Source organism: Mesorhizobium cantuariense (genome assembly GCF_042647205.1).
GTDB classification, from domain to species: Bacteria; Pseudomonadota; Alphaproteobacteria; order Rhizobiales; family Rhizobiaceae; genus Mesorhizobium; species Mesorhizobium cantuariense.
Genome location: NZ_JBHRVD010000001.1, coordinates 7,814,091 through 7,870,097, shown reverse-complemented (window position 1 = coordinate 7,870,097; position 56,007 = coordinate 7,814,091). Strand labels below are relative to the sequence as shown.

Genomic DNA, 56,007 nt, shown 5'->3' with positions numbered 1-56,007 from the left:
GGCGGCCTGTCAGGCTATCTCTGGATCTCCCGCTATGTGATTGCCTCGGTCGAGGTCGCCAATGGCTATGAACTCAACATCATCGCTGCCTGCGTTATCGGCGGCATCTCGATTGCCGGCGGCATCGGCTCGGTCGGCGGCGCGGTGCTCGGCGCACTGTTCCTCGGCATCATCTCCAACGCGCTGCCGGTCATCAACATCTCGCCCTTCTGGCAGATGGCGATTTCGGGCAGCGCCATCATTCTGGCCGTCGTGCTCAATGCGCGCGGCGAACGCCAGCAAGGCCGCATCATCCTGAGAAAGGTGGAGGCGGGGACATGACCGACATCCCTGCCCCGCGCCACATTCCCGACCGGCTCGACAAGCCGTTCCGTTCGGCGATCTTTTCCTGGGAAGCGCTGCTGATCGTGGTGGCCGTCGCCATCTTCGCCATCAACAGCTTCGCCTCGCCCTATTTCCTCGACCCGTACTCGCTGTCCGATCTCACCTTCAATTTCACCGAGAAGGGCTTGATCGCCTTCGCCATGGCGCTGCTGATCATTTCGGGCGAGATCGACCTGTCGGTGGCCGCCATCATCGCGCTCGCTTCGACCATGATGGGCATGGCGGTGCAGGCCGGCGCCGGCACACCGGTGCTGGTGCTGATCGGCATCGTCGTCGGGCTCGGCTGCGGCGCCTTCAACGGTCTACTGGTGACAAGGCTTAGCTTGCCCTCGATCGTCGTCACCATCGGCACGATGAGCCTGTTTCGCGGCATCGCCTTCATCATTCTCGGCGACCAGGCCTACAAGGGCTATCCCGCAAGCTTCGCGTTTTTCGGCCAGGGCTATGTCTGGTGGGTGGTGTCGTTCGAACTGGTGCTCTTCCTGATCGCGGCCGTCGTCTACTGGTTCCTTCTGCACCGCACGAGTTTCGGCCGTCGTGTCTTTGCCATCGGCAACAATCCGATAGCTGCGCAGTTTTCCGGCGTGCGCGTCGGCCGCACCAAGTTCATCCTGTTCTGCCTGACCGGCCTGATGTCGGGCATCGCCTCGGTGCTGATCACCTCGCGCCTCGGTTCGACGCGACCCTCGATCGCGCAGGGCTATGAGCTGGAAGTCATCACCATGGTGGTGCTCGGCGGCGTCAGCATCCTGGGTGGCGCCGGCAGCATTGTTGGCGTCGTGCTGGCCGCCTTCATCATGGGGCTGGTGACCTTCGGCCTTGGCCTGCTCAACGTGCCGGGCATCGTCATGTCGATCTTCATCGGCCTGCTGCTGATCATCGTCATCGCGCTGCCGATCGTCTGGCGGCGGCTGCGTGGTAACAGCTGATGCCTGAGAAATATGCGTTCAAGATGAAGCTGAAGCCCGGCATGAAGGCCGAATACAAGCAGCGTCACGATGAGATCTGGCCGTCGCTGGTATCACTGCTGAAGCAGGCCGGCGTCTCCGATTATTCCATCCATCTCGACGACGAGACCAACATCCTGTTCGGCGTGCTGTGGCGGCGGGACGACCATAGCATGGACGAATTGCCCGGGCATTCGGTGATGCAGCGCTGGTGGGCACACATGGCCGACATCATGGAGACCAAGCCGGACAACGAGCCGGTGGCCGTGCCGCTGGAAACCGTGTTCCACATGGAATGAGCGCCGTACGCCACATCGCCGTCATCGACATCGGCAAGACCAACGCCAAGGTGGCGTTGGTCGACCTCGCGACGTTGAGCGAGGTGGCGCTGCGCCGGATGGCGAATGCGCCGGTGCGGCAAGCGCCCTACCCGCATCACGATGTCGAGGCGTTGTGGACCTTCATCCTCGACAGCCTTGCCAGCCTCAACCGCGAACAGCGCATCGACGCCACATCGATCACCACCCATGGCGCGACGGGCGCACTAGTCGACGCTGCGGGCGAACTGGCGCTGCCGGTGCTCGACTATGAGTTCGACGGCCCCGACAGGCTGGCCGTGGATTATGATGCGATCCGGCCGCCTTTCGCCGAGACCGGCACGCCGCGGCTGCCGCTCGGCCTCAATCTCGGCGCGCAATTCTTCTGGCAGCAGAAAAGCTTCGCGGCGGAGTTCGCCAAGGCTGCCGCGATGCTGATGTACCCGCAATACTGGGCCTTGCGCCTGACAGGCATCGCCGCCAACGAGGTGACTTCGCTCGGCTGCCACACCGATCTGTGGAACCCGTGGACGGCGGATTTTTCATCATTGGTAGACAGCCTGGAATGGCGCGGCCTGATGGCGCCGATGCGGCTGGCCAGGGATCGCCTCGGCCCGATCCTGCCCATCGTTGCGGTGCGAACCGGACTCGATCCGCAAACGCCGGTGTTCTGCGGCCTGCATGATTCCAACGCGTCGCTGCTGCCGCATCTTCTCTCCGACAAACCGCCTTTCTCCGTGGTCTCGACCGGCACCTGGGTGGTGTCGATGGCGGTCGGCGGCAAACAGATTGCGCTGGATGCCGCGCGCGACACGCTGGTCAATGTCAACGCACTCGGCAATCCCGTTCCCTCGGCGCGCTTCATGGGTGGCCGCGAGTTTTCCGTGCTGACGAAAGACCAGTCTGAGCAGTGGACCGAAGACGATGTCGGCGCCGTGCTGGCGCGAAAGATGCTGCTGCTGCCATCGACCCAGCAAGGGTCGGGGCCGTTCCCGCATCATGCCGCGGCATGGCTCAACGCCGACGGCATGAACAATGGCCAGCGCTTTGCCGCCATCTCGTTCTATCTGGCGTTGATGACAGCGACCTGCCTCGATCTGATCGGTGCCGACGGCCCGACCACTGTCGAAGGCCCCTTTGCCCGCAATCAGCTCTTTGTCGGCATGCTGGCAGCGAGCACGGCACGCACCGTCATCGTATCCAAAGCCGCCACCGGCACCAGCATCGGCGCCGCGCTGCTGGCAACGGACCGCAGAACAGCCCACGGCAAAGGCGAAAGAATAGAGCCGCCGACCGACCCGGCCTGGGCCGGCTACGTCAGTGCATGGCGCGCGGCGGTCGAAGCTCGGGGATAGGGTCCGTTCGTTTGAGCATGATCTTTTCCGAAAACCGGAACCCACTTTTCGGGATCATGCTCAGCTACAAAATCCGCTTGCCGAAAACCGACATGACGAAGTTGATCACGTCGGTGCCGATCCGCGGCTCCAGATCCGCGGTCAGGCCCGAAACATCCATCGACAGCAGCCCGCCGGAGAGCGCGATCGCTTCCATAGCCTGATGCGTTTCACGCACGGTCAGCCCGCCGGAGCCTGCCGTCCAGCCGGCGAATTCGGTCACTGTGGGCGAGTAGCTGACATGAAAACCTTGCGTGCCGGAGGTGGCGATGCGGATCGCTTCATGCATCAGGTCGCGCATGCCCATCGCGTCGATATCGGTCATAGTGAAGGCCGACACGCGCGAATCCTTCAATACCCGCGCCTCGGCGGGATCGGCATGGCGCAGGCCGACGATGACGACATTCTCCGGCGACAGCTGCGGCTGCAGCGCACCCGCCTTGTGGTCGAGGCCGAGGGTACGTGCCAGGACCGAGCCTTCCGGCAGGTCGATGCCGTCCTCGTCCTCGGGCATCAGGGCGGCGATGGAATCGATCCAGATCAAACCGAAGGAATGCGTCGCGCGCGCCGTTGCGGTCAGTGCCTTGTGGGCGATGCGACGGTCGGCGCCGGCAGTCAGCCGGATCAGCCCCGATGGCGGCCGCTCGACATCGGCGAGTTCGACGACGTCGAAATCCATCGCTTCCAGTCGCGCACCGGTGCCTTCCCGAGCCAGAATGCCGGCAGCCCCCTGCTCGGCCGTGATCTGCACCATCTTGCGGCCGGAAAAGTCCTCGACGTCATGCATCGGGGCCTTCTCGACATATTCCGAGGTCATCGCCAGCAGCATGGCGCCATAGCTCATGCGAAAGGCGACGCGGTCTCCGACGGCCGGCGGCGGATCGGCATCGGCGACATCGAGCAGCAGATGGTCGCTGGAGGCGCCTAGTACCCGTATCCCCTTGGCGATCGGCGTCAGCCCCTCGACTAGCACGTCCTCACGGCCGATATTGGCGATGGCGCGCAGCCTGTCGCCCTCGTCGGGGAAGACCGGCTGGTTGCCGAAGGCGTCGTAGCCCGATTGGCCGATCGGCCGTGACGGCTTGAGCTTGACCTCGATAATGTCGCTGGTCAGCCTGCAGGCATCGGGTTCGAGCTCCGCCCACGGCGTGTCGCGGAAGGTCTCGACGCCGCCTTGCAGGATCGCCTCGCCAACCCGCAGATTGTTGATGCCGGCCGGCAGTCTGCCTTCGAGCAGCAACGGCAGCGACGACGAGGCGCCGCCGGAAATCCAGTCGAGGCTTTTGCCGGACAGGCGCTCGGTCTTGTAGGCATGGGCGACGAGTTGCCCGAGGTTTTCCGGCGTCGGCATGATGGCGCCGAAGCAGCCGAGATTGGTGCCGATGCCGGCAATGCGCACGCCCTTGAAGTCCTGGATCTGTTCGACCGTCGGAATGAGGTCGTTCGGCCAGATACCTTCGCGGAGATCGCCGAGATCGATCATCAGCATGATGTCGTGGACGCGGCCCATGCGCTCGGCGATGCGCGAAATCTCACGGATGGTGGCGAGTTCCGACTGCAGGCTGATGTCGACGGTGCGCACCACCTCCTCGACACGCGCCATCGGCGGGCTGCGCAACAGCATGATCGGCGCGTTGATGCCGCTGTCGCGCAGCCGGCGAATGTTCTCGAAGCGCGATTCGGCGATACCGGCGACGCCGCCGCGCAGCATGGCGCGTGCCACTTGCGGCATACCGCAGGTACCCTTGGTGACACCGAACACTTTTATGCCCGACAGCGCGCAGCGCTCGACGATCGTGCGCGCATTGCGCTCGATGCGGCCAAGGTCGATGGCGACTTGCGGTCCCGACATCTCTAGCCCCCGTAAACCAGCCCCTGCGGATCGATCTCCGGCTTGCGGCCGGCAACGAGGTCGGCGAGGAATTTGCCGGAGCCGCAGGCCATGGTCCAGCCGACATGGCCGTGCCCGGTGTCGAGATAGAGATTCTCATAGCGCGCCTGGCCGATGACCGGCACCGAGTTCGGCATCATCGGCCGCAGGCCTGCCCACAGCTCCGCCTTGTTCTCGTCGAAAGCACCGGGGAAGAGATCCTTGCCGGTCCTGAACATGGCGGCGAAGTCGCTGGGCTTATGGCTGCGGTCGAAGCCGGTGAATTCGGCGGTCGAGGCGAGCCGCAGCCGGTTGCCAAGCCTGGAATAGGCGATCAACTGGTCCTCGTCGGCACCACCCATGGTCGGGCCTTTGCTCTCGTCCTCCAGCGGAATGGTCGCGGTATAGCCCTTCACCGGATAGACAGGCAGGTCGATGCCGTAGCGGCGGCCGAGCAGGCCGCTTTCCGGCCCCATCGAGATGACAACGACATCGCCGGCGACCGGTCCTGCCGAAGTCATCACCGCGCGCACCCGGTCGCCCTCGATGTCGAGGCCCTCGACCGTGGTGCCGTAGAGAAATTTCACGCCGAGCTTTTCGGCTGAATAGGCCGCGAGCTTTTCCACGAACTGCCGGGAATCGCCGGTCTGGTCGATCGGCGAATAGACGCCGCCGGCGATCTTTTCCTTCACCCCGGCAAGACCAGGTTCAAGCTCGATCAGCCGCTCGCGGCCGACGATCTCGATCGGCAGGCCGTGCTCGGCCAGATAGCGATAATTGTCGGTGCCGGTGTCGAGACTGTGCTGCGAGCGGAAGAAATAGAGGATGCCCTTCTTGCGCTCGTCATAGCCGATGCCAGTCTCGGCCGAGATGGCGTTGATGCAGTCGCGCGAATAGAGCGCTAGGCGCAGCTTGACCCGGCTGTTGGCGCGCAGGCGCTCTTTCGTGCATTGGCGCAGGAAGCGCAGGCTCCAGGCGAGGAAGTAGGGATCAAAGCGCAGCCGCACCTTGATGCCGAGATCATGGTTGTAGAGGGCGCGCAGGAAGGTCTTCAGCGCCGCCGGCGAGGCCCAGGCGGTGGCGTCCCCAGGAGACACCAGACCGGCGTTCGACTGGCTGGTACCGCGCGCCGGCGCAGCATGGCGCTCGATCACGGTGACCTCGTGGCCGTCGCTCGCCAGATAATAGGCGGCCGCCGTACCGACGACACCGGCCCCGAGCACCGCTATCTTCATGCCATCCCCCAAAAGCTCCTCGCGGCGCAGCGCCTCCACGCCGTGTCGCGAATGCCTTCAATAGCGCTTCGCCGCGTGCCTTGCGAGCCCTTGGGAGAACCCGGCTCAGCCCCGCGCGGAGTTCTTGCCGGTCAGGATGCGCTCCCAGGCGAGCGCGTCGGCAACGATCTGGTCGAGATCGTCGCGTTGCGGGGTCCAGCCGAGCTCGGCGCGGGCGAGATCCGAATTGGCAACCACGGCTGCGGCGTCGCCGGGACGGCGATCGCCCATCTTCACCTCGAAATCATGGCCGAAGGCGCGCCGCACGCTGTCGATGACCTCGAGCACCGAATAGCCATGGCTGTAGCCGCAATTGGCGACGAGGCTTTGTCCCCCGGCGCGCAGCCGCTGCAGGGCCAGGCGATGCGCCGCCGCCAGATCGCTGACATGGATGTAGTCGCGCATGCAAGTGCCGTCCGGCGTCGGATAGTCGGTGCCGAACACCTGCATGAACGGCCGCTTGCCGAGTGCGGTCTCGCAGGCGACCTTGATCAGATGGGTGGCGCCCGGCGTCGACTGGCCGGTGCGGCCCTTCGGGTCGGCGCCGGCCACGTTGAAGTAGCGTAGCGCCGTATAGCGCAACCCATGCGCGACCGCCGCATCGCGCAGCATCCATTCGCTCATCAGCTTGGACAGGCCGTAGGGCGATTCCGGCGCCAGGCGGGCATCCTCACGCACCGGCTCCAGTCCGGCGCCGCCATAGACGGCGGCGGTCGAGGAAAAGATGAAATTGGGCACGCCCTCGCGCACCGCGGTTTCGATCAGCGTGCGCGTCTTGCTGGTGTTGTTCTCATAATAACTGAGCGGGTCGGCGACCGATTCCGGGACCACGATCGAACCGGCGAAGTGGATGATCGCGTCGACATGATTGTCCCGGATGATCGAGCCGACCAATTCCCTGTCGGCGACGTCGCCGACAACCAGCTTCGCCTCCGGCGCCACCGCCCATTCGAAACCGGTGGAGAGACGGTCGAGAACGACCACGCTCTCGCCGGCATCCAGCAGCTCCCAGACCATGTGGCTGCCGATGTAACCGGCGCCGCCTGTTACCAAAACTGTCATCCGTGACCTCGCATCTCAAGATTTATCGGAAACTGTCTCAACCCCCGCCTTACTGGAAAGCCTGCCGCCTGGCTATTAGAACTCGTGGTAACCGGCATCGTCGGCATGTGGCATCGTCCTGAAACAAAATTGATCCACATCAAGGGAATAGGCCACGATCCGTGGTCGTTAGGAACAGGTCCGGGGCGTGGCATTTTGACCAAAAAGGCCAGGTGGACGACCAATAGGGCAATGATTATGATCCCGCGCAAAATTGGGAAGTCGACATGAACTATCAGCGGTTCTTCGAGGAAGCGATCGACCAGCTCCATGCCGAGCGTCGCTACCGCGTTTTCGCCGACCTCGAGCGCATCGCGGGCAAGTTTCCGCGCGCCATATGGCGTTCCAATGGCCGTGCCGAGGAAATCACCGTCTGGTGTTCCAACGACTATCTCGGCATGGGCCAGCATCCCGACGTCATCGCCGCTTTCCAGAAAGCGGCCGGCAAGATGGGTTCGGGCGCCGGCGGCACCCGCAACATTTCCGGCACCAGCAACCCGCTGGTCGAGCTCGAACTGGAGCTTGCCGATCTGCACGACAAGGAAGCGGCACTCGTCTTCACCTCCGGTTTTGTCTCCAATGAAGCCTCGATCTCGACCATCGCGCGGCTTTTGCCCAACTGCCTGATCATCTCGGATGAGCTGAACCACGCCTCGATGATCGAAGGCGTGCGGCGCTCGGGCGCCGAGAAGAAGATCTTCCGCCACAATGATGTCGCGCATCTGGAAAGTCTGCTGCAGGCGGCTGGCCGTGAACGCGCCAAGCTGATCGTCTTCGAAAGCGTCTATTCGATGGATGGCGACATCGCGCCGATCAAGCAGATCGTCGAGCTCGCCGAGCGCTACAACGCCATGACCTATATCGACGAGGTCCATGCCGTCGGCATGTACGGACCGCGCGGTGGCGGCATCACCGAGCGCGAAGGCCTGGCCGACCGTATCGACATCATCGAGGGCACGCTGGCCAAGGCATTCGGCACGCTGGGCGGCTACATTACCGGCACCAGTGCCGTGATCGACGCCGTGCGCTCCTACGCCCCGGGCTTCATCTTCACCACGGCGCTGCCGCCGGCGATCGCGGCTGCCGCGACCACGTCGATCCGCCATCTCAAGCGCTCGCAGGCCGAGCGCGACGCCCAGCAGCAACAGGCGACGCGAACCAAGCTGATCCTTTCCGCCGCCGGCCTGCCCGTGATGGACTCGCCGACCCACATCGTGCCGCTCCTGGTCGGCGATCCGGAGGCCTGCAAGATGGCCAGCGACCGCCTGCTCGGCGTGCACGGCATCTACATCCAGCCGATCAACTACCCGACCGTGCCGCGCGGCACCGAGCGGCTGCGCATCACGCCGACGCCGTTCCATTCCGATGCGCTGATCGCCGAGTTGCAGGACGCACTGGTCGAGACCTGGGATGCACTCGGCATTCCCTACGGCTCCGCCGGCCGGCCTTCGGTGGCCAAGAGCGACCGCATCATTCCCTTGCTGGTGCCCAAGTCAGGCGGCTGAAGCCCGTTTGAAACTCTACTCCGACGGCCATCTGACGCAGGTTTCTGCGCTTCCGGTGCTCACGGACCTGAATGTCCGCTGCGCTCCGGTTCTCGAAACCCACGCCAGCTGACTCGCCGGAGCGATTTTCAATTCGGGCTTCGTCAGCGGCTCAGGCGTTCTTCATCCACTTTGCCAGCCGGTGCGCTGCTTCCTCGATCTGGTCGAGGCGGCGGTGGAAGCACAGCCTGAGGAAGGCTTCGCCGCCGGGACCGAAGGCCGTGCCGGGCGCCAGGCCGACATTGGCCTTGTCGACGATGTCGAAGGCAGCAGTGCGTGAATCGGTGATGCCGTCGACCGTGAAGAACAGATAGAACGCACCTTGCGGCACGGTGAACCGGGCGCGGCCTGTGGCGCCGAGAATGCCGCAGACCAGATCGCGCGCCTTGCGCGCCCGCTCCACCTGTTCGGCAATGAAGGCATCCCCTTCGTCAAGCGCCGCGACCGCACCGCGCTGCATGAACTGGGCAACGCCCGAGTTCGAATACTGGATCAGGTTCTCGAACACCTGCTGCAAGGCGGGATGTGTCTTGATCCAGCCGACACGCCAGCCGGTCATCGCCCAGTTCTTGGAAAAACTGTTGACGAACAGGATGCGGTCTTCCGCCGTGGCGATGTCGAGGAAGGACGGCGCACGGCCATGGCCGTAGTGGAACAGCGAATAGATCTCGTCGGCGATGATCCAGAGGTTTTTCGCACGCGCGAGGTCGAGGATCGCCTGCAAAGTCTCGTGATCAGCGGTCCAGCCAGTCGGGTTCGACGGCGTGTTGATGAACAGTGCCTTTGTGCGCGGCGTGATCGCCGCCGCAATCTTTTCGACGTCGCAGGACCAGCCATTGCCGGAATGATCGAGCGTGACCGCCACCGGAACGGCTCCCGATATCGCCGCGGCGGCATCGAAATTCGGCCAGGCCGGCGACAGATAGACCACCTCGTCGCCGGCGCCCGCGAGCGCGTCGAGTGCCAGCTGGATGGCGTGCATGCCTGACCCGGTGACGATGAATTGCTCCTCGGGGAAACTCTTGCCGAAATGCCTGGCATAGTAACGGGCAAGCGCCTGCCTGAGATCGGGTATGCCCCTCTGCCAGGTGTAGAATGTCTCGCCGCCGGCCAGCGCCTTCGACGCGGCATCGGTGATGAAGGCAGGCGTCGGCAGGTCGCCCTCGCCGGCCCAGAGCGGGATCATGCCCTCGCGCAGCCGGCCGTAATTGACGACGGCGACAATGCCGCTTTCGGGCGCGGCGCGGGCCTCCGTGCGCAAGCTGTCGATCAGGTTCATGGGCGGTCCGTTCCGGTTTCGGGCGTCAATCAGCGCTCCTTACCAGATGCAAAAGCAGAAAACCCCGGCCGTGAACGACCGGGGTTTTGGTCCAGCAATGCTTTGCTGAGTTATCTTTTGGCGAGCAAGTCGCGAATTTCGGTGAGCAGCGCAACGTCGGCGGGTGGCGGAGCGGCCGGTGCAGCGGGCTTCTCGCGTTCAAGCCGCCTGCGCATATTGTTCACCGCCTTGACCATCAGGAAGATGATGAAAGCGAGGATGATGAAGTTCAGCGCCACGGTGATGAAGCTGCCATAGGCAAAGACAGCGCCTTGCTTTTTGGCGTCCGCCAGCGAGGTGGCGTTGACGGCCGAGGAGAGCCCCAGGAAATAGTTGTTGAAGTCCAAGCCGCCGAAAATCGCACCGACGATCGGCATGATGATGTCGTTGACAAGGGAATCGACGATCTTGCCGAAGGCCGCGCCGATGATGACGCCGACCGCAAGGTCCATCACATTGCCCTTGGAAATAAATTCCTGGAATTCTTTCAGCATTCGACCTCCTTGTCATGACCGGCCGAGCTGCCGTTTCCGTCCTTGCGGGCATCGACCTAAGGACAACATAACAAAAACCTACGGTTGCAACATCGGCAAAAAGAGAAAGCAACCGCTTTCTCCTTATCCAGCGGCAGTCCCGGAAATCGTGGCCTTCATGCGCCCAAAGCCGTGATGGACTCGGAAGCCAAGCTGTGATTGCGTCTGGGCAAGCCGGGTTGAAATTCGGCACAGGGAGGATCTTGCCGGCGTGCAGGGCTTATTCATCGTCATCATCGCGATCGCCTATGTGACGCTGCTGTTCGCCATCGCCAGCCTGGGCGACCGCCGCTCGGCCATATCCGAGCCGAGCCGGGGTCGGCCCTTCATCTACGCACTCAGCCTCGCGATCTATTGTACGTCCTGGACCTTCTTCGGCTCGGTCGGCCTCTCTTCCGAGCGCGGCCTCGAATTCCTCGGCATCTATACCGGCCCGGTGCTGGTCTTCGTGTTCGGCTTCCCGCTGCTCAACCGCATCGTGCGGCTGGCCAAGACCGAGAAGATCACCTCGATCGCCGACTTCCTTGGCGCGCGCTACGGCAAGAGCTTCACTGTCGCCGCGATCGCCACGCTGATCGCGACCATCGGCGCGGTGCCCTATATCGCGCTGCAGTTGAAGGCGATTTCCGGTTCGGTCAGCCTGATGGTCGAGCACTACACCGGATCGCCGCCCTCCTTCGATCCCTTCGTCAGCGACATCTCGCTGGTCGTCGCCATGCTGCTGGCGCTGTTTGCCGTGCTGTTCGGCACACGCCACGCCGACGCCACCGAACACCAGGACGGGCTGGTGCTGGCGGTGGCCGTCGAAACCGTGGTCAAGCTTGCCGCCTTCCTGGCCATCGGCCTGATGGTCACCTTCCTGATCTTCGGCGGCCCGGGCGACATGTTCGACAAGCTCGCCCAGAATGCACAGGTTCGGCAGGCGATGAGCTACAACACCTCGCTCGCCACCTGGCTGGTGCTGACTTGCCTGAGTGGCTTTGCCATCATCATGCTGCCGCGGCAGTTCTACGTCACCATCGTCGAGAATCGTGGCGAGGCCGAACTGCGCACCGCGACATGGGTATTTCCGCTCTACCTCGTGGCGATCAATCTGTTCGTGCTGCCGATCGCCTTTGCCGGCCTGTCGCTGGTCGGCACCGGGACCAGCAGCGATCTCTACGTGCTGTCGCTGCCCTTGTTCACTGGCCATGACGTGCTGGCGATGGCGGCTTTCATCGGCGGGCTGTCGGCGGCAACGGCGATGGTGATCGTCGAAAGCGTGGCGCTGTCGATCATGATCTCCAACGACCTCGTTATTCCGCTATTCGTGCGCCGCCTGCTCAAGACCTCGACCTCCGAGACCGAAGACTGGTCGACGCTGATCCTCAATGTGCGGCGCGGGGCGATCTTCATCCTACTGTTCATCGCCTTCCTCTATTACCGCGAGAGCACCAATAGCGCGCGCCTGTCGTCGATCGGCCTGATGTCGTTCGCCGCCATCGCGCAGTTCGCGCCGGCGCTGATCGGCGGGCTGATCTGGCGCGGCGCCAATGGCCGGGGTGCAGCACTTGGCATGGTCGCCGGCATCCTTGTCTGGGGCTACACGCTGCTGTTCCCATCGCTTGCCGCACCCAATACCGAAATCATCGTGCACGGGCTGTTCGGCTTCGAGGCGTTGCGGCCGCAGGCTCTGTTCGGCACCGTCGCCGAACCGCTGAACCACGGCGTGTTGTGGAGCCTGTCGATCAACGCGGTGTTCTTTGTGCTGGGTTCCCTCTCGCGCGCATCGGTGCCGCTGGAACGCATCCAGGCGTCGATCTTCGTGCCGCGCGATGCCGGCCCGATGCCAAGCCTGCGACGCTTCCGCACCGCCATTACCGTCAACGACCTCAAGGACACGATCGGGCGCTATCTCGGCGTCGAGCGCACCGAGCGCTCCTTCCAGTCCTTCGAAAAGACCAACAGAACCTCGCTGCACGGCAACGAGCAGGCGAGCATGGACGTCATCCGCTTTTCCGAGCAATTGCTGGCCAGCGCCGTCGGTTCGTCTTCGGCGCGGCTGATCCTGTCGCTGCTGTTTCGGCGCAACGACCGCGAATCCAGGGATGCTTTCCGCTTGCTCGACGACGCCACCGAGGCGCTGCAGCACAACCGCGACTTGCTGCAGATCGCGCTCGACCAGATGGAGCAAGGCATCACCGTCTTCGACCGCGATTTCCGCCTGATCTGCTGGAACCGCCAGTATCGGGCGCTGTTCGACCTGCCCGACGAGATGGGCCAGGTCGGCGTCTCGCTCGACAGCATCCTGCGCCATCTCTCGGAGCGCGGCGACATTCCGGCGGAGCAGCGCGTGGCCATGCTCAACCGGCTGACCAGTTTCGTCAGCCCGTGGCAGATGGAGCTGAAGACCAGCGGCCGCATCCTGGAACTGCGCTCCAACCCGATGCCGGACGGCGGCATCGTCGCCACCTATGCCGACATTTCCGGACGCGTCGAGCAGGATCTGGCGCTGAAGCGGGCCAATGAATCGCTGGAGCAGCGCGTCAAGACCCGCACCATCGAGCTGACTAGGGTCAACGAGGAGTTGACCCGGGTCAATGAGGAGCTGGCGCAGGCGCAGATGCTGGCCGAGGAGGCCAATCTCGGTAAGACGCGCTTCCTCGCTGCTGCCGGCCACGACATCCTGCAGCCGCTGAACGCCGCCCGGCTCTATTGCTCGTCACTGATCGAGAAGGCCGGCAAGGGGCCTGCCGGCAAGGCAGCGGTCAACATCGAATCCTCGCTGGAATCGGTCGAGACCATCCTCGGCGCCGTGCTCGACATCTCCCGCCTCGACGCCGGCGCGATGAAGCCGGACGATACCGCCTTCAATCTCGACGGACTGCTGCGCCAGATCGGCAACGACTTCCGGCCGCTGGCCGCCGAAAAGAAGCTCGAGCTGACGATCATGCCGTCATCGCTGACCGTAACGACGGATCGCAACCTGTTGCGCCGCCTGATCCAGAACCTCGTCTCCAACGCCATCAAATACACGCGCCACGGCCGCGTGCTGGTTGGCGTCAGGCGGCGCGGCGAACTGGCCGAGATTCAGGTCATCGACACCGGCATCGGCATCGCCGGCGACAAGCTGAACACGGTCTTTCACGAATTCACCCGGCTGGACGAAGGCGCGCGCGAGGCCGAGGGCCTCGGTCTCGGCCTCTCCATCGTCGACCGCATCGCCCGGGTGTTGCGCCTGGAAATCCGGATCTTTTCCAATCCGGGCATGGGCACGCGCTTCTCCGTCATCCTGCCAGTGGCGACCGTGCAGGAGCCGCGGCGCGAGATCGAAACCAAAAGCCCGGCCCGGGCGACAGCATCGCTGGCGGGACTGCACGTGCTCTGCATCGACAACGACGCCCGCATCCTCGAAGGCATGCGGCTTCTGCTCGAAGGCTGGGGCTGCAATGTCGACACCGTGTCCGGCTCAAAGGATCTGGACAGCGCCGCGATGCACCGCCCGGATATCGTCCTTGCCGACTACCATCTCGACGGTGAAGCCGGTCTCGAACTCATCGTCAGGCTGCGTGCGATCCATGGCGACAACCTGCCGGCCGTGCTGGTCACCGCCGACCGCTCCAACGAGGTGCGCACGGCCGCGGGCGGGCTCGAGATTGCCGTGATCAACAAGCCGCTCAAACCGGCGGTGCTGCGCTCGATGATGGCCAGGGTCAGGCCGCTGGCATCGGCGGCGGAATAAAGGTCAGTTCGCCGGCTGCAGCGGGTCGCTGCCGATCTTGGACAGGAGGATCACCGCCTGGGTGCGGCTGTCGACGCCGAGCTTCTGCAGGATGGCGGAGACATGTGCCTTGATGGTGGCCTCGGAGACGCCGAGTTCATAGGCGATCTGCTTGTTGAGCAGGCCCTCGGCCAGCATGCCGAGCACGCGGGTCTGTTGCGGTGTCAGCGCCTGCAGGCGCTTGATCAGGTCTGATATTTCGGGATCGCGCTCGACGCCGAGATCGACGCCGACAGGCGCGGCGATGTCGCCGGCAAGCACCGACTGCACGGCGCTGCGGATTTCTTCCATGCTGGCCGATTTGGAGATGAAGCCGGAAGCGCCGAGATCGAGCGCACGCCTGATGGTCGCCGGATCGTCATGCGCCGACACTACGACCAGCGGCACCGCCGGATGGATGCCGCGCAGCGAGATCAGGCCGGAGAGGCCGCTGGCGCCGGGCATCGACAGGTCGAGCAGCACCAGATCGACATCCTCGTTGGCCACAAGCAGCGCCTTTGCGCTCTCGAAATCGCCGGCCTCGTGGATCGCAGCGACATTGCCTATGCCGGCGAGCGCTTCGCGCAGCGCGCCTCGAAACAGCGGGTGATCGTCGGCGATGACGAAAGAATAGCCGGCCGGCAAATGTCCCTCCCCGAATCCCCCGATGATTTTTAGCTTTTTCCGGGATCAGTTGGACGATTATGAGAGGCTGCGCGCTGTTTTCAAGCGGCAAAGCCAGCGCGCCGCATTTTCCCTTGTCGCATGACCCCGAAAATTGGTTTCGATTTTCGGAAAGGATCATGCGCAAAATCAAAGTGCTACAGCGTCCTTTGCTCGTCCAAAGGACGAGCGGCGCTGTAGGCGGCGCTCAGGTCTTCTGCGAATTGAGCTGGGCGCCGTTGTCCTTGTCCATATCCTTGACGATGCCCATGAAGCCGCGCAGGAAGCGTTCCATGTAGCTCATCGTCTTGTTGAAATCCTCCTCGCTCGGCAATTTCGATTCGAGGCGGGCGGAGAGCGAATTCTCGAGCTTGGTGACGCGCTCATCCATTGCCTTCATCGAGGTCTGCAAGCGGTCGACCTCGTCCTGAAAGGCAGCGCGCTCGTCGGCCGCCATTTTGCAGACAAGCTGGCCGGAGCGCTCCTCGCAGATCGACATGGCGCCGGTCTGCGTATCCATGCGGACATAGCCGCTATCAGACTTTTCCAGCCGGTAGCGATCGGTTTCTTCCGAATAAGCTGACGCCGCGACCAACGAAACGAGCGCGGCGGGGATCAAGATGTGCTGCAGACGCATGTTGTCCTCCATGGCCAAGGCCTGAAATATCACATGTTTGCGCCGGAAATGGGGAAGACCCTTGGCGTGGCCTTTCCCGCGTGGCTGGTTCGGACTATAGCGCAACCATGTCTCAGATTATCTACAAGATAACCCCGCAAGCGCTTTGGCGCGAGGCCGAAACACATGGCCGCTTCGCCGGCGCGCCGATCGATGTCGCCGACGGCTTCATCCATTTCTCCACGGCGGCGCAGATCAAGGAAACGGCGACAAAGCACTTTGCCGGCCAGACCGACCTTCTGCTGGTCGCCATCGACGGGACCAGCCTGGGCGCGGCGCTGAAATACGAGGTCTCGCGCGGCGGCGCGCTGTTTCCGCACCTCTATGGCGTGCTCGACCTGAAAGCCGTGTTGTGGGTCCGACCGCTGCCGCTTGGCGACGATGGCGTGCACCAGTTCCCGGCACTGGAGGCGCAATGAGTCTGTTCGACCGGCTTGGCCAGAAGCTGCTGTTCACATTCGATCCGGAAACCGCGCATGGCATGTCGATCGCGGCGCTGCGATGCGGCCTCCCGGTCGGCGCGCGGACGACGCGCGATGCACGGCTGAAGGTAACGGTCTGCGGCCTCGAGTTTCCGAATCCGCTCGGCATGGCGGCCGGCTACGACAAGAATGCCGAAGTGCCTGACGCTTTGCTTGGGCTCGGCTTCGGCTTTGCCGAGGTCGGCACGATCACGCCGCTGCCACAGGCCGGCAATCCGAAGCCGCGTATCTTCCGGCTGACGGCGGATGAAGCGGTGATCAACCGGCTGGGCTTCAACAATGAAGGCCACGCGGCCGCCGAAAAACGCCTTGCCACACGCAAGGGGCGTGGCGGCATCGTCGGCATCAACATCGGTGCCAACAAGGACAGCAGCGACCGCATCGGCGACTATGAGCGCGGTGTTGCCCGGTTTGCGCAATACGCCAGCTATCTCACTGTCAACATCTCCTCGCCCAACACGCCGGGCCTGCGCAACATGCAGGCACGCGAACAACTCGGCAAACTTTTGTCGCGGGTCATGGCCGCGCGCGCCGCGGCAACGGCGCAGCCGCCGATCTTCCTCAAGATCGCGCCGGATCTGGTCGAGGCCGAGCTGGAGGACATCGCCGCCGAGGTCACCGAGAAGCGGATCGACGGCGTCATCGTCTCCAACACCACCATCTCCCGACCGCCGCTGCGCAGCGGCAACACCGCACGCGAGACCGGCGGGCTCTCGGGCAAACCCTTGTTCGAGCGTTCGACCATCGTGCTGGCGAAGATGCGCAAGCTGCTTGGCCCGAACCGCGCCATCATCGGCGTCGGTGGCGTCGATTCTGCCGATACGGCGCTGGAAAAGATCCGCGCGGGCGCTGATCTCGTCCAGCTCTACACCAGCATGATCTATGCCGGGCCTGCGCTGCCGGGCCGGATCGTCGCCGAGATGGCACGCTTTGCCGGCACGGAACGGCTCAGATCCATTCGCGAGCTGCGCGACAGCCATCTCGATCGATGGGCAATGAGGCCGCTCAGCTGAACGCCGTCCGCATCCGCAGCCGCAGGATCGTCAGCAGGCTGAAGCCTCGCACCAGCAGGAAGACGTGCAGCGCCGCCCACAGACCATTGTTGCCGAAAGCGGGCGCCAAAGTGAGCAGCGCGGCGCTGAAGGCGAGGAATGACAAAAGCATCATGTTGCGCATGTCGCGCGACCAGGTCGCGCCGATGAAGACGCCATCCATCTGGAACGCCAGCACACCGCTCAGCGCGGTGAATGCCGCCCACGGCAGGTAGATGTCGGCCACCGAGCGGACCTCCTGCGACGTCGTCACGAGGGCGACCAGACCGGCGCCGGCCAGGAGCAGCACGAGGGTGGCGGCCCCCGCCAGCCCGAAGCCCCAGAACAGCGTCAGCCGCACGGCCTGACTGAATGGCGCGGCGGCACGCGCGCCGACGGCGCGACCCGCCAGCTGTTCGGCGGCGGTAGCGAAGCCGTCGAGGAAATAGCCGGCGACGAGAAAGAAGTTCATCAGCACGGCATTGGCGGCCAGCGTCACCGTGCCGAACTGCGCGCCCTGGCGGGTGAACAGGGCGAAGGCGGCGAGCAGCGAGAACGAGCGGATCATGATGTCTCGGTTGAGCGACATCATGCGCAGGAAGGCGGCCATGTCGAGCAGGCGATGGCGCGGCAAAGGCGGGGTAGCGCGGAACCGGCGGATCACGATCGCGAGACCGAGCAGCATGGCAAGGAACTCACCGGTGACGGTCGCCCAGGCGACGCCGGCGACGCCCCAGCCAAGCTCCAACCCAAGCAGAAAGCAGAGCGCGATGTTGATGCCGTTGAGCACCAGCTGCAGCATCAGCCCGAGCCCGCCCTCGCCGCGCCCCAGCACATAGCCGAGGATGGCATAGTTGATCAGCGAGAAGGGTGCTGCGAGCAGCCTGATCCTGATGTAGACGCCCATCGCCTCGCTGACGCGCGGTTCGGCGCCCATGAATTTTTGCCCGACGATGGCGACCAGGGGCGCAAGTGCCGCAAGCACGATGCCGGCGACAACAGCGATCAGCACGGCGCGCCAGAACACCGCCTGCTCCTCCAGGGCATCGCCGCGTCCGAAAGCCTGGGCGACGAGGCCGGTGGTGCCCGAGCGCAGGAAATTGAAGGTGGTGAAGACGACGTCGAAGATCAGCGCGCCGGCCGCCAGGCCGCCGAGCAAGGCGGCGTCGCCGAACTGACCCACGACAGCCGTGTCGACCAGGCCGAGCATCGGCGTCGTCAGATAGGCAAGCGTCATCGGCACCGCTATGGCGAGCACGGAACGGTTGGTGACGACAAAAGATCTGGCGTCGGCTGGGGTTGCACCCTGGTCCAAGAATTGCTGCCTTGCTGATTGCGGCTTGATCGAACCGCTGATGTGGCCCATTTTCCAGCCACTGTGCAATCACTCATCCCGTGACGGCCAACCGAAATCCCGCTCTGGCGCGAGCCCGCCGGATCCAGTTCATGCCCCTGCAGATCGTCCATCACCCCGATTACGACGCCGGCTTCGCCACCAACCATCGCTTCCCGATGAGCAAGTATCCGCTGCTGATGGAGGCCCTGCGCGCACGCGGCCTCGCCGGACCCGGCGCCCTCAACGCCGCCGAACCGGCGCCGGCATCATGGCTGGAGCTTGCCCATTCGGCGGACTATGTCGTTCAGGTCATCAGCAGCTGCGTGCCTGAAAAAATCGAGCGCGAGATCGGCTTTCCGGTGACCCCGCGCGTCTCGCTGCGCGCGCAGCTTGCCACCGGCGGCACGGTGCTGGCGGCGCGGCTCGCCTTGCGCCACGGCATCGCCTGCAACACCGCCGGCGGCAGCCATCATGCGCGGCGCGCGCAAGGCGCGGGCTTCTGCACCTTCAACGATGTCGCCGTCGCCGCGCTGGTGCTGCTCGCCGAAGGCTTGGCACGCAACATCCTGGTCGTCGATCTCGACGTGCATCAGGGCGACGGCACGGCGGATATTCTGGCGGGCAATCCACGCGTGTTCGCCTTTTCCATGCATGGCGACCGCAATTATCCCGTGCGCAAGATCGCCTCCGACCTGGATGTCGCGCTGCCCGATGGCACGGGGGATGCGCCGTATCTCGAAAGGCTTGGTGGTATCTTGCCGGCACTGGCTGCCAAAGCGCGTTGGGACGTCGTCTTCTACAATGCCGGCGTCGACGTCCATGCCGAGGACCGGCTTGGCAGGCTGTCGCTATCGGATGATGGCCTCAGCGCCCGCGACGACATGGTCATCCGTCACTTTCGCGCGCAGGGCATTCCCGTCTGCGGCGTTATCGGCGGCGGCTATTCAACCGATGTGCCCGCACTCGCGGCGCGGCACGCCATCCTGTTCGAGGTCGCCTCGGGTTACGCCTGAAAATCTTTTTTGAGCATGATCTTGCCCGAAAACCGTTTCCAGGTTCCGCTGACGCGGACCCGCGGTCCGGGAACTCTACTTCCGGTAGTTGGCAAGCCTCAGCAGGATGAAGGCCGGCACGACGATCGCGGCGCCCAGCAGGATGTAGCCGAGGAAGCGATCGATGGCGTGGAAGCCCAGATTCCACAGGTCGATGAAGAACTTCCGGATGCCGTAGAGCACATCCATCGGCGACCAGCCGAAGGCGTTCATGACCAGGCCGACGAGAAACGACACCACCAGCAATTTCAGGATCACCTTGACCGGCGAGTCGCCGAGAAAGCGCGTCAGTGCGGACAAGGGCCCGTCTCCAGATTGAGGTACCCAGACTCGAGGGTGTCGGCCCAGACATACGCACTTGGCCTGCCGGCTTCAAGCCGACAGTTTTGCGGGATGCCGAGACCTGGAACGGGAATGGCGTGGCCGCAAGTAGCGCCAGGCCGCATGGCAGACGGCGGCCACCGCCTATCCCGCTGGCTTATCTGTTTTCTAACCAATTGCCGCTATTCCCGATCGAATAGCGGGAGCAAGGCTTTTGGTGGAGACGGAGAAAAACACCGCACGACGCGCCGTCATGCTGTCGGTGGTCGTCCCATGCTACAATGAGCTGGCCGGGGTGGCCGAACTGCATCGGCGGGTGACGGCCGCATGTCTGGAACATGGCCCCTCCTACGAGATCGTCCTTGTCATCGACGGCGCGACCGACGGTACGCGCGAGGCCATTTTCGAGTTGGCCGAAAAGGACGACCATATCGTCGCCATCGACCTTGCCCGCAACTACGGTCACCAGATCGCGCTGAGCGCGGGGCTCGAATTCTGTCGCGGCCAGCGCATTCTCATTCTCGATGCCGACCTGCAGGATCCGCCTGAGCTGCTCGGCGCGATGATGACGAAGATGAATGAAGGCTTCGATGTCGTTTACGGCCAGAGGCTGACGCGCGACGGCGAAAGCTGGTTCAAGCTCGCTTCCGCCTCGATGTTCTATCGCTTGCTGCGCCGCATGGTCGACGTCGATATCGCCCCGAATACCGGTGATTTCCGGCTGATGAACCGCCGCGCGCTCGACCATCTGAACGCGATGCCCGAACGCTACAGGTTCATTCGCGGCATGGTGAGCTGGATCGGGCTGAAACAGGTGGCTTTCCCTTATGAAAGACGCCGGCGCTTTGCCGGCACCACCCACTATCCGCTGAAGAAGATGGTTCTTCTGGCGGTCGATGCGATGACCAGCTTTTCCATCGTCCCCTTGCGGTTCGCCTCGCTGCTGGGAATGCTGTTCGGACTTCTGGGGCTGGTCGTGCTCGGCTACACGCTGTTCGAATGGTCGGTCGGAAATGTGTTGCCCGGCTGGACCAGCCTCGCCGCGATCGTGCTGATCCTTGGCAGCGTTCAGCTTATGGTACTAGGCATCTTCGGCGAGTATCTCGGGCGTATGTACATGGAGACCAAGCGGCGGCCGCTTTACTTCGTCAACGAGATCGTTTCATGCAACCATGCAGCCGAGGACAAGGAATTGCCCGTCCATCGCCTGCAGGAGATGGCAAAGAGGGCCGCACGTGCTTGAGGCGGAGTTCGACCAGTTTGCGCGGGAATATCAGGAGCAGCATGCCGCGAGCATAAGGCTGAGCGGCGAAAACCCGGATTTCTTCGCCAAGTACAAGATCGACGATGTCGCCGCGACGCTGCGGCGGGCTGGAGTGAAACCGCGCCGGATACTCGACTTCGGCGCTGGTGTCGGCAATTCACTCGGCCACATGCGCAACGCGTTTCCCGACGCGGAGATAACCTTGCTCGATCCTTCGCGGGAATCGCTCGACATAGCCAGCAAGCGCTTTCCCGGCCAAGCCGCGTTCACGCATTTCGATGGCGAGACGATTCCCTTTGCCGACGGCTGCTTCGACCTGGCCTTCGCCGCTTGCGTCTTCCACCACATCCCCGAAGACCTTCAGATCGGATTGCTGGCGGAGATCGGCAGGGTGCTGGCGAACCGCGGCAGTTTCTTTCTTTTCGAACACAATCCGTGGAATCCGCTGACCACGCACGCGGTGAGAAATTGCGCCTTCGACGAGAACGCGGTTTTGATAAGCTCACGCGAGATGCGTGGACGCATGGCCGAGGCGGGTCTTGCCAACACCCGGATCGTCTACCGGATTTTCTTTCCTCGGCTGCTGGCGAGGCTGAGGCCGTTGGAGCGTTTCCTCGCCAAAATTCCTGTCGGAGCCCAGTATTTTGCGCATGTGGTCAAGCCTGCCGTTTGACTTCCCCAGGATGCTGCGATTTGGCGCCGTCGGTTTACTGAACACGGCGGTAGGATACGCGGTCATCCTGGCCAGCCTTGCACTGGGTCTTGGCGACATCCCTGCCAACGCCACGGGCTATGCCGCAGGCCTTGTCGTCGGCTTCTTCCTCAACCGCCAGTGGACCTTCACAAGAGCCGATGGCTTCCGGCCCGGAACCGCGCTGCGCTATGGGGGCGTCTTTCTGGTCGCCTACAGCATCAATCTGGCCGTCGTGATCGCCGCTCGTTCTGCAGGCATCGTCGAAAACCCTTTGGTTCACCTCGCGGGCATCTGTGTCTATTCGATTGTCTTCTACCTCGGTTCGGCTCGCTTCGTGTTTGTGGGACGCGGAGGTCGCGGAGACGAAAGCGCCGACCCGACAATTCGAGTGGCCGAGGGGTCTCGGCGGCAGCCGGCCAGTCGAACATCTTGAACCAGACTGTCATCGGAAACGATTAGAGGCGGCGCACCATGAACAACGCTCAGGCCAGCGTGGATGCCGCGACATACACCGAGCGGAACAGGCTGATCTTCTGCCTGCTTGCGGCCTTGGCGATGGCGGGGGCACTGGCTGCTCAGGCGGGTTCCACTCTGCAGGATCCCGACAGCTGGTGGCAAGTCAAGGTCGGGCTGGATTTCCTGGCAAACCGGACATTTCCGACGGTCGACCCTTATTCCCACACTTTTGCCGGCCAGCCTTGGATTGCCAAGGAATGGCTGGGGCAGGTCCTGCTGGCTCTTGCCTACCGGGCAGGAAGCTGGAACGGGGTGGTCACTGTGATCATCGCCTCGATTTCCCTGACGGTTTTCCTGATAGGGTGGTTTCTCAGCACATGGCTGAAGCCGATATTAGCGATCACGCTGGCCTTCGCCGCAGTGTTCCTGGTCAATCCGATTTTTACAGCGCGCCCGCATGTCTTCACCTTCCCCATCATCGTCATCTGGACGGAGATGCTCTTTCGTGCGGCAAGGGAAGAACGCGCGCCGCCCTGGTGGCTGCTTGTGCTGGTCGTTTTGTGGGCGAACCTGCACGCCACCTTCACCTTGAGCTTCGTCATTGCCGCTTTCGCTGGCCTCGATCTGCTGGCGCGTACGGGCCTGTCGAAACCAGGCCTCCTGGCGAAATGGATCGCATTCGGGCTGCTTTGTCCACTGGTCAGCCTGATCCACCCCTATGGCGTTCAGGCCATCCTGGCGACGCTGGCCGTGGCCTATGGCAATGAGGCGGTGTCGCTGATCATGGAATGGAAAGCGTTCAGTCAGCAGGATTACCCCGTCCAGGAAGTTGCGATGCTGCTGGCGCTTTTCGGGCTTCTGGTGTCACGGTTGCGAATTGGCTGGGCCAAGGCGTTGTTCGTCGTCTTCACCTTGCATGTCTATCTCGCCCATGTGCGTTTCATGTATCTGTTCTTCCTGTTGATCCCCTTGGTGATCGCGGTCGAGGTCGCGCAGCAGTACCCCTCGCTTTCAGCCACCGCATGGCTGGCGGCAAAGCGCGACGGACTGGAAAAATTCTTCGCCAGGCGGTTCTACGCGATCTGCGGCGCGGCGGTGGTTTTGGTGATCGGCGGGGGCGCCGTTCTCGGCAGTGCCTATCGGGTCGCGCCGAGCCCGAAGACGTCGGCCAGCGGGGCGCTGGCATTCGCCGAAAGCCATCATCTGTCCGGCAATGTGCTGAATTCCTACAATTTCGGCGGCACGCTGATCTTCCACGGGGTCAAGACCTATATCGACGGACGGACGGACCAACTGTTCCTGGGCGGTTTCACAAAAGCCGATGACGAGACGGGCCACAGCGACGGCAAGCCGCTCCTCGAAGCCCGGTTGAAGAAATACGCAATAGGCTGGGCGCTGCTGTCGGCTGACGACAGCCGCATCCCCTTCTTCGACCAGCTGGGCTGGAAGCGGGCCTATGCGGACGACTACGCTGTGATCTATCTGCCCGGCGCCTGATCCTGTTTGGCGTCGGCGCGAGCGCCGCTTTGGCGATTGCCCGAAGCCGGGCCGTCATGGTAACGAGGGCACACGCGGGTATGATGTAATGGTAGCTTGTCAGCTTCCCAAGCTGAACGCGAGGGTTCGATTCCCTCTACCCGCTCCAGCTTAAGGCGCCAGAAACAATTTCAGCGCCTGCCTGTTCGTCGAACAAAACCGAGCAGCCTCGCGCAAGCGCCACCGTTGCGAGGGCGTTTGCTACTACGTCATCCGATGAAACGAAATCGCCGGTCAGCACCCGCAATTCTTCCACGCTTTCAGCCATGGACACGAAATTCCCGACCGATCGGTCGTGCTTGCAGGCCTCGACCACGTAAAGCAGATCGATGATTTCGAAGCTGCGCATACTCAGCCTCCAGAAGAAATCGTCCCTTGCAAGATCATGAACGCGTCCGCAGGAAATAATGTTCCCGGCTCGCTTTCGCTAGCCTCGGCCTGGCGGCTCTTCATGTGCGTTGCGCGCGCCGATCGAACTCGACGCCAGACAGCCCTACCCAAGCCAGCCATCATCCCACTTCCCTCAGAATGAAGTCGTGCAGCATCTTGGCGGCCGGCGACAGCACGCGGTTCTTCACCGTGATCAGGCTGTAGGGCCTGACCTCGATGTCGAATTCGGTCTGAACGACGTCGATGGCGCCGGCCAGCCCGTCGGGATTCTGGATGAATTTCGCCACCTGGACCGAGACCGGCGCAATGGCATCGGACTGCGCGACCATGACCAGGGTCAGGAGCAGTGAGCTGGTGTTGAGGATGCGGTCCGGCAAAGCGATGTTGCGGTTGAGGAAGTTGCTCTCCATCGCCTGGCGCAAGGGCGAGCCGCCCGACTGGAAGACCCAGTCATAGGCAGCGGTCTCTTCCAGCCGCACCGCCTTGCCCTTGGTGAGCGGATGGCCCCGGCGCACGATCAGGCAGGCCTTCTCGACGCCGATGACGCGCGACTCGAACAGCCGCGGATTAAGATCGTCGGGGATGCGCGCGATGATGAAATCATGGCGCGTGGCGATCAGCTCGCGCGCCAGCACATTGGAGGTCTCGACCTGCATGGTGATCTCGATGCGCGGATAGATGCGGCGGATTTCGCGAATTGCCGGCACCGCCAGCTCGATTGCAGGCGCGGTCACCGCACCCAGGAACACCGAACCGCCCTTGCCCGCCTTGAGCTCGGAAATCTCGCGGTCGACCTCCCGCATCTCCAGCAGGATCGAGCGCGCACGCCTGGCCAAAGCCTTGCCGTATGGCGTCAAGGTGATGCCGCGCGGCAGCCTCTCGCACAGCTTGACCTCCAGCACCGCCTCCATCTCTGCGATCATGCGCGAGGCCGCCGGCTGCGAAATGTTCATCACCTGGGCCGCCGCGCTGACCCGGCCATGGTCGTCGAGCGCGACGATCATGCGCATGTGACGCAGGCTGAGACCGCTGCGCAGCAGGGTTTCGCCATCGCCCGGCATCTCTCTGTAGCCGTTTGAAATCGCAGTCGGATTCCTGATCGCCGCCATCGCTTTCCTTCGCCTCCGCTCGCCGCCGGTCGACCTTCGCGGCAACCTCTCTCGCCTCAATAACATATACCGATCATGATATAGCAACCATCAAAGATCGCATTTGACAGTTATGGCAAAGAGCCACACCCTTTGCGCGTTCCGAGACGCGACGGTCGCTGGCGAGAAAAATCGTATCGATTGAAATCAGCGCCTCGGGGCCATGGGAGGATACCGGAGATCGATATGACGGCAGCAGTGCCTTGGCGCTTCTGCACGATTGCGCGGCCCGCGACCCCCGGGGTGCCGCGTCCATCAACCAGGGAGAGTTAAAGTGAAGATCATCAAGACACTGGCCGCCGTCGCGGCCCTTGGCATCGCTGCCATGACCTACTCGGCGCACGCAGCCGACAAGGGTCTTGTCGGCGTGCTGATGCCGACCAAGACCTCGCAGCGCTGGATCAATGACGGCGACGCCGTCAAGTCCCAGCTCGAGGCTCTCGGCTACACTGTCGACCTGCAATATGCGCAGGACGACATCCCCAACCAGCTCAGCCAGCTGGAAAACGAAATCACCAAAGGCCCGAAGGCGCTGATCATCGCCTCGATCGACGGCACCACCCTGTCGGATGCGCTGCAGAAGGCCGCTGACGCAGGCGTCGTCGTCGTCGCTTATGACCGCCTGATCAAGAAGACCGCCAATGTCGACTACTACACCACCTTCGACAATTTCGGCGTCGGCGTGATCCAGGCGAATTCGCTGGTCAAGGGCCTCAAGGAGCGTTTCCCGAACACCAAGCCGTGGAACGTCGAACTGTTCGGCGGCTCGCCCGACGACAACAACGCCTTTTTCTTCTACAATGGTGCGATCTCCGTCCTGCAGCCACTGATCGACGACGGCTCGATCAAGATCAAGTCCGGCCAGACCGGCATGGACAAGGTCGGCACGCTGCGTTGGCTCGCCGCCACTGCCCAGGCGCGCATGGACAATCTGCTGTCGGCCAACTATTCGGACGGCAGCCGCGTCGATGGCGTTCTGTCGCCCTATGATGGCCTGTCGCGCGGCATCACCGCCTCGCTGCGCGCCGTCGGTTACGGCACGGACGCACAGCCCTGGCCGATCGTGACCGGCCAGGATGCCGAGACCGCCTCGGTCAAGCTGATCATCACGGGCGAGCAGTATTCGACCGTATTCAAGGACACCCGCGAACTGGCCAAGGCCACCGTCGAGCTCGTCGACAAGGTGCTCTCGGGCGGCAAGCCGGACGGCCTCGATGAAAAGACCTACAACAACGACGTCAAGGTCGTCCCCTCGATCCTCTTGACGCCGCATGAGGTCGACAAGTCGAACTACCAGGCACTGGTCGTCGACTCCGGCTACATCAAGGCCGACGAACTGAAGTAACCCCGGTTACAAAGTCAGGGGTCCTGCGCAACGCAGGGCCCCTTTTCGTTCACCAGCGAGCCCGGTATTGTTTGCCGACCTCGCCGGCAGTGTTTGCCGACCTCGCAAGGAGCGGTAGTCCCCATGGCCACGACGATTTTGGAGATGCGCGACATCACCAAGACGTTCCCCGGCGTGAAGGCGCTGTCGAACGTCAACCTCAGCGTCGAGGAAGGCGAAATCCATGCCGTGGTCGGCGAGAACGGCGCCGGCAAGTCGACGCTGATGAAGGTGCTGTCGGGCGTCTATCCCTCCGGCACCTATGACGGCCAGATCATCTTTCAAGGCCAGGAATGCCAGTTCAAAGGCATCCACGACAGCGAACACAAGGGCATCGTCATCATCCACCAGGAGCTTGCGCTGGTGCCGATGCTGTCGATCGCCGAAAACATCTTCCTCGGCAATGAGCACGCCAGATACGGCGTCATCGACTGGAATGCCAACGAGGCGCGCACCAGCGCCCTGTTGAAGAAGGTGGGTCTCAAGGAGGACCCCAAGACGCTGATCACCAATATCGGCGTCGGCAAGCAGCAGCTGGTCGAGATCGCCAAGGCGTTGAGCAAGGAAGTCAAGCTCCTGATCCTCGACGAGCCGACGGCGTCGCTCAGCGAAAAGGATAGTCAGGCGCTGCTCGACCTTCTGCTCGAATTCAAGCGGCAAGGCATGACCTCGATCCTGATCTCGCACAAGCTCAACGAGGTGAACCGGGTCGCCGACAAGGTCACGGTGATCCGCGACGGGCGCACCATCGAGACGCTGGCCAAGAAGGACATTTCGGAAGACCGCATCATCACCTCGATGGTCGGCCGTTCGCTCGACGACCGCTATCCGCCGCGCGAGCCTGACATCGGCGAGGTCGTGTTCGAAGTGAAGAACTGGTCGGTCTATCACCCGCTCCATGCCGACCGGCAAGTGATCAAGGGCATCGACATCAACGTGCGCAAGGGCGAGGTTGTGGGTATCGCCGGGCTGATGGGCGCCGGCCGCACCGAATTCGCCATGAGCATCTTCGGCCGTTCCTATGGCCGCCGCATCAGTGGCGAGGTGCTGCTCAAGGGCAAGCCGATCGATGTTTCCTCGGTGAGCAGGGCGGTCGAACACGGAATCGCCTACGTGACCGAGGACCGCAAGACCTACGGTCTCAACCTCATCGACCATATCAAGCACAACATCACGCTGGCCAATCTCGGCGGCGTGTCGCGCCACAGCGTGATCGACGACATGCGCGAGCTCGCCGTTGCCAACGACTATCGCAAAAAGACCAATATCCGCGCTTCGAGCGTCTATCAGATGACCGGCAATCTTTCCGGCGGCAACCAGCAGAAGGTGGTGCTGTCGAAATGGCTGTTCGCCGACCCGGAAGTGCTGATCCTCGACGAGCCGACACGCGGCATCGATGTCGGCGCCAAATACGAAATCTACACGATCATCGCCCGCCTCGCCGCCGAAGGTAAGGCGATCGTGGTCATCTCGTCGGAAATGCCAGAACTGCTCGGCATCACCGACCGCATCTACGTCATGAACGAAGGACGCATTGTCGGCGAAATGCCCGCGGCGGACGCAAGCCAGGAAAAAATAATGCGCGCCATCGTTCGGGGAGAAGGAAAAGCAGCATGAGTACCGAAAGCGCCCCCGCCCCGCAGAGCAAAGTCGCCGAAGACGTGCCGCAGGGTCCACGCATCGCCGTCTCGGCGCTGACGACGAACCTGCGCGAATACGGCCTGATACTGGCGCTGATCGCTATCATGGTGTTCTTCCAGTTCACCACCTCCGGAACGCTGTTCAAGCCGGTGAACCTGAGCAACCTGGTGCAGCAGAACTCGTTCATCATCGTGATGGCGCTGGGCATGCTGCTGGTCATCGTCTCCGGCCATATCGATCTCAGCGTCGGCTCCGTCGCCGGCTTCATCGGCGCATTGGCGGCGATGATGATGGTCATCTGGCCGCTCGGCCCCTTCAGCAATCCGCTGGTGGTGTCGATCATCTGCCTCATCGTGGGCGGCGCGATCGGCGCGGCGCAAGGCTACTGGATCGCCTATCACCGAATACCGAGCTTCATCGTCACGCTGGCCGGCATGCTGATCTTCCGCGGCATCTGCCAGGCGCTGCTGGGCGGCGGATCCTCGGTGGGACCGCTTCCCGACGGCTTCAAGGCGCTCAGCTCCGGCTTCATCCCGGATGTCATCGGGCCACTGACACTCATCCCGCCGACGGTGAACGCGGCCGGCAAGACCATCATGGGCAGCGGCCTGACGCTGCACATGACGACGATCGTGCTGGGCCTGATCGCTGTGCTGGCCTATGCTTATTTCGGGCTGAGGACGCGACGCAAGCGCGAACGCCATGGCTATGAGGCCGAGCCCTTTCCCCTGTTCGTCATCAAGACGCTTGTCGGCAGCGCGCTGGCGCTGTTCCTGGTATACCAGTTCGCCAGCTACAGGGGCCTGCCGGTGGTGCTGCTCGTCATGGGCGTGCTGATCTCGCTGTTCGTCTTCGTCACCAAGCGCATGACCATCGGCCGCCGCATCTATGCAATGGGCGGCAACGCCAAGGCCGCGCAGCTGTCGGGTATCAAGACCGAACGGCTGACGCTGATGGTGTTCGTCAATATGGGCGTACTGTCGGCGCTTGGTGGCCTGATCATCGCGGCCCGTCTCGGACAGGCGGTGCCGGCCGCGGGCCTCGGCAGCGAGCTCGACGTCATCGCCGCTGTCTTCATCGGCGGTGCCTCGGCGATGGGCGGTGTCGGCCAGGTCATCGGCGCGGTGGTCGGCGGCTTCATCATGGGCGTCATGAATAACGGCATGTCGATCATGGGCGTCAATGTCGATTGGCAGCAGGTGGTCAAAGGCCTGGTGCTGCTCGGTGCCGTGATCTTCGACGTCTACAACAAGAACAAGGCTTGAACAGGCTTCAGGCGAGGCAGCAGGAGGCATACGATCGCGGCGCTGCCGGCAACCGCCGGCGTCAAGAAGTCCCTCAGGGACCAAGCCCGCGAGCGCAATCCGGACGAGGAATTTCACCCGTGGCGCGGCGAGGGCCGAGTCGCGCAGGTTAAGGTTTGCCAAATGGCAACCGGGCCAAGACAAATGAGAGAGGATTCATCATGCTGATCTCCCAGATTCTCGATGACGCCGAGACCATCCGTGTCGTTGCCCGCAACGGCGGCAAGACCCGGATCATCAACGGCGCGCGCAGCGTATATTCGCTGGCGATGGAAGCCGCCCGCACCGGCGTCGGCCTCGTCGCGCTGATCGAACGCAAGGGGCTCGGCGAGACGGTCGATATCGAGGCCGCCTACAAGAAGGGGCGGCTGCTGTCGCCGATCAACCACCCCGACCCGGCGCATCTGCATCTCACCGGCACCGGACTGACACATCTCGGCTCGGCCGCGACACGCGATTCCATGCACAAGAAGCTCAGCGCCGATGGCGAGGAGCAGCTGACCGATTCCATGAAGATGTTCCGCATGGGGCTGGAGGGCGGCAAGCCCGCGAAAGGCCAGATCGGCGTGCAGCCGGAATGGTTCTACAAGGGCAACGGCACGATGGCGGTGGCGCCAGGTGCCGCACTCCTGTCGCCGGCTTTCGCCAAGGACGCCGGCGAAGAGCCCGAGGTGGCCGGCATCTATGTCATCGGCGATGACGGCGCGCCATTCCGTGTCGGCTTCACGCTGTCGAACGAGTTCTCCGACCACGTCACCGAGCGCGTGAACTATCTCTTTCTCGCCCATTCCAAACTGCGCAACGCCTCGTTCGGCCCGGAGATCCTGATCGGCGACCTGCCTTCCGACATCCGCGGCACCTCGCGCATCGTGCGCGACAGCGAGGTGCTGTGGGAAAAGCCGTTCCTGTCCGGTGAAGCGAACATGTCGCACACCATCGCCAATCTCGAGCATCACCACTTCAAATATGCGGCCTTCCGCCAGCCAGGCGACGTGCATGTGCATATGTTCGGTACGGCGACGCTGTCCTTCGCCGACGGCATCAAGACCGAGGCCGGCGACGTGTTCGAGATCGAAGCCAAGGATTTCGGCCTGCCGCTGCGCAATCCGCTCGAGATCGAGCAGCCGGTGCAGGTGGCGGTGAAGGCGCTTTGAGGTCGTGATCTCCCCCCCTTGAGGGCATATGCGCTAAGATAGGTGTTGCAGTGGGGAATCGGTTGTGATTCTACGCTGCGATGACTCACGAATCGCTTGTAGATGACGGCTGGGCCGAGACGATTGAGCTCCTCGGCGGTGAAGAGTTGATTGCAGGGAGTGCCCGCGAGACGAAGGCGTTTCTGCGGCCGCGGGGCGTCAGGTCGGCTACTGATCTGTTGCGCCTGACACTGGCTTACTGCCTTGGCAAGGTGGGCATGCGGGGCGTCGTGGCCTGGGCGGCGGCAAGCGGGATCGCCGACATCTCGGACGTGGCGTTGCTCGGCCGGCTGCGCAATGCAGGGCCGTGGCTGCAGCAGTTGATCGGGCACCTTTTGAAGCGCGAGGAGGAAGGCTTGCCTAAGGGCCGGCTGATCCGCATCCTCGATGCGACATCGGTTGCCAAGGCGGGTGTGCATGAGAAGAAGAACAATGGCCTTTGGCGTATGCACTGCGCCTTCGATCTTGAGCGCGAGCAGTTCGATTTCCTCGAGATCACCGACCAGAGCGAGGCCGAGCTGATCGACCGCGTGCCGGTGGTGCCGGGCGAGATCCGCATCGGCGACCGCGCCTATCTGCAGGCCGAGCGGATCGCAAAGGTCATGGCGCAAGACGGCGACGTTGTCGTGCGCGCGCCGTGGAAGAATGTGCGATGGCTCGACGCCAACGGCAAGGCGTTCGATCTCATCGGCCACCTGAAGAGCTGCCGGGAGGAGGTCATCGAAACGCCTGTCTGGCTGGGCCTCAAGAAGGGCGAGCCCCTGAAGATGCGCCTGATCGCCTTGCGCAAATCCGAGGCTGCGACACAAGAAGCGCGGCGCAAAATCAACAAGGAAGCCAAGGCCAAGGGCAAGCAGGTTCAACCGGAGACGCTGATTGCCGCCGGCTTTGTCATCCTTGTGACCTCGCTTGACCAGGAGGAGTTTCCCTCCGGCACAGTTCTCAAGCTCTATCGCATGCGCTGGCGCATCGAGCTCGCCTTCAAGCGTCTGAAGAGCCTGATCGGACTGCGCGCGCCTCCAGCCAAAGACCCAAGGATCGCAAAGCCTTGGATTCTTGCCCACTTCCTCATCGCGCTTGTGACCGAACCCCTTTCGCAGGAGTTGGGTGTCTCTCCCCCTTGAGCGACGGGCGCCCGCTGCTGTGGCGCGCCACCCGCCAGATCGTCGCCTCTCTGATCGCAGCGATCTTTGCTCAACCTCCCTTGGCAGCCCTGCGCCAAAATCTCCATGCCTTGCGACATCGATGGCGTGAGCCACCACGAAAGCGCAAATTTCAGTCCATGCCGAAGCTATCTTAGCGCATATGCCCTTGTGGGGGAGATGTCGCCGAAGGCGACAGAGGGGGTCGTCTCACATGGATCGCCAACCCCTTCTACGGTGGCGGAATGGGCGTTGGCGATCTACGCGCAGCGACCCCCTCTGGCCTGCCGGCCATCTCCCCCTCAAGGAGGGAGATTGGCAGCTTCAACCTCAATAGATATCGAAGTCGAAATACTTGGCCTGGATCTTCTTGTAGGTGCCGTCGGCGACAATGGCGTCGATGGCCGCGTTGAGCTTGTCGCGCAGTGCGGTGTCTTCCAGGCGGACGGCAATGCCGGCTTGCGTTTCCGTACCCTTGACGTCGCCAACCAGCTTGCAGCAGCCGTCGCTTGCCTTCTTCAACCAGTCCATCAGCACGAACTTATCGGAAAGTACGGCGTCGAGACGGCCGTTCGTCAGGTCGGTGATCGCCTCTTCCTGGGTCGGATAGAGTTTTGCCTCCGCGCCCGCCTTGCCATATTCATTCTGGGCATAGTCGGCCTGCGTGGTCGAGGCCTGGGCGCCGACCGTCTTGCCCGCAAGTGCTGCCGGTTCGGTCGAGGTGAGATCGCTGTCCTTCGGCGCCACCAAAGCGAGCGGTGTCGTATAATATTTGTTGGTGAAGGCGACCTGCTTCTTGCGCTCCTCGGTGATGCTCATCGAGGCGATGATGGCGTCGAATTTCTTGGCCTGCAAAGCGGGGATGATGCCGTCCCAGTCCTGGGTGACGATCTCGCACTCGACCTTCATCTGCGCGCATAGTGCGTTGGCGATGTCGATGTCGAAGCCTTCGACCTTGCCGTCAGCCGTAATGGTGTTGAACGGCGGATAGGCGCCCTCGGTGCCGATCTTGATCTTCTCCTGCGCCTGCGACAGCGAGCCGGCCGCCATCACCAGCATGGCAGCTCCCGCTGCCGACATGATCCATTTCGAAATCTGCATTTTCTTGGTTCCCCTTGAACGCCGGCATCTTGACGACCAGCAAGGCAGCCAAGCATAGCGAGCCAGCGCAGGCAAGTATTTTGCCTGACGGTGATAGGCGCTTAGCGCGCCGGGCGGAAATGCTTGGACAGCTTCAGGCCCTGCGCCTGGTAGTTGGAGCCGAGATCGGTGCCGTAGAGCGCCTGCGGCCGCTTCAGCATGTGCTCATAGACCAGCCGGCCGACAATCTGGCCATGGTCGAGGATGAACGGCACTTCGTGGCTGCGCACTTCGAGCACAGCCCGGCTGCCGGTACCACCGGACGCGGAATGGCCGAAGCCCGGATCGAAAAAACCGGCATAGTGGACGCGGAACTCACCGACCAGCGGATCGAAGGGCGTCATCTCGGCGGCGTAGAGCGGCGGCACATGCACCGCCTCCTGGCTGACGAGGATGTAGAATTCATCGGGATCGAGCACCAGTTCGCCGGCACCGCTCTTGTGGATCGGCTCCCAGAAGTCGACGACCTCCTGTGCCGCGCGCTTGTCGACATCGACGAGACCGGTGTGATGCTTGCCGCGATAGCCGACCAGGCCGTTCTGATCGCCGTTGAGGTCGATCGACAGCGCTATGCCGCCGCCGGAAATGTTCGGCGGCTCGGTGGCGACCAGCATCTGCGCGCGATGCAGGTCGTGCAGCTCGGCTTCCGAGAGCAGCGCATTGCCGGTGCGGAAACGTATCTGCGACAGACGCGAACCGGTGCGCGCGACGATCGGGAACGTGCGCGGGCTGACCTCCAGATAGAGCGGGCCATGATAGCCGGCGGCGATCTTGTCGAACTCGTGGCCGCGATCGGTCATGACACGGGTGAAGATATCGAGCCGCCCGGTCGAGCTCTTCGGATTGGCCGAGGCCGAAATGTCAGCCGGCAATGCCAGGCTTTCAAGCAAGGGCACGATATAGACGCAGCCGGTCTCCAGCACCGCGCCCTCGGCAAGATTGATCTCGTGCAACTGCAGCCGATCGAGCTTTTCCGAAACCTTGTGGTTGGGACCTGGCAGGAAGGAGGCACGCACCCGCCAAGCCTTATCGCCGAGCCTGAGATCAAGACTGGCCGGCTGGATCTGGTCGGCGTCAAGCGCGCGCGTCGACTTCAGCGCGCCGGACTGGAACAGCGCCGATATGTCCTGATCGGGAAGAATGCCTGTCTGCCGCAAAGCTGGGTCGCTCCAAGACCGTTGGTACAAACCTCTTAATGAAGCCGGCAATTGACGCAAGCGTGGCGCGGGTCTAAAGGGTCGTTATCCCGTGGTGATTTGGCCGGTCGGCTTGCAGCCACGTTAAACAAGTCGCTAAAGGACCGTCGGGCCGCAAGGCCGTATGGACCGGTTGCGACTTTCGCGGCCGGTTTTTTTGTGTCTGGAAGAAGAGCGATGAGCACCAAGAAGCGCAACTGGAAGCCTCAGACGGCACTCGTGCACAGCGGAACGCTGCGTTCCGGCTTCGGCGAAACGTCGGAAGCGATTTACCTGACCCAGGGCTATGTCTACGAAACGGCGCAGGCCGCCGAAGCCCGTTTCAAGGGCGAGGAGCCGGGTTTCATCTATTCGCGCTACGCCAATCCGACCGTCGACATGTTCGAGAAGCGCATGTGCGCGCTCGAAGGTGCGGAAGACGCTCGCGCCACCGCCTCCGGCATGGCCGCGGTGACGGCTGCCCTTCTGTGCAGCGCCAAGGCCGGCGACCATATCGTGGCGGCGCGCGCGCTGTTCGGTTCGTGCCGCTGGGTGGTCGAGACGCTGGCGCCGAAATACGGCATCGAGGCAACGCTGGTCGACGGCACCGACATCGCCAACTGGGAAAAGGCGGTCAAGCCGAACACCAAGCTGTTCTTCCTGGAAAGCCCGACCAATCCGACGCTGGAAGTGGTCGACATCGCTGCGGTTGCCTCACTTGCCAATTCGATCGGGGCGCGACTGATCGTCGACAATGTCTTCGCCACGCCTTTGCAGCAGAAGCCTTTGCAGCTCGGCGCCCATATCGTCGTCTATTCGGCGACCAAGCATATTGACGGCCAGGGACGATGCCTCGGCGGCGTCATCCTGTCGGACAAGAAATGGATCGACGAGAACCTGCACGACTATTTCCGCCACACCGGTCCGAGCCTGTCGCCGTTCAACGCCTGGACGCTGCTGAAGGGCCTGGAGACGCTGCCGCTGCGCGTGCGCCAGCAGACGGAAAGCGCAGGCCGGATCGCGGATTTCCTGGCCGAACGGCCGGAAATCGCCCGCGTCATCTATCCCGGGCGGGCCGACCATCCGCAGGCCGATATCGTCAAGAAGCAGATGTCGGGCGGCTCGACGCTGATCTGCCTCGACGTCAAGGGCGGCAAGCACGCGGCCTTCGCCTTGCAGAACGCGCTTGAAATCGTCTTGATCTCCAACAATCTCGGCGATGCCAAAAGCCTGATCACCCACCCGGCGACGACGACGCACAAGAATCTGAGTGACGAGGCCCGCGCCGAGCTCGGCATCGGGCCGGGCACGCTCAGACTGTCGGTCGGCCTGGAGGACACCGACGATCTGCTAGAGGATATCGCACAGGCGCTGAAGGCCAAATAAGAGGGCTTTTCAAGCGCCGGAAGGCGTCTCTTCCAGTTCGGCCGCCTTGGTGCCAATGGTCATCGCATTGCCGCGCCAGTCGACGGCGCCGCCGAGCCAGCCGCGCGCCCACATCGTCGGCAGCATCAGGTCGCGCACCATGATCGCCGCGACCATGCGCGGCGACAGGTACCAGCCCTTGAACCAGGCCAGGGCGCATTCCGGAAGATAGAAGGCCGCCAGCACGGCGATGGCGGTTGCCCAGAGACTGACGCCGGCGCTTGCCGCCGCAATCAACGCAAGCACCAGCGGCACCACCGCGCCGGTCAGGATTTCAGGCGCGAAGAACAGCGGAAAGGTGACGCGGCGCAGGCGTGCCCAGCGGGCCTGACGTGACCAGATCTCGTCAAAGGTGCGCCGGCCGAGCGGCTGCTCGAAGGGCGCGGCGACGAGATTGACGCGCAGGCCGAGGCCATTGACCAGCTTGGTCGCGGCGGCGTCCTCGGCGATCTCGGCTGCAAGCGCGCGGATGCCGCCATTGGCGTCGAGCATCGGCTTGTTCCAGAGCATGCTCTTGCCCTGGGCAAAGCCGAGGCCAAGCGCCTCGCCGGCATATTGCCAGCGTGCCTGCAGCGTGTTGAGGAAAGCGCATTCGACCTCGGCCCAGAAGCCGGCTGGCCGCGAACCGATCGGCGTCGAGCAGACAAGGCCGGTGTCGGGCCTCCATGCAGCCATCAGGTGCTGGACGTAATCTCTCGGCATCAACACGTTGGAATCGGCCAGAACAACCCAATTGTGCCGCGCCGCTTCCCAGCCCTTGACGCAATTGTTGAGTTTCGGATTGGCGCTGATGCGGTCGTCGCCAACCAGCAGCCGGGCCGGCACTTTCGGAAACAGGGCAATCGCCCTGTTTATCAGTTTGACCACCGGATCGTCGGCATGGGCGACGCAGAAGATCAGCTCGTAGCGCGGCCAGTCGAGCGAGAAGGCGCGCTCCAGCGTCTCGTGCGTGAACGGCTCGACGCCACGCGAAGGCACGACGATCGACACCGGCCGCGGCTTGCCGGCCGACGGGGGAATGGTGCGGCGCCGTTTCAGACGCGAAGCGGCAAGCACGATGCTGGCAAGATTTGAGAGGATGAGAGCAGCTGAAAGCGTGGCGGCTATGAGAGTGAGTTCCATCGAGATCCGGTCACTCCAGAAAAATCGGTCCATATGACGACCGATTTCAACAGTTCGGCAGAGCGCCCGAGTCGCGCGGCACTGATCGGCGCACACCATCATTGTCATGTGTCACTTAAATGACATTCTTTGCCCGCACCTGCCGTTCAGTCGGCAACGAACAGGACGCGCACCGTTGACCAGCTCGCATTGAGCGCCGAAAGTTGCCGGATTGTTTTGGAGCCGCTTATGTATAGCGCCGTCACGCGCAACATCGAAGTTCAGGTCAGGCCGTTCTATCTGGAGGACCGCTCGGATCCGGCCGAGAACCGCTATGTCTGGGGCTATCAGATAACGATCGACAATCAGTCGGACGATTTCGTGCAGCTGTTGTCGCGCTATTGGCACATCACCGACGGCACCGGCCGGGTCGAGGAGGTACGCGGCCCCGGCGTCGTCGGCGACCAGCCCGAACTCAATCCCGGCGACAGCTACCAATACACATCCGGTTGCCCGCTCTCGACACCGTCCGGCATCATGGTCGGGCACTACACGATGCGCAACAAGCGGGGCGAGACGTTCGACATCGCCATTCCCGCATTTTCACTCGACCTGCCGGGGACACGGCGGACGGTGAATTAGTTTCGCCTCACCGGCCGCGAAGCGGCCGGTGAGGCGTGTCTTTCTTTACTGAGCCGCGAATTCCGCCGGATCGAAGTCATATTGCTTCGAGCAGAATTCGCAGGCGACGTGGATGCCGCCATCCTCGGTGCTGTCCTTGATCTCCTGCGCGGAAAAACCCTCGAGGATGCCGCGGATCTTGTCCTTGGAGCACGAGCACTGGTCGGCGACCGGAACGCCGCCGAAGACGCGCACGCCATGCTCGTGGAACAGCCTGTAAAGCAGCCGCTCGGCACCGATCGTCGGGTCGATCAGTTCGGTCGGTTCGATCGTGCCGAGCAGCGCCAGCAACTCCTGCCAGGAATTGTCGGCCGGATCGTGGATCTCCTCGCGCGGATCGCCATCGCCACCCGGCAGATCCGGCACGCGCATGCGCTCGGGCGACTGCGGCAGGAACTGCGCCAGGATGCCACCGGCGCGCCACTGCTCGCGGGCGCCGCCGGGGCCGGGCGTCAGCAGCTTGGCCACCGAGAGCCTGAGATCGGTCGGGATCTGCTCCGACTGACGGAAATAGGTGCGTGCCGCATCTTCCAGCGTCTCGCCGTCGAGTTGGACGATGCCCTGATAGCGCTGCGTGTGAGCGCCCTGATCGATGGTCAGCGCCAACACGCCGCTGCCAAGCAGCGTCTGCTGGGACGTTTCGCCTGCCGCGACCAACGCCTCCAACCGGTCGGCGTCGAAACGCGCATAGGCGCGCAGCGCCGAGGGCGTGGAGAAATCCGCGACCAGCATGTCGACAGGCCCGTCGGTGCGGGTCTGCAGGATGAATTTACCCTCGAACTTGAGCGAGGTGCCGAGCAGCACCGTCAGCACACAGGCCTCCGCCAGCAGGCGGGCGACCGGCTCGGGATAGTCGTGACGGCTGAGGATGGCGTCGAGCATCGGCCCGAGCTGGACGGTGCGGCCGCGCACATCGAGCGGGCCGACCTCGAACGGCACGACGTGATCGTCGCCGGCGTAGCCGAATTCGCCGAGTTTGGGGTGATGTTCAGTCACTTGATAGGTTTCCAACATGACAAAGCTCCAGGGCGCGGCCATGCCGCCCTCCGGGGCGCATGCGTCGAAACGCGCTTGATTTGCGTGATGCGGCGCAGATAGGCATCACACCCCCGCAGATCAAGCTCCCAGAGATCAAGCGCCGAGACACCAGGCGAGCACGGCCTTCTGGGCATGGAGCCGGTTCTCGGCTTCGTCGAAGACCACCGAATGCGGCCCGTCGATGACCTCGTCGGTCACTTCCTCGCCGCGATGCGCCGGCAGGCAGTGCATGAACAGCGCGTCCGGCTTGGCCCTGGCCATGAGCTTGGCATTGACCTGGTAGGGCGAGAACACGTTGTGGCCGCGGGCGCGATGCTCTTGGCCCATCGACACCCAGCAATCGGTGACGATGCAGTCGGCCTGATCGACGGCCTCCTCGGGCGAGCGGGTGAAGTGCAGCTTGCCGCCATGCGCCTGCGACCAGTCGATATGCTTCTGCGCCGGCTCGCTGCCCTCGGGCACCGCGACGTTGAGGTTGAAGCGGAACCGGGCCGAGGCCTCGAGCAGCGAATGCAGCACATTGTTGCCGTCGCCGGTCCAGGCGATGGTCTTGCCGGCGACCGGACCGCGATGTTCCTCGAAGGTCATGATATCGGCCATCAACTGGCACGGATGGGTATCGTCGGTCAGTCCGTTGATCACCGGCACGGTGGCGTTCTCGGTCAATTCCAGCAGCCGCTCATGCGAGGTGGTGCGGATCATGATCGCATCGACATAGCGCGACAGCACCTTGGCTGTGTCGGCAATAGTTTCGGAACGGCCGAGCTGCATCTCTGTGCCGGTCAGCATGATGGTTTCGCCGCCAAGCTGGCGCATGCCGACGTCGAAGGACACACGCGTGCGCGTCGACGGCTTGTCGAAGATCATCGCCAGCACCTTGCCTTCGAGCGGCTTTGTCCGCTCGCCGGCCTTGAGCCGCGCCTTTCGCACCACCGCATCGTCCAGCATGAAGCGCAGATCGCCTTCGGAAACGGCGGAAAGGTCGGTGAAATGGCGAACTGACATCAGGAATGGTTCCGGATTACTTCGCGGCGGCAGAGGCGATCGCCTCCGCCAGGCCCTTGGCGCCGGCGCGAATGCGGTTGAGCGCGTCGTGGATCTCGGCGTCGGTGACGGTGAGCGGCGGCAACAGGCGAATGACGTTGTCGCCGGCCGGAACCGCCAGCAGGTGCTGGTCGCGCAATGCCATGTTCACCGTGGTGTTGGGCATGGCGCATTTGAGGCCGAGCATCAGCCCGGCGCCCCTAATGTCCTCGATGATTTCGGGAAACTCGTCGGCGACCGACGCAAGCCCCTGCTTCATCAGCAGCGCCTTGCGCTGGACATCTTCGAGGAAGCCGTCTTCCAGCACGACATCGAGCACGGCGTTGCCGACAGCCATGGCCAGCGGGTTACCGCCGAACGTGGTGCCGTGCACGCCTGCGGTCATGCCGACAGCCGCTTCATCCGTGGCAAGGCAGGCGCCCATCGGGAAGCCGCCGCCAATGCCCTTGGCGATCGCCATGATGTCTGGCGTGACACTGGACCATTCATGCGCGAACAGCTTGCCGGTACGGCCGATGCCGCACTGGACCTCATCGAAGATCAAGAGCAGGCCATGCTGCTCGCACAATTGCCTGAGCCGCTTCAGCGATTGCGTCGGCACCGGACGGATACCGCCCTCGCCCTGCACCGGCTCGATCAGGATGGCGGCCGTCTCCGGCGTGATCGCCTTTTCGGCGGCGTCGATGTCGTCGAAGCCGACCTGATCGAAGCCTTCGACCTTGGGGCCGAAGCCTTCAAGATATTTGTATTGACCGCCGGCCGCGATGGTCGCCAGCGTGCGGCCATGGAAGGCGCCCTCAAAGGTGATGACGCGGAAGCGTTCGGGGTGTCCGTTGACGAACTGGTAGCGCCGCGCCGTCTTGATCGCACATTCCAGCGCCTCGGCGCCGGAATTGGTGAAGAACACCTTGTCGGCGAAAGTGGCGTCGACCAGCCGCTCGCCGAGCCGGCTCTGCCCCGGAATCTCATAGAGATTGGAAACATGCCAGAGCTTGGCGGCCTGCTCGGTGAGTGCGGCGACCAGATGCGGATGGCTGTGGCCCAGCGAATTGACAGCGATGCCGCCGGCGAAATCGAGATATCGCTCGCCCTTGTCGGTAACCAGCCAAGTGCCTTCCCCGTGGTCGAAGGCCAAGGGTGCGCGAGCAAAGGTCTCGTAAAGCGCCGAACCGCTCATTATATGCGTCTCCGGTACCGGAAAATCAAAAAAGCCGCCAAAGCGGCGGCCTGTGCGGCTTATCCTGTTTTTCGGCCATGAAGTCAACGAAAACGTCGCGTAGTGGCGCGCGGCAAGCCCTCTGACGAGACGCCGGCTCATAAGCGACCGGGCAAGTTGGGGAAAACCGAAAAAACCGATTCGTGTTGCACTTGGGACTCTTGTCACCGAGTCAGCGCATAGAGTAGTTGTAGACGAGAAATAACTAGATTTCGTGCGGCGGACCTAATCACCAGATATATGTGGTGTCTGCCCCGGCAAATGTTGCCGGGTCGGGAGTGGATTCCGATTGCCGCACGCTTAGAGGAGCGCGGTCTCATGAACTGGACTGACGAGCGGGTAGAACTTCTCAGGAAACTGTGGTCGGAGGGTTTGAGCGCAAGCCAGATTGCCGCACAGCTTGGAGGGGTCAGCCGCAATGCGGTCATCGGCAAGGTGCATCGGCTGAAACTGTCGGGCCGCGGACGCTCGACCGCCACGCCGGCACGCCAGAAGAAGGCGGCGCAAGGATCGACCGTTCAGAAATCGGTATCACGCGCCGCAACCGCTACACGCCACGTCACGACATCGATCGGCGCGACGGCGTTGCAGACGCAGTTCGACGCCGAACCGGTGGCACGCCATTACATCCGCCCGGTCGAAAATGTCGTGTTGCCGATCTCACGGCACCTGCAACTCGTCGAGCTGACCGAGCGGACCTGCAAATGGCCGAACGGCGATCCGCTTTCGGAGGACTTCCATTTCTGCGGCAACGATGCCGCCGAAACCGGTCCCTACTGCAAGTACCACGCCCGCGTGGCATTCCAGCCGGCATCGGAGCGGCGGCGGAGTCGCTGAGCGAATAGCGAATAGCGAATAGCGAATAGCGAATAGCGAATAGCGAATAGCGAATAGCGAATAGCGAATAGCGAATAGCGAATAGAAACGGCTTGGCTTCTGTGACAGGGAGCAAGCCGTTTTTGTGTTATTCGCTATTTGCTATTCGCTCTCTTTCACAGCCAGCCGTTCTTCCTAAACCGCCAGTAGAGAAACGCGCAGATCAGCGCGATCGTGGCCAGCACCACCGGATATCCGTATTCCATCTTCAGTTCCGGCATACCGTCGAAGTTCATGCCGTAGATGCCTGCGAGCGCTGTCGGCACCGCCAGGATGGCGGCCCATGAGGCGAGCTTCTTGGTGTTCGCCGTTTCCTGACTCTGGCCGACCAGCAGGCTCGCCTCGAAAGCGAACGCCAGCACCTCGCGCAGGCTGTCGATCTTTTCCTGGACGGTGCGGATGTGATCGGTGACGTCGCGAAACAGCGGGTGCATGGCCGTATGGATCTGCGGCAGCTCGGCGCTGGTCAGCCGTCGGCAGACTTCGACCAGCGGAAGCGCGGCATTGCGCAGGCGCAAAAGATCGCGGCGCAGCATATAGAGCCGCTCGATGTCGGGACCGGTCATCGGCTTCAGCAGAACCTTGTCCTCGATCGCCTCGACCTCGTCCTCGATCTGCTCGAGCACCGGCATGTAATTGTCGACGATGAAATCGAGAATGGCATAGAGGACGAAATCCTCGCCCTTGGCCAGCGAATGCGGGCAGCTTTCCCAGTGCTGGCGAACGGCGGCATAGGACGTCGAGGGACCGTGCCTGACGCTGACGATGTAGCCGCTGCCGACGAACAAATGGGTCTCGCCGAAGGTGACCCGACCGTCGATCAGCTGCGCGGTGCGGGCAACAATGAACAAGGCGTCGCCATACTGCTCGATCTTCGGCCGCTGGTGCGGATGCTCGGCATCCTCGATCGCCAGCTCGTGCAGGTGAAACTGTGCCTGGACGCGCAGCAGCAGGTTGCGGTCGGGCTCAAGCAGGCCAATCCAGACGACATGACCGGATTTTTTTGCCCATTCGCCGGCTTCCTCGATGGGAATGTCGGCGATGCGGCGCCCGGCCGTGTAGACACCGCAAGCGATGATGCCGGATGTCGGCGCGGGCGCCGGGGTCAGGTTCCGAACATTTTCCATCACGGCCTCCCGAAGCAAATCCACGGACGAGGATAGAGGCGAAACCCGGAGAGCTTAGCGTAATTCGGGTGACGGTTCGAGAGGCGGCGTTCACTTCACCGGCAGCGTCTCGGAAAGACCGATCTTGTCGGTCTTGTCGCCCTTGGGCCGCTCAGCCGGCAACTGCTCGCCGGTGACGATGTAGTAGATGGTCTCGGCGATGTTGGTGGCGTGATCACCGATACGCTCGATGTTCTTGGCACAGAACAGCAGATGCGTGCAGGGCGTGATGTTGCGCGGATCTTCCATCATGTAGGTCAGCAATTCGCGAAACAGCGATGTGTACATAGCGTCGATCTGGTCGTCGCGGTCGCGCACGAAGCCGATTTTCTCCACCGAGCGAGACGCGTAGACGTCGAGCACTTCCTTGAGCTGGGTCAGCGCCAGGTTGGCCAGGGCCTCGAGGCCGCGGAACAGGCTGACCGGCTGGCGTCCGTCGGTGACGGCGACCACCCGCTTGGCAACGTTCTTGGCGAGGTCGCCAACCCGTTCGAGGTCGGCGGAGATGCGGATGGTCCCGACGATCTCGCGCAGATCCGTCGCCATCGGCTGACGCTTGGCAATGATGATGATCGCCTTGTCGTCGATTTCGCGTTGCCCTTCATCCAGCACGGCATCGTCGCGAATGACCTTCTGAGCCAGTCCCGGGTCGGCATTGACCAAAGCGGCGATCGCCTGCTCGACCATGCGCTCGGCATGGCCGCCCATCGCAGCGATGCGCTTGGACAGATATTTCAGCTCCTCGTCATAGGCGCTGACGATGTGCACGGACTGCATGGCAAAATGCCTTCCCCACGGGGTGTTTTGACTTTGAGTCGTTTCCTCGAATCCCCGCTGATACGCTAGCCGGATGACAGAAAAAAGAAACAGCCCCGTTGAAACTAGGGCGATATCAGTGCGTCGGCAAATGAACCGAGAATGCCGCGCCCTTGCCGACCTCGGACTTGATCGAAAGCCTGGCGTTGTGTCGCGTCAGGATATGCTTGACGATCGACAGGCCAAGGCCGGTGCCCTTCTGGGTGCGGCTGGTCTCGACATCGACGCGGTAGAAGCGCTCGGTGATGCGCGGAATGTGCTCTTCGGGAATGCCGGGGCCAAAGTCCCTGATGGTCACGTCGATGCCCTGTTCTGAGCCGGCATCGCTGCGCGCGATCGACACCACCACGCGCCCGCCGGACTGCCCGTATTTGCAGGCGTTTTCCAGCAGGTTCTCGAAAACCTGGAAAAGCTCGTCGCGATCACCCGGCACATCAAGCGGCCCATCGGCATAGTCCCGCTCGATGGCAACGCTGTTTTCCCTGGCCAGCGGTCCGAGCGAATCGATGACGCTGTCGACCGCTTCGCGCAGATCGACCTCGGTTCCCGGCTTCAGATAAGGCTTCATCTCAAGCCGAGACAGCGACAGCAAATCGTCGATCAGACGCGCCATGCGACCGGTCTGGCTCTGCATGATCTGCAGGAACTGATCGCGCGCCGCCGGGTCGTTGCGGGCCGGCCCGCGCAGCGTTTCGATGAAGCCGGCGATGGAGGCGAGCGGCGTGCGCAGTTCGTGGCTGGCATTGGCGATGAAATCGGCGCGCATGCGGTCGATCCTGCGCGTTTCGCTCTGGTCCTTGAACACCAGCACATAGAGATCGGTGGCGTGACCGACCGAGGATGCGCTCACCCGGTAAGCCCGTTCGACCGGCAGCTTTTCCGTATAATCGACGACATCAGAGGCGACATCGCCCGACAGAACGCCGTCGAGCAGCGCCTGCATTTCCGGCGCCCGGAATTTCAACGACAGCGACATGCCCGGCGCGATCCCGCCGAAGGCGGCGAAGGCGGCGGCATTGGCATGCACGATGGTGGCGGTCCGATCGAAGATGATCAGCGGATCGGCGACGGCGGCCGCAAGATATTCGCCGGAGAGCCGCTGCAAGCCGATGGCCTCGATGGCGGGGCCGCTCTCGGTGGATTGGCGCGCGCCGGCGGTCGGCAGCATTGCCGCGGCAAGCAGCAAGAGCAACGCCGCAAGGACGACATAGGCTGAAATCGCGGCCAAGGCGTAAACGGCGAGAACCGCGACGATACCGGCGATCAGCAGCCAGCGGCTGTTCCACAGCCTAAAGGCTATGGTCTGCGCGGCACCCTTCTGTTCTGTGTCCAGGTCAGCCATTTGCTTAAGCGTCCGCACCCATGCCTTCGCATCCGACGACCCGGTGGCGGAAACTTCCGCTGGACCGCTTGCCGCATGACCCCGAAAATCGGGAATCGATTTTCGGAAAAGATCATGCGCAAATTAAAGTGCTACAGCGTCCTTTGCGCGTCCAAACGGACGCGCGGCGCTGCAGTGGCTCCCCATAGCATGAGTCCGGAAGCTGGAAAGGGTTCGTCTCGATGAAAAAAGCCAAGGAAAGTCCCGCCGCGCCAACTTCGGGGCCGCTGAAGATCAGGATCGGCGGCAAGGAACGGGAGTTCGACATCGAAAATCCCATGCTTCCCGACTGGGTCGAGGACAACAAGCTGACCGCCGGCGGCTATCCCTACGACAAGAAGATGAAAAGCGACGAGTATGACGAGACGCTCGAGAAATTGCAGATCGAGCTGGTCAAGGCGCAGGCCTGGCTGCAGTCGACCGGCAAACGGGTGATGGCGCTGTTCGAGGGCCGCGACGCTGCCGGCAAGGGCGGCACGATCTTTGTGGTGCGCCAGTATCTCAACCCGCGCACGGCACGCAACGTGGCGCTGACCAAGCCGACCCCAACGGAGTTGGGGCAATGGTACTACCAGCGCTATGTCGACCATTTCCCGACATCGGGCGAGTTCGTCACCCTCGACCGCTCCTGGTACAACCGCGCAGGCGTCGAGCCGGTGATGGGTTTCTGCACGCCGCAGCAGCACGAACAGTTTCTCGACGAGACGCCGCATTTCGAGCGGATGATCTCCAACGAGGGCATCCACTTCTTCAAGTTCTGGCTGAACATCGGCCGGGAAACGCAGCTCGAGCGCTTCCACGACCGCCGCTACAGCCCGCTGAAGAGCTGGAAGTTTTCACCGATCGACGTTGCCGGCATCACCAAGTGGGACGATTACACCAGCGTCCGCGACACCATGTTCGAGCGCACCCACAAGGAGTTCGCGCCGTGGATCATCGTACGGGCCAACGATAAGCGCCGCGCGCGGCTGGCGGTCATGCAGCGCATCCTCTCGTCGCTGCCCTATGACGGGCGCGATCTCGACGTGATCGGTAAGGAGGACAAGAAGATCATCGGCGAAGGGCCGTCATTCCTCGGCAAGCAGGATTGACGCTTCCGCGCCGCGCGGCCAAGGGCCGCGCGGCGATGCTTTTCCTCGCGACTCCTAAAGCGCGTCGCGTCGAAACGGATTCATGCGCCGCGCTTTAGGTCTTCTTTCCTTGCATGTCGTTGTCTCAAAACCGGGGCCACTTTTGAGCGACATGCATTAAGCCGCCAGCCGGGCGATGCGCTGCAGTCGCCGCAGCGTGGTGTCGTCCTGCAGTGCCTGCTGGAAAAGCGAAATCTCCTGGTCGATGCGGTCGCAGAGCGCCTGGGTGTTGCCCTTGAGCAGGCCGCGCGTCTGCAGCAGGGCGGCGACCGGCTTCTTGACAAGCTGTCTCGCCCGGCCAAGGGCCGCTTCCTCGACGCTGCCGCCCGGCACGATCTCGGCGACAAGGCCGAGCGCCCTGGCGTCCTCGGCGCGAAGCGTGTCGCCGAGGCAGAAGAAGCGGAAGGCACCGGCATAGCCGAGCTTCTGCGGCGCCAGGATGCTGGTCGCCGCATCCGGCACCAGGCCGAAATCGACGAACGGCACCCGGAACGTGCTTTCGTCGGACGCGATCACCATGTCGCAGTGGAACAGGATGGTGCAGCCGACGCCGACCGCATCGCCGTCGACGCAGGCAAGGATGGGCTTGGGAAATGTCGCCAGCGTGCGAAACAGGTCGGTGACGGCGGCGATCAGTTTCTGGTGCTTGGTGGCGTCGAGGAATTCGGAAAAGTCGCCGCCGAGGCAGAAACAGCCTGCCAGGCCGCGCAGCACGACGACGCGCACCTCCTCATTGTCGGCGGCTTCATGAAAGGTCCTTGCCAGGCTTTCATAGGCTCTCCTGTCCAGCACCGGCCGGCCGTCATTCGACGACACGGTGACCACCAGCGTGTGATTGCGAAGTTCGGGTTGCGGGTGTGTGCTCATGACTGTCTCCGATCTCATGACGCTCGCCTTTGGCCGAGCATGTCGGGATATCCCCTGGCCAGCACAGGCGCAAAATGATTGCGGCGCGACCGCACCACGTCGAGGGTGTGCTCGTTGAAGGTGAGCAGGGTTGCTACGACCTGCTGGTTGCCATAGGTGCGTTGATATCCCAGCGGGGTTGCCAGGAAATGCAACTGCAATGCGCGCAACACCCACATCGGCTCGAACTCGATAATCACCTTGTCGACGCCGCGCTTCAGCCCCCACTCGACGAAGCCGGCGATCAATTCGGTGCCGACGGTCGAAACGCCGCGGCGGCCATCGCGAAAACCGGGAGCCACCGCATAGCGGGTCAATTCCCAGATGTTCGGGCCCGATGGCGGCGTTCCTTCGGAAAGGTCGGTCAAAACCTCGGTCAACAGATGAGGCCGCGTGGTCGGCAACATCCTTTGATAGCCCGCGACTTCGTCGCCCCTGATGACGATCTGATGGACGGCCTCGTCGTGATCGAATTGGTCGAGTTCGAGGCCGTCGGGCCGCCTGAGATCATCCCACCCCATCTCCTCCACAAATATCTTGTAGCGCAGCCGATGGACTGCCTCCCAAAGGTCGGGACGTTCCATCAATTCCTGGGTTGTAAGGGAAAAAAGCATTCCGCCGTCTCCTGTGTTCAGAGGAAGATACGGCCGTGCTTTGGTGAGAAAATTGCGTGATCGCGTAGGCAAGCATTTCAGGTCGGCACGGCCGACCTAACTAATGTAGCCCCGCCGTATCGCTTCCGCGACGGCCTGCACCCGGTTTACGGCACCGAGTTTGCTTTTGGCGTTAAGAAGATGTTTCTCCGAGGTGTGTTCGGAGATGCCGAGGATTTGTGAAATCTCCCATTCGGACTTGCCGACGGCGGCCCATTGCAGGCATTCGCGTTCGCGCGGCGTCAGCACGATATGATCGATGGTCTTGCTCGCCATGGTGTGGAGTTGCATGGCGCGGCCAACCGCGTAGGTCGACACCAGCGACACCTGGCCGAACTCGGCGGCGGACAATTCCACGGCCTCGCCGCCCAGCGACACCATGACGATCTGACCGTCGAGCGTGATCAACGGGAAGGCCAGCCCATCACGCAGCTTGAAGGCGCCGGCATCGCCCATCACTTCACCGCTGCTCTTGTCTATGCGGATGCCCTGCGACGCCTCGTGCCACTGGAAGGGCGCCTGCAACTGTTTCATATGGCTGACGACCGGGTCATGATCGACATAGTTGCGCGCGACATAGCGCTCCAGCCACTCGCCAGGCCAATCGCAGAGAAGCACATGCTCCTTTTGCTGGCCGGCCGGCGTGCCCGGCTGCGGTACGGTTCCCGCCATGAGTGCGGTGAGACCGAAATCCGACGTTATACCCAACAGCCTTTCGCAAACCGCCGCCGCCGTTGCGGCGTGCTGCAGTTGGTCTATGAATTCCAGCGTGCGATCGAACTGACCCATCGCAACATCAACCCCATGTTGCCTCATGCATTGCGGCCGATGATGCGTGTCTGATTTACACTTCGCCACCGACCACGGATTGCAAACCGCATGCTTATTCTGTGGCTTCGACCTTGATCCTCTCACCAAGGCGGCCAAAGCTGATTTGCAAACCGGCTAAATCATATCCTGAAATCGGCGGGTTGAAATCAAAAACCATTGTGCCTGTACCATTTTCGTACCAAAACCGGTGCGAGCACGACTGTGGCGGAGTTTTATCTTGGCGTTCCGGTGGAGGTCCTTCGCCCTTGCTATGCTGATCGGGCTGCTGTCGGTCGCCGATGGTGCGCGCGCCGCGGCGCCTCAGGTTCCGGTGCTGTGGGACGCCAAAGAGCGGCTGCCCAAGCCAGACCTTTCGGCGCTGCCCCGGCTGAGATTCCTGACCACCACGGATTTCCCACCCTTCAATTTCCTCGACGGCTCGGGAAAGCTGTCTGGCTTCCACATTGATCTGGCGCGCGCCATCTGCGCCGAGCTTGGCATCGTCGAAAAATGCCAGATCCAGGCCTTGCCCTGGAACGAGCTGGAAGGTGCACTGCAGAAAGGCGAAGGCGAGGCGATCATTGCCGGCATCGCCGCAACGCCGGAATCGCGCGCGATCTATGCCTTCTCGCGCTCCTATCTGCAGTTTCCGGCACGCTTCATCATGCGCAAGAGCAAAGCGCTGACCGAACCGGTCTTTGACAAGTTGCACGGCAAGCGTGTCGGCGTGGTCGCCGGATCGGCGCACGAGCGCATGCTGCGGGACTATTTCAACACCGTTCAGATCGTCCCCTTCGACAGACCGGAAGACCTCTATGCCGATCTCAGGGCCAGCAAGGTCGACGCAGCCTTCGGCGACGGCATGCGCCTGGCTTTCTGGCTGGGTGGCTCGGACGCAGCGGGGTGCTGCCGCTTTGCCGGCGGGCCCTATCTGGCGCCCGAATATCTGGGTTCGGGCATGGCCATCGCCACCCGGGTGGACAATCCGGCGCTGGCCGCCGCGCTCGACTACGCGCTGCAGGAGATTTCGATGAAAGGCACGTTTGCCGAATTCTACCTGCGCTATTTCCCGGTCAGTTTTTTCTGATCCGGTTCCGGTCAGAGCGCCGTTGATATTCAGGTCAGCGTGCGCAGCCGCGCCTTGGCGGCACGGCCGATGGCAGCGACCGTCAGCGTGTCGAGATCGAGCTGACGACGGATCAGCTGCAGCACCCGTACTTCTTCCATGCGCATTTCAAGATCGACAGCGGCCACCTCGAAGGCTGCGGCGTAGGCGGTGTCGCGCAAGCGCTCGGGCAGGGCATCGGCGACTTCAGCCAGCACGCCTTCCAGCCCATCCTTCTCGTGCAGGCGCTTCTGGCAAGCCTGGGCGACGCCAACCAGCCGCTCGTGGTCGAAATCCTCGAACACCGGCCATGAGCGCACGACGTCGCCGATCCTGGCCAGTTCGACATCGGTCATGTCGCGATCGGAGGCCGAGGTGATGACCATCAGGTAGATCAGGGCTTCATGCGGCGTCGGCAATTTTTTCTCCTTGAACCAAGCTTCGAAGGTAGGAACGCGATATCTGCACCGCAAGGAAAAAGCACCGCACGCGTTGACGCTCCGGCTACGCACGCCTAGAGACCGGTTGAAAAAAACTGCTCCGGCCCCGCCTTCGAATGATTTGGGCTGGCGAATGATTTGGAAAACAGTGACATGGCGGGATCAAACATCATCGATCTCAATCCCGAGGTGCTGGCGGCTGCGACCGAGAGCAAGGCATGGCCGTTCGAAGAAGCCAAAAAGATCATCGAACGCTACAAAGGCGCCGACTTTCCCCAAACAGTCCTGTTTGAGACCGGCTACGGACCGTCCGGCCTGCCGCATATCGGCACGTTCGGCGAGGTGGCGCGCACGTCGATGGTGCGCCATGCCTTCCGCGTCCTGACGAAAGACAAGGTTGCCACCAAGCTGCTGTGCTTTTCCGACGACATGGACGGCATGCGCAAGATACCCGACAGCGTACCGGATCGCGCGGCACTCGAGCCGCATTTGCACAAGCCGCTCTCATCCGTCCCCAACCCCTTCGGCGGCGACTATGCCAGCTTCGCCGACCACAACAACGCGATGCTTTGCCGCTTCCTCGACACGTTCGGCTTCGACTACGAATTCGCCAGCGCGACGCAATATTATAAGTCGGGCCGCTTCGATGCGATGCTGCTGCGCGCCGCCGAACGGTATGACCAGATCATGGCGGTGATGCTGCCGACGCTCGGCTCCGAGCGGCAGGCGACCTACAGCCCGTTCCTGCCGATTTCACCGAAGAGCGGCCGCGTGCTTTACGTGCCGATGAAGCATGTCGACGCCGAGGCCGGCACCATCACCTTCGACGACGAGGGCACCGAGACCACGCTTTCGATCACCGGCGGCCGCGTGAAGCTGCAATGGAAGCCGGATTTCGGCATGCGCTGGGCAGCGCTTGGCGTCGATTTCGAGATGTTCGGCAAGGACCACCAGACCAATGCGGTGGTCTACGACCGCATCTGCGACATTCTCGGCGGACGGGCGCCGGAGCATTTCGTCTACGAACTGTTCCTCGACGAGAACGGCCAGAAGATCTCGAAGTCGAAGGGCAACGGGCTGACCATCGACGATTGGCTGACCTATGCGCCGACCGAAAGCCTCGGGCTCTACATGTACCAGCGGCCACGGCAGGCCAAGAAGCTGTATTTCGACGTCATCCCGCGGGCCGTGGACGAATATTATACCTTTCTCGCCGCATATCCCCGGCAGGACTGGAAGGAACGGCTGGGCAATCCGGTCTGGCATATGCATGACGGCAACCCGCCCGCCATCGACATGCCGGTGCCGTTCTCGCTGCTGCTCAATCTGGTCAGCGCCTCCAACGCGCAGAACAAGGATGTGCTGTGGGGCTTCATTTCGCGCCACACGCAAGGCGTGACGCCAAAGACGCATCCCGAACTCGACCAGCTGGTCGGCCACGCGATCCGTTATTTCGACGATTTCGTGAAGCCGACGAAAACCTTCCGCCCGGCCGACGAGATCGAGCGCGAGGCGCTGGCAGCCCTCGACACGGCACTTGGCGCGCTGCCGGCGGACGCCAATGGTGAAGCGATCCAGAACGCTTCGCTCAACGTCGCGCGCAGGATCGAACGCTATCAGGATCATTCCAAGCAGAGCCCGGAAGGCGGCCCCGGCGTATCGGGTGCCTTCTTCCAGATGATCTATCAGGTGCTGATCGGCCAGGAGCGCGGCCCGCGCTTCGGATCGTTCGCCGCGCTCTATGGCATCGCCGAGACGCGGGCGCTCATTGAGCGGGCGCTGGCTGGTCAGCTGGCTTGAGCACGCCGTCGACCTCTTCCAGGATCGAACTCGGCGCCTGAGGCGCCGGGCTCGGGGCGGCCGGCATCGCCGGCAGGCCGGACAGGTTCGGCGCCGACCCGAAAATGCCCTTCTTCGCCGTGCGTGCCTTGTCGCCGGCCTCGACATAGGGTCCAGCCTTGGCGGCGCGCGCCCAGCCGTTTTCGACCAGCCATTGGCCGACATCCTGCTTGCCGATCCGGCATTCGGCGGCGATCAGGTCGCGGCCGCCCTCGGGCGGCACGGTGCAGACCACCGCGCGGCCACGCAGGAAGGCGCGGAACGCTGTCCGCGCGCGGACACCACACGGCCAGGATTTGCCGTCCTCGCTGCAGGTCTCGTCCTGCCTGACGATGTCGATGCCGGACACCGCGACCGAGTAGCCCTTCGCCTCGATCAGGCCGGCGGCCGGCGCAACCGGCTGGAACAGCTTTGTGCCGTTCCAATCGTCGGGCATTTTCGGCTTGGGCGGCACGGCCAGCGCAAGCTTGCTCAACGGCTCGCGCGGCTCGACCCGTTCAAGCCCCTCGGCGGGCTGTTCCGGTGGGGCAACGATTTCGGGATCGATCGCCCTCGAATGCGGCGCCGGCTTTGGCGGCTGCGGAGCTGCTATGGCTGAGGTGGCCGGCTCCTCGGGTACCGTTTCTGCACCCTGCCGCGAGATCGTATCGGCGCCCGGATCAAGCTGGTCCACGGTGACGACGCTTTCACTTCCCTTCAGCGTGCGTCCGCCAGCGACGACCATGGCGGCCATCACCGGGACCATCAAAACCGCCAAGGCATGATGAAGGAGCCGCACCAGCCGGACCTACTGGCTTGCCCAGACAATCCGCGCCACCCATTCGACATCGCGCATGGGAATATCGCGGTCGGGATGATCGGGATTGAGCGAGACCAGCGCAATCGACTTGACGGTCTGGCGCTCGAGCACCTTGGCCATCACCTCTCCGGCCGTGGTCTTGACGACGACGCGATCGCCCTTGCGGGTGATGGCGCCCGGTTCGACGATGAGGACGTCGCCATTGCGGTAGAGCGGCAGCATGGAATCGCCCTGCACCTGCAGCGCATAGGAACTTTCGGTCGATTGCGCCGGCAGTTCGACCAGATCCCAGCCCTGCCCGGCCGGAAAGCCGGCATCGTCGAAGAAGCCGCCGGCGCCGGCCTGGGCAAAGCCGAGCAAGGGCACGGAGCGTCTGCGGACGACCGAAGCGGCATGACCGGCCCGGCCTTCGATCAGACCGGTGAATTCGTCGAGCGAAGCGCCCGTCGCCTCAATGATCTTGGCCAGTGATTCGGTCGAAGGCCAGCGCGGCCGACCATCCGACGACAGACGCTTCGACTTGTTGAAAGCGGTGGAATCGAGCCCCGCGCGCTTGGCAAGGCCCGAGGCCGAAAGCGAATAGCGCTCGGCAAGAGCATCGATGGCGGCCCAGACACGGTCATGCGAGAGCACGTCTTGCTCTCCTTCAATGCAGGAAAAAATACCTTTCCCGTTCTAACCCCGGACCACCATCTTGTCCACAGTCCAAGGCCAGCTCACGCCGCCTTCTTGGTCTCGTCCTTGGCGTAGGGGTCGAAGCGCTGGTAGAAGGTTTCGCCCTTCTCGGCCATGTCGAGCAGCAGTTTGGGCGCCTTGAACTCGGCGCCATATTTCTTCTGCAGGCTCTTGGCGATCTTGACGAATGCCTTGGCGCCGATGCCGTCGATGTAGGACAGCGCGCCACCGGTGTAGGGCGCGAAACCAAAGGCGAGGATCGAGCCGACATCGGCCTCGCGTGGGTCGGTGACGATGCCTTCTTCCATCACCCGGGCCGCTTCCAGCGCGATGGTGACCAGCAGTCGCTGCTGCAGCTCCTCATAATCGACCTTCTCGGGCGCAAGCTGCGGATAGAGGTCCTTGAGGCCCGGCCACAGCTTCTTCTTGGCCGGCTTGGCGGGATAATCGTAGAAACCCTTACCGTTCTTGCGGCCGGAGCGGCCGTGATCGTCGACCATGGTGTTGATCAGCGCCATCTGCTTCGGGTCGACCGCCTTGTCGCCGATATCCCTGATGGTCTGCTTCATGATCTTCTGGGCAAGGTCGATGGCCGTCTCGTCGGTCAGCGCCAGGGGACCGACCGGCATGCCGGCGGCTTTCGCCGCATTCTCGATCATCGGCGCCGGGACACCTTCGATCAGCATCTTGTAGGCTTCCGACATGTAGCGCAGCACGCAGCGGTTGACGTAGAAGCCGCGCGTGTCGTTGACGACGATCGGCGTCTTCTTGATGGCACGGACGAAATCGATCGCCGTGGCCAGCGCCTTGTCGCCGGTCTTCTTGCCCAAAATGATCTCGACCAGCATCATCTTGTCGACCGGCGAGAAGAAATGGATGCCGATGAAATTCTTCGGCCGCGCCGAATTCTTGGCCAGCGACGAGATCGGGATGGTGGAGGTGTTCGACGCGAAGATCGCCGATGGCTTCAACACGGCTTCCGCCTGTTCGGTGGCATTCTTCTTGACGCCTGAATCCTCGAACACTGCCTCGACCACCAGATCGCAACCGGCAAGGTCGGCATAGTCGGCCGTCGGCGTGATCAGCGACAGCAATTTGTCCTTGTCCTCCGGCTTGGCGCGGCCCTTCTTCACCTGATCCGAGATCAGGCCGTCGGAATGCGCCTTACCCTTGGCGGCCGACTCCATGTCGCGGTCGAGCAGCACCACCGGGATGCCGGCCTTGGCGGTGACATAGGCAATGCCGGCGCCCATGAAGCCGGCGCCGAGAATGCCGATCTTCTTGAATTTGGTTTCGGGCACGCCGGCCGGGCGGCGGGCGCCCTTGTTCAGTTCCTGCAGCGATACGAACAGCGAGCGGATCATCGCCGCCGCTTCCTTGGTCTGCATGATCTCGGTGAAATAGCGCTGCTCGATGCGCAAGGCGGTGTCGAACGGCACCAGCAGGCCTTCATAGACGCATTTGAGGATCGCGGCGGCGGCCGGATAGTTGCCGTAGGTCTCGCGACGCAGGATGGCGATGGCCGGCGGCCACAGATTGAAGCCAGCGGGCGAATAGATCTGGCCGCCGGGCAGCTTGAAACCCTTCTCGTCCCAGGGTGCAACGGGCTTCAGGCCATTCCTGATCATCGCCTTAGCGGTCTCGACCAGTCTGGCAGGCTCGGCGATCTCATGGATCAGACCCATCGACTTGGCCTTCTGCGGCGACAGCGTCTGGCCGGAAGTCAGCATCTGCAGCGCCTGCTGCTGGTCGGTCAGCCGCGGCACGCGCTGGGTGCCGCCGGCGCCCGGGAAGATGCCGATCTTCACCTCGGGAAGCGCCATCCTGACCTTGTCGCTATCGGCGGCGACGCGGCCATGACAGGCAAGCGAAAGCTCAAAGGCGCCGCCCATGCATGTGCCGTTGATCGCCGAAACCCACGGCTTGCCCGAGGTTTCCAGCTTGCGGAACAGGCCAGTCATGTAGCCGGCATTGTCGAACAGCGCCTTGATCGCCTTTTCCGGGTCCTTGCCCTTTTCGGCAGCGTAGGTCGTCAGCATCTTCTGCAGCATTGTGATGTCGGCACCGCCGGAGAAAGTGTCCTTGCCGGAGGTGATCACCGCGCCCTTGATGGCGGCGTCACCCGCCACCTTGTCGACGATGGCGTTCAATTCCCGCATCGCCTCTTCGGTGAAAACATTCATCGAGCGGCCAGGCATGTCCCAGGTGACCAGCGCAATGCCGTCGGCGTCGATGTCGAGGTTGAAATTGGTGTAGCTCATCGTTTCTCTCCCCGTCAGACGCGTTCGATGATGGTTGCGGTGCCCATGCCGGCGCCGATGCACAGCGTCACCAAAGCGGTGTTGAGATCGCGGCGCTCGAGTTCGTCCAACACAGTGCCGAAGATCATCGCCCCGGTGGCGCCGAGCGGATGGCCCATGGCGATGGCACCGCCATTGACGTTGATCTTGTCGTGCG

The 56,007-nt window shown here is 62.9% G+C and carries 52 protein-coding genes, 1 tRNA gene and 1 riboswitch (2 of these 54 running past the window's edge); of the genes, 25 read left to right on the top strand and 28 right to left on the bottom strand.

Annotation, left to right across the window (positions count from 1 at the left end):
- The 4 genes in view from ACFOJ9_RS38275 to ACFOJ9_RS38260 are tightly spaced (each overlapping or abutting the next) and all read left to right on the top strand, a layout consistent with a single transcriptional unit that may run on beyond the window.
- Positions 1–321, top strand: partial view of an ABC transporter permease gene (locus tag ACFOJ9_RS38275; protein ID WP_378987407.1) — the 3' end only. It extends 660 nt beyond the left edge of the window; only the last 321 of its 981 coding nucleotides appear in the window; the start codon falls outside the window, past its left edge; it ends in the stop codon at positions 319–321.
- Positions 318–1,313: an ABC transporter permease gene (locus ACFOJ9_RS38270; RefSeq protein WP_378987404.1), complete on the top strand. Its 996-nt coding sequence runs from the start codon at positions 318–320 to the stop codon at positions 1,311–1,313. Before ACFOJ9_RS38275 ends, ACFOJ9_RS38270 begins: the two co-directional genes overlap by 4 nt.
- Entirely contained in the window at positions 1,313–1,630 is a 318-nt protein-coding gene (gene rhaM, locus ACFOJ9_RS38265) for an L-rhamnose mutarotase (protein WP_378987401.1), read from the top strand. The genes ACFOJ9_RS38270 and rhaM overlap by 1 nt, the downstream gene beginning before the upstream one ends.
- On the top strand, positions 1,627–3,003 hold the full coding sequence (locus ACFOJ9_RS38260; protein ID WP_378987398.1) for an FGGY-family carbohydrate kinase: 1,377 nt from the start codon (positions 1,627–1,629) through the stop codon (positions 3,001–3,003). The genes rhaM and ACFOJ9_RS38260 overlap by 4 nt, the downstream gene beginning before the upstream one ends.
- A 64-nt stretch (positions 3,004–3,067) precedes the next feature.
- On the opposite strand, the gene ACFOJ9_RS38255 is transcribed toward ACFOJ9_RS38260, so the two are convergent.
- The 3 genes from ACFOJ9_RS38255 to galE all read right to left on the bottom strand — a co-directional run bounded on the left by ACFOJ9_RS38255 (position 3,068) and on the right by galE (position 7,248).
- A complete protein-coding gene (locus tag ACFOJ9_RS38255; RefSeq protein WP_378987395.1) occupies positions 3,068–4,894 on the bottom strand; it encodes an alanine racemase in 1,827 nt (608 codons plus the stop codon).
- Between the two features lie 2 nt (positions 4,895–4,896).
- Positions 4,897–6,147, bottom strand: coding sequence for a D-amino acid dehydrogenase (locus ACFOJ9_RS38250; protein ID WP_378987392.1), 1,251 nt, complete (start codon positions 6,145–6,147; stop codon positions 4,897–4,899).
- 105 nt (positions 6,148–6,252) lie between these two features.
- Positions 6,253–7,248 (bottom strand): UDP-glucose 4-epimerase GalE, encoded by a 996-nt coding sequence (gene galE / locus ACFOJ9_RS38245; protein ID WP_378987389.1) that lies wholly within the window; start codon positions 7,246–7,248, stop codon positions 6,253–6,255.
- 266 nt (positions 7,249–7,514) lie between these two features.
- Here galE and hemA point away from each other — a divergent pair, with 266 nt between their 5' ends.
- Complete coding sequence (gene hemA, locus ACFOJ9_RS38240; protein ID WP_378987386.1) at positions 7,515–8,792, top strand: 5-aminolevulinate synthase; 1,278 nt, start codon at positions 7,515–7,517, stop codon at positions 8,790–8,792.
- Between the two features lie 151 nt (positions 8,793–8,943).
- On the opposite strand, the gene ACFOJ9_RS38235 is transcribed toward hemA, so the two are convergent.
- Positions 8,944–10,110, bottom strand: a complete 1,167-nt coding sequence (locus ACFOJ9_RS38235; protein ID WP_378987383.1) for a pyridoxal phosphate-dependent aminotransferase — start codon at positions 10,108–10,110, stop codon at positions 8,944–8,946.
- Positions 10,111–10,220: 110 nt separating this feature from the next.
- Entirely contained in the window at positions 10,221–10,643 is a 423-nt protein-coding gene (gene mscL / locus ACFOJ9_RS38230) for a large conductance mechanosensitive channel protein MscL (RefSeq protein ID WP_378987380.1), read from the bottom strand.
- A gap of 250 nt (positions 10,644–10,893) precedes the next feature.
- Here mscL and ACFOJ9_RS38225 point away from each other — a divergent pair, with 250 nt between their 5' ends.
- Positions 10,894–14,403 (top strand): PAS domain-containing hybrid sensor histidine kinase/response regulator, encoded by a 3,510-nt coding sequence (locus ACFOJ9_RS38225; protein WP_378987377.1) that lies wholly within the window; start codon positions 10,894–10,896, stop codon positions 14,401–14,403.
- A 3-nt stretch (positions 14,404–14,406) separates the two neighbouring features.
- Here ACFOJ9_RS38225 and ACFOJ9_RS38220 read toward each other — a convergent pair whose 3' ends face one another.
- Both ACFOJ9_RS38220 and ACFOJ9_RS38215 read right to left on the bottom strand, forming a co-directional pair.
- Positions 14,407–15,066, bottom strand: coding sequence for a response regulator transcription factor (locus ACFOJ9_RS38220; RefSeq protein WP_378987374.1), 660 nt, complete (start codon positions 15,064–15,066; stop codon positions 14,407–14,409).
- A 226-nt stretch (positions 15,067–15,292) separates the two neighbouring features.
- Positions 15,293–15,721, bottom strand: coding sequence for a hypothetical protein (locus ACFOJ9_RS38215; RefSeq protein WP_378987371.1), 429 nt, complete (start codon positions 15,719–15,721; stop codon positions 15,293–15,295).
- A 107-nt stretch (positions 15,722–15,828) separates the two neighbouring features.
- On the opposite strand from ACFOJ9_RS38215, the gene ACFOJ9_RS38210 reads away from it, so the two are divergent.
- Together ACFOJ9_RS38210 and ACFOJ9_RS38205 are read left to right on the top strand one after the other, a co-directional pair.
- Positions 15,829–16,179 (top strand): DUF952 domain-containing protein, encoded by a 351-nt coding sequence (locus tag ACFOJ9_RS38210; RefSeq protein WP_378987368.1) that lies wholly within the window; start codon positions 15,829–15,831, stop codon positions 16,177–16,179.
- On the top strand, positions 16,176–17,255 hold the full coding sequence (locus ACFOJ9_RS38205) for a quinone-dependent dihydroorotate dehydrogenase (RefSeq protein ID WP_378987365.1): 1,080 nt from the start codon (positions 16,176–16,178) through the stop codon (positions 17,253–17,255). The genes ACFOJ9_RS38210 and ACFOJ9_RS38205 overlap by 4 nt, the downstream gene beginning before the upstream one ends.
- Here ACFOJ9_RS38205 and ACFOJ9_RS38200 read toward each other — a convergent pair.
- A complete protein-coding gene (locus ACFOJ9_RS38200; protein ID WP_378987362.1) occupies positions 17,248–18,588 on the bottom strand; it encodes an MATE family efflux transporter in 1,341 nt (446 codons plus the stop codon). The two genes, ACFOJ9_RS38205 and ACFOJ9_RS38200, sit on opposite strands and share 8 nt — an antisense overlap.
- A gap of 131 nt (positions 18,589–18,719) precedes the next feature.
- Here ACFOJ9_RS38200 and ACFOJ9_RS38195 point away from each other — a divergent pair, with 131 nt between their 5' ends.
- Positions 18,720–19,622: a histone deacetylase family protein gene (locus ACFOJ9_RS38195; RefSeq protein WP_378987359.1), complete on the top strand. Its 903-nt coding sequence runs from the start codon at positions 18,720–18,722 to the stop codon at positions 19,620–19,622.
- Positions 19,623–19,697: 75 nt separating this feature from the next.
- On the opposite strand, the gene ACFOJ9_RS38190 is transcribed toward ACFOJ9_RS38195, so the two are convergent.
- Complete coding sequence (locus tag ACFOJ9_RS38190; protein WP_378987356.1) at positions 19,698–19,961, bottom strand: DUF6460 domain-containing protein; 264 nt, start codon at positions 19,959–19,961, stop codon at positions 19,698–19,700.
- A 274-nt stretch (positions 19,962–20,235) separates the two neighbouring features.
- Between ACFOJ9_RS38190 and ACFOJ9_RS38185 the strand changes: the two genes are divergently transcribed.
- From ACFOJ9_RS38185 to ACFOJ9_RS38165, 5 genes are all read left to right on the top strand, one after another.
- Complete coding sequence (locus ACFOJ9_RS38185) at positions 20,236–21,225, top strand: glycosyltransferase family 2 protein (protein WP_378988320.1); 990 nt, start codon at positions 20,236–20,238, stop codon at positions 21,223–21,225.
- Positions 21,218–21,919, top strand: coding sequence for a class I SAM-dependent methyltransferase (locus tag ACFOJ9_RS38180; RefSeq protein WP_378987354.1), 702 nt, complete (start codon positions 21,218–21,220; stop codon positions 21,917–21,919). Before ACFOJ9_RS38185 ends, ACFOJ9_RS38180 begins: the two co-directional genes overlap by 8 nt.
- Positions 21,897–22,373, top strand: coding sequence for a GtrA family protein (locus ACFOJ9_RS38175; RefSeq protein WP_378987351.1), 477 nt, complete (start codon positions 21,897–21,899; stop codon positions 22,371–22,373). The genes ACFOJ9_RS38180 and ACFOJ9_RS38175 overlap by 23 nt, the downstream gene beginning before the upstream one ends.
- Positions 22,374–22,411: 38 nt before the next feature.
- On the top strand, positions 22,412–23,893 hold the full coding sequence (locus ACFOJ9_RS38170) for a hypothetical protein (protein ID WP_378987348.1): 1,482 nt from the start codon (positions 22,412–22,414) through the stop codon (positions 23,891–23,893).
- A gap of 74 nt (positions 23,894–23,967) precedes the next feature.
- Positions 23,968–24,041: transfer RNA gene (locus ACFOJ9_RS38165), tRNA-Gly, on the top strand.
- Here ACFOJ9_RS38165 and ACFOJ9_RS38160 read toward each other — a convergent pair.
- Both ACFOJ9_RS38160 and ACFOJ9_RS38155 read right to left on the bottom strand, forming a co-directional pair.
- Entirely contained in the window at positions 24,030–24,281 is a 252-nt protein-coding gene (locus ACFOJ9_RS38160) for a hypothetical protein (protein WP_378987346.1), read from the bottom strand. The genes ACFOJ9_RS38165 and ACFOJ9_RS38160 overlap by 12 nt on opposite strands.
- Before the next feature lie 160 nt (positions 24,282–24,441).
- A complete protein-coding gene (locus tag ACFOJ9_RS38155; protein WP_378987343.1) occupies positions 24,442–25,431 on the bottom strand; it encodes a LysR family transcriptional regulator in 990 nt (329 codons plus the stop codon).
- Positions 25,432–25,744: 313 nt separating this feature from the next.
- Here ACFOJ9_RS38155 and chvE point away from each other — a divergent pair, with 313 nt between their 5' ends.
- From chvE to ACFOJ9_RS38130, 5 genes are all read left to right on the top strand, one after another.
- Positions 25,745–26,815, top strand: a complete 1,071-nt coding sequence (gene chvE, locus ACFOJ9_RS38150; RefSeq protein ID WP_023681943.1) for a multiple monosaccharide ABC transporter substrate-binding protein — start codon at positions 25,745–25,747, stop codon at positions 26,813–26,815.
- A 123-nt stretch (positions 26,816–26,938) separates the two neighbouring features.
- On the top strand, positions 26,939–28,471 hold the full coding sequence (gene mmsA / locus ACFOJ9_RS38145; protein WP_378987339.1) for a multiple monosaccharide ABC transporter ATP-binding protein: 1,533 nt from the start codon (positions 26,939–26,941) through the stop codon (positions 28,469–28,471).
- A complete protein-coding gene (mmsB, locus tag ACFOJ9_RS38140; RefSeq protein WP_378987336.1) occupies positions 28,468–29,760 on the top strand; it encodes a multiple monosaccharide ABC transporter permease in 1,293 nt (430 codons plus the stop codon). The genes mmsA and mmsB overlap by 4 nt, the downstream gene beginning before the upstream one ends.
- A gap of 200 nt (positions 29,761–29,960) precedes the next feature.
- Positions 29,961–30,953, top strand: coding sequence for an AraD1 family protein (gene araD1, locus ACFOJ9_RS38135; protein WP_378987333.1), 993 nt, complete (start codon positions 29,961–29,963; stop codon positions 30,951–30,953).
- 80 nt (positions 30,954–31,033) lie between these two features.
- On the top strand, positions 31,034–32,116 hold the full coding sequence (locus ACFOJ9_RS38130; RefSeq protein WP_056580349.1) for a transposase: 1,083 nt from the start codon (positions 31,034–31,036) through the stop codon (positions 32,114–32,116).
- A 348-nt stretch (positions 32,117–32,464) separates the two neighbouring features.
- Here the strand turns inward: ACFOJ9_RS38130 and ACFOJ9_RS38125 are convergent, their stop codons facing one another.
- Positions 32,465–33,235: an ABC transporter substrate-binding protein gene (locus ACFOJ9_RS38125; RefSeq protein WP_378987330.1), complete on the bottom strand. Its 771-nt coding sequence runs from the start codon at positions 33,233–33,235 to the stop codon at positions 32,465–32,467.
- A 101-nt stretch (positions 33,236–33,336) separates the two neighbouring features.
- Positions 33,337–34,431: a 2'-deoxycytidine 5'-triphosphate deaminase gene (locus ACFOJ9_RS38120; protein ID WP_378987327.1), complete on the bottom strand. Its 1,095-nt coding sequence runs from the start codon at positions 34,429–34,431 to the stop codon at positions 33,337–33,339.
- An 81-nt stretch (positions 34,432–34,512) separates the two neighbouring features.
- A riboswitch (SAM riboswitch) is annotated at positions 34,513–34,590 on the top strand.
- A gap of 57 nt (positions 34,591–34,647) precedes the next feature.
- On the opposite strand from ACFOJ9_RS38120, the gene ACFOJ9_RS38115 reads away from it, so the two are divergent.
- Entirely contained in the window at positions 34,648–35,835 is a 1,188-nt protein-coding gene (locus ACFOJ9_RS38115; RefSeq protein WP_378987324.1) for an O-succinylhomoserine sulfhydrylase, read from the top strand.
- Positions 35,836–35,844: 9 nt separating this feature from the next.
- Here the strand turns inward: ACFOJ9_RS38115 and ACFOJ9_RS38110 are convergent, their stop codons facing one another.
- Positions 35,845–36,996 carry a ceramide glucosyltransferase gene (locus ACFOJ9_RS38110; RefSeq protein ID WP_378987321.1) on the bottom strand — a complete coding sequence of 384 codons (1,152 nt, stop codon included), beginning with the start codon at positions 36,994–36,996 and terminating at the stop codon, positions 35,845–35,847.
- 228 nt (positions 36,997–37,224) lie between these two features.
- Between ACFOJ9_RS38110 and apaG the strand changes: the two genes are divergently transcribed.
- Positions 37,225–37,617, top strand: a complete 393-nt coding sequence (gene apaG, locus ACFOJ9_RS38105; protein ID WP_378987318.1) for a Co2+/Mg2+ efflux protein ApaG — start codon at positions 37,225–37,227, stop codon at positions 37,615–37,617.
- 45 nt (positions 37,618–37,662) lie between these two features.
- On the opposite strand, the gene ACFOJ9_RS38100 is transcribed toward apaG, so the two are convergent.
- The 3 genes from ACFOJ9_RS38100 to ACFOJ9_RS38090 form a co-directional block, all read right to left on the bottom strand.
- Positions 37,663–38,694, bottom strand: coding sequence for an Hsp33 family molecular chaperone (locus tag ACFOJ9_RS38100; RefSeq protein WP_378987315.1), 1,032 nt, complete (start codon positions 38,692–38,694; stop codon positions 37,663–37,665).
- A gap of 93 nt (positions 38,695–38,787) precedes the next feature.
- On the bottom strand, positions 38,788–39,699 hold the full coding sequence (argF, locus tag ACFOJ9_RS38095) for an ornithine carbamoyltransferase (protein ID WP_056588317.1): 912 nt from the start codon (positions 39,697–39,699) through the stop codon (positions 38,788–38,790).
- Positions 39,700–39,715: 16 nt separating this feature from the next.
- Entirely contained in the window at positions 39,716–40,915 is a 1,200-nt protein-coding gene (locus ACFOJ9_RS38090; protein ID WP_378987312.1) for an aspartate aminotransferase family protein, read from the bottom strand.
- A 357-nt stretch (positions 40,916–41,272) separates the two neighbouring features.
- Between ACFOJ9_RS38090 and ACFOJ9_RS38085 the strand changes: the two genes are divergently transcribed.
- On the top strand, positions 41,273–41,791 hold the full coding sequence (locus ACFOJ9_RS38085; protein ID WP_056588322.1) for a GcrA family cell cycle regulator: 519 nt from the start codon (positions 41,273–41,275) through the stop codon (positions 41,789–41,791).
- A 155-nt stretch (positions 41,792–41,946) separates the two neighbouring features.
- Here the strand turns inward: ACFOJ9_RS38085 and ACFOJ9_RS38080 are convergent, their stop codons facing one another.
- From ACFOJ9_RS38080 to ACFOJ9_RS38070, 3 genes are all read right to left on the bottom strand, one after another.
- On the bottom strand, positions 41,947–42,957 hold the full coding sequence (locus ACFOJ9_RS38080; protein ID WP_378987309.1) for a magnesium and cobalt transport protein CorA: 1,011 nt from the start codon (positions 42,955–42,957) through the stop codon (positions 41,947–41,949).
- A 90-nt stretch (positions 42,958–43,047) separates the two neighbouring features.
- Positions 43,048–43,773, bottom strand: a complete 726-nt coding sequence (gene phoU, locus ACFOJ9_RS38075) for a phosphate signaling complex protein PhoU (protein ID WP_378987306.1) — start codon at positions 43,771–43,773, stop codon at positions 43,048–43,050.
- A gap of 115 nt (positions 43,774–43,888) precedes the next feature.
- Positions 43,889–45,154, bottom strand: a complete 1,266-nt coding sequence (locus ACFOJ9_RS38070) for an ATP-binding protein (RefSeq protein WP_378987303.1) — start codon at positions 45,152–45,154, stop codon at positions 43,889–43,891.
- Positions 45,155–45,375: 221 nt separating this feature from the next.
- Between ACFOJ9_RS38070 and ppk2 the strand changes: the two genes are divergently transcribed.
- Positions 45,376–46,284 (top strand): polyphosphate kinase 2, encoded by a 909-nt coding sequence (ppk2, locus tag ACFOJ9_RS38065; RefSeq protein ID WP_378987300.1) that lies wholly within the window; start codon positions 45,376–45,378, stop codon positions 46,282–46,284.
- A 156-nt stretch (positions 46,285–46,440) separates the two neighbouring features.
- On the opposite strand, the gene ACFOJ9_RS38060 is transcribed toward ppk2, so the two are convergent.
- The 3 genes from ACFOJ9_RS38060 to ACFOJ9_RS38050 all read right to left on the bottom strand — a co-directional run bounded on the left by ACFOJ9_RS38060 (position 46,441) and on the right by ACFOJ9_RS38050 (position 48,671).
- A complete protein-coding gene (locus ACFOJ9_RS38060; RefSeq protein ID WP_378987297.1) occupies positions 46,441–47,190 on the bottom strand; it encodes an enoyl-CoA hydratase-related protein in 750 nt (249 codons plus the stop codon).
- Positions 47,191–47,204: 14 nt separating this feature from the next.
- Complete coding sequence (locus ACFOJ9_RS38055; RefSeq protein ID WP_027039520.1) at positions 47,205–47,843, bottom strand: acyl-homoserine-lactone synthase; 639 nt, start codon at positions 47,841–47,843, stop codon at positions 47,205–47,207.
- A gap of 96 nt (positions 47,844–47,939) precedes the next feature.
- Complete coding sequence (locus ACFOJ9_RS38050) at positions 47,940–48,671, bottom strand: helix-turn-helix transcriptional regulator (RefSeq protein WP_378987294.1); 732 nt, start codon at positions 48,669–48,671, stop codon at positions 47,940–47,942.
- A gap of 259 nt (positions 48,672–48,930) precedes the next feature.
- On the opposite strand from ACFOJ9_RS38050, the gene ACFOJ9_RS38045 reads away from it, so the two are divergent.
- The gene (locus ACFOJ9_RS38045) at positions 48,931–49,779 is read left to right on the top strand and encodes a transporter substrate-binding domain-containing protein (RefSeq protein WP_378987291.1); all 849 of its coding nucleotides are present in this window, start codon (positions 48,931–48,933) and stop codon (positions 49,777–49,779) included.
- Between the two features lie 29 nt (positions 49,780–49,808).
- Here ACFOJ9_RS38045 and ACFOJ9_RS38040 read toward each other — a convergent pair whose 3' ends face one another.
- Complete coding sequence (locus tag ACFOJ9_RS38040) at positions 49,809–50,216, bottom strand: tellurite resistance TerB family protein (RefSeq protein WP_378987288.1); 408 nt, start codon at positions 50,214–50,216, stop codon at positions 49,809–49,811.
- A gap of 174 nt (positions 50,217–50,390) precedes the next feature.
- Here ACFOJ9_RS38040 and ACFOJ9_RS38035 point away from each other — a divergent pair, with 174 nt between their 5' ends.
- Positions 50,391–52,037, top strand: coding sequence for a lysine--tRNA ligase (locus ACFOJ9_RS38035; RefSeq protein ID WP_378987285.1), 1,647 nt, complete (start codon positions 50,391–50,393; stop codon positions 52,035–52,037).
- Here the strand turns inward: ACFOJ9_RS38035 and ACFOJ9_RS38030 are convergent.
- The 4 genes from ACFOJ9_RS38030 to ACFOJ9_RS38015 form a co-directional block, all read right to left on the bottom strand.
- Entirely contained in the window at positions 52,003–52,854 is an 852-nt protein-coding gene (locus tag ACFOJ9_RS38030; protein WP_378987282.1) for a thermonuclease family protein, read from the bottom strand. The two genes, ACFOJ9_RS38035 and ACFOJ9_RS38030, sit on opposite strands and share 35 nt — an antisense overlap.
- 9 nt (positions 52,855–52,863) lie before the next feature.
- The gene (locus ACFOJ9_RS38025) at positions 52,864–53,508 is read right to left on the bottom strand and encodes a S24 family peptidase (protein ID WP_378987279.1); all 645 of its coding nucleotides are present in this window, start codon (positions 53,506–53,508) and stop codon (positions 52,864–52,866) included.
- A gap of 83 nt (positions 53,509–53,591) precedes the next feature.
- The gene (locus ACFOJ9_RS38020; RefSeq protein ID WP_378987276.1) at positions 53,592–55,811 is read right to left on the bottom strand and encodes a 3-hydroxyacyl-CoA dehydrogenase NAD-binding domain-containing protein; all 2,220 of its coding nucleotides are present in this window, start codon (positions 55,809–55,811) and stop codon (positions 53,592–53,594) included.
- A gap of 14 nt (positions 55,812–55,825) precedes the next feature.
- Positions 55,826–56,007: the 3' portion of an acetyl-CoA C-acetyltransferase gene (locus ACFOJ9_RS38015; protein WP_378987273.1), read on the bottom strand. 1,027 nt of this gene lie beyond the right edge of the window; the window shows 182 of its 1,209 coding nt (coding positions 1,028–1,209); its start codon lies off the right edge, out of view; the stop codon is at positions 55,826–55,828.

Bases quoted from the DNA above. Each gene is read 5' to 3' on its own strand.
- ACFOJ9_RS38185 (WP_378988320.1), top strand. From the start codon at position 20,236: ATGCTGTCGGTGGTCGTCCCATGCTACAATGAGCTGGCCGGGGTGGCC.
- ACFOJ9_RS38050 (WP_378987294.1), bottom strand. From the start codon at position 48,671: ATGGGTCAGTTCGATCGCACGCTGGAATTCATAGACCAACTGCAGCAC.
- ACFOJ9_RS38160 (WP_378987346.1), bottom strand. From the start codon at position 24,281: ATGCGCAGCTTCGAAATCATCGATCTGCTTTACGTGGTCGAGGCCTGC.
- ACFOJ9_RS38055 (WP_027039520.1), bottom strand. From the start codon at position 47,843: ATGCTTTTTTCCCTTACAACCCAGGAATTGATGGAACGTCCCGACCTT.
- ACFOJ9_RS38155 (WP_378987343.1), bottom strand. From the start codon at position 25,431: ATGGCGGCGATCAGGAATCCGACTGCGATTTCAAACGGCTACAGAGAG.
- ACFOJ9_RS38100 (WP_378987315.1), bottom strand. From the start codon at position 38,694: ATGGCCGCGCCCTGGAGCTTTGTCATGTTGGAAACCTATCAAGTGACT.
- ACFOJ9_RS38250 (WP_378987392.1), bottom strand. From the start codon at position 6,147: ATGAAGATAGCGGTGCTCGGGGCCGGTGTCGTCGGTACGGCGGCCGCC.
- ACFOJ9_RS38070 (WP_378987303.1), bottom strand. From the start codon at position 45,154: ATGGCTGACCTGGACACAGAACAGAAGGGTGCCGCGCAGACCATAGCC.
- ACFOJ9_RS38235 (WP_378987383.1), bottom strand. From the start codon at position 10,110: ATGAACCTGATCGACAGCTTGCGCACGGAGGCCCGCGCCGCGCCCGAA.
- mmsB (WP_378987336.1), top strand. From the start codon at position 28,468: ATGAGTACCGAAAGCGCCCCCGCCCCGCAGAGCAAAGTCGCCGAAGAC.
- mmsA (WP_378987339.1), top strand. From the start codon at position 26,939: ATGGCCACGACGATTTTGGAGATGCGCGACATCACCAAGACGTTCCCC.
- ACFOJ9_RS38205 (WP_378987365.1), top strand. From the start codon at position 16,176: ATGAGTCTGTTCGACCGGCTTGGCCAGAAGCTGCTGTTCACATTCGAT.
- ACFOJ9_RS38035 (WP_378987285.1), top strand. From the start codon at position 50,391: ATGGCGGGATCAAACATCATCGATCTCAATCCCGAGGTGCTGGCGGCT.
- ACFOJ9_RS38210 (WP_378987368.1), top strand. From the start codon at position 15,829: ATGTCTCAGATTATCTACAAGATAACCCCGCAAGCGCTTTGGCGCGAG.
- ACFOJ9_RS38110 (WP_378987321.1), bottom strand. From the start codon at position 36,996: ATGGAACTCACTCTCATAGCCGCCACGCTTTCAGCTGCTCTCATCCTC.
- ACFOJ9_RS38085 (WP_056588322.1), top strand. From the start codon at position 41,273: ATGAACTGGACTGACGAGCGGGTAGAACTTCTCAGGAAACTGTGGTCG.
- apaG (WP_378987318.1), top strand. From the start codon at position 37,225: ATGTATAGCGCCGTCACGCGCAACATCGAAGTTCAGGTCAGGCCGTTC.
- ACFOJ9_RS38115 (WP_378987324.1), top strand. From the start codon at position 34,648: ATGAGCACCAAGAAGCGCAACTGGAAGCCTCAGACGGCACTCGTGCAC.
- ACFOJ9_RS38175 (WP_378987351.1), top strand. From the start codon at position 21,897: ATGTGGTCAAGCCTGCCGTTTGACTTCCCCAGGATGCTGCGATTTGGC.
- ACFOJ9_RS38255 (WP_378987395.1), bottom strand. From the start codon at position 4,894: ATGTCGGGACCGCAAGTCGCCATCGACCTTGGCCGCATCGAGCGCAAT.
- ACFOJ9_RS38020 (WP_378987276.1), bottom strand. From the start codon at position 55,811: ATGAGCTACACCAATTTCAACCTCGACATCGACGCCGACGGCATTGCG.
- ACFOJ9_RS38260 (WP_378987398.1), top strand. From the start codon at position 1,627: ATGAGCGCCGTACGCCACATCGCCGTCATCGACATCGGCAAGACCAAC.
- rhaM (WP_378987401.1), top strand. From the start codon at position 1,313: ATGCCTGAGAAATATGCGTTCAAGATGAAGCTGAAGCCCGGCATGAAG.
- ACFOJ9_RS38170 (WP_378987348.1), top strand. From the start codon at position 22,412: ATGAACAACGCTCAGGCCAGCGTGGATGCCGCGACATACACCGAGCGG.
- ACFOJ9_RS38215 (WP_378987371.1), bottom strand. From the start codon at position 15,721: ATGCGTCTGCAGCACATCTTGATCCCCGCCGCGCTCGTTTCGTTGGTC.
- ACFOJ9_RS38125 (WP_378987330.1), bottom strand. From the start codon at position 33,235: ATGCAGATTTCGAAATGGATCATGTCGGCAGCGGGAGCTGCCATGCTG.
- araD1 (WP_378987333.1), top strand. From the start codon at position 29,961: ATGCTGATCTCCCAGATTCTCGATGACGCCGAGACCATCCGTGTCGTT.
- mscL (WP_378987380.1), bottom strand. From the start codon at position 10,643: ATGCTGAAAGAATTCCAGGAATTTATTTCCAAGGGCAATGTGATGGAC.
- argF (WP_056588317.1), bottom strand. From the start codon at position 39,699: ATGTCAGTTCGCCATTTCACCGACCTTTCCGCCGTTTCCGAAGGCGAT.
- ACFOJ9_RS38270 (WP_378987404.1), top strand. From the start codon at position 318: ATGACCGACATCCCTGCCCCGCGCCACATTCCCGACCGGCTCGACAAG.
- ACFOJ9_RS38195 (WP_378987359.1), top strand. From the start codon at position 18,720: ATGCCCCTGCAGATCGTCCATCACCCCGATTACGACGCCGGCTTCGCC.
- phoU (WP_378987306.1), bottom strand. From the start codon at position 43,773: ATGCAGTCCGTGCACATCGTCAGCGCCTATGACGAGGAGCTGAAATAT.
- galE (WP_378987389.1), bottom strand. From the start codon at position 7,248: ATGACAGTTTTGGTAACAGGCGGCGCCGGTTACATCGGCAGCCACATG.
- hemA (WP_378987386.1), top strand. From the start codon at position 7,515: ATGAACTATCAGCGGTTCTTCGAGGAAGCGATCGACCAGCTCCATGCC.
- ppk2 (WP_378987300.1), top strand. From the start codon at position 45,376: ATGAAAAAAGCCAAGGAAAGTCCCGCCGCGCCAACTTCGGGGCCGCTG.
- ACFOJ9_RS38130 (WP_056580349.1), top strand. From the start codon at position 31,034: ATGACTCACGAATCGCTTGTAGATGACGGCTGGGCCGAGACGATTGAG.
- ACFOJ9_RS38090 (WP_378987312.1), bottom strand. From the start codon at position 40,915: ATGAGCGGTTCGGCGCTTTACGAGACCTTTGCTCGCGCACCCTTGGCC.
- ACFOJ9_RS38060 (WP_378987297.1), bottom strand. From the start codon at position 47,190: ATGAGCACACACCCGCAACCCGAACTTCGCAATCACACGCTGGTGGTC.
- ACFOJ9_RS38080 (WP_378987309.1), bottom strand. From the start codon at position 42,957: ATGGAAAATGTTCGGAACCTGACCCCGGCGCCCGCGCCGACATCCGGC.